Source organism: Streptomyces sp. NPDC045022 (assembly GCF_056432605.1).
On record NZ_JBWKIR010000003.1, the window covers coordinates 276,531 to 327,843 of the forward strand.

The window sequence follows — 51,313 nt, forward strand, 5'->3', positions numbered from 1 at the left end:
CCACCAGCAGGCCGCCGCTCGGTTCGCCGAGCTGGGTGACCATGACGGTGAGGGCCGGGCGCTGAACAATCTGGGTACGGCTTTGCAGCAGGTGCGGCGGTTCGATGAGGCGATCGACGCGCATCAGAAGGGCGCCGCTCGGTTCGCCGAGCTGGGTGACCATGACGGTGAGGGCCGGGCGCTGAACAATCTGGGTACGGCTTTGCAGCAGGTGCGGCGGTTCGACGAGGCGATCGACGCGCATCAGAAGGCCGCCGCCCGGTTCACGGAACTCGGCGACAGCGAGGGTGAGGGCCGGGCCCTGAACAATCTGGGCATGGCTTTGCAGCAGGTGCGGCGGTTCGACGAGGCCATCGACGCTCACCAGCAGGCCGCCGCCCGGTTCACCGAGCTGGGCGACAACGAGGGCCGGGTCCTGAACAACCTCGGCACCGCCCTGCAGTCCCGGGGGCTGTGGCGGGTGCGCAAGGGCAAGAGCCAGAGCGAGGCCAAGGGCCAGAGCGATGCCAGGAGCGACGCCAAGGTGCGCGGCGAGCGGCTGGTGCCGCTCGCCGTGGATGCGCCCTCGGCGTCCTCGGCCTCCGCGGCGTCCCCGGCCGTATCGGCCTCCTGGGCCACCGCTGCCTCCTCGTCCCCGGAGCTGGCCGCGCGGACGGAGGTCCTGGCGCTCACGCCGGCGGACGAGTCGTCGCCGGCGCAGGCCGACCTCCAGATGGAGAACAAGCGCTGGGGACGCCGCCGTAAGATCCTGGACCCCGTGCTCTCCGACGACCTGTAGGGAGGCGGGACGGCGCCGTCAGCAGCCCCGGACGCCGAAGCCGTACACCGTCTCCGAGCGGTACACCTCGCCCGGCCGCAGTTCCGTACCGGGGAACTGCGGCCGGTTGGGGGAGTCCGGGAAGTGCTGGGTCTCCAGGGCGATGCCGTCGCCGGGAGCGAACGGGTCCGAGAGGTGGTCGGCCGTGTAGAGCTGGAGGCCCGGCTCGGTCGTCGCCACGGTCAGGGTCCGCCCGGACGCCGGCTCGTGCAGCTCGGCCACCTCCTCGGGGGTCTCGGTCACCCCCTTGTCCAGGACGAAGTTGTGGTCGTAGCCCGAGCCGACCTTGCGGGCCTCCCGGAAGTCGAAGCGGGAGCCGGACACGTCCCGCAGCCCTCCGGTCGGGATCAGGTCCGCGTCGACCGGGGTGTACCGGGACGCGGCGAGCCGCAGTTCGTGCCCGCCGGCGGTGCCCGTGTCGGGGCCGGCCAGGTTGAAGTAGCTGTGGTTGGTGAGGTTGATCACCGTCGGCGCGTCCGTCACCGCCTCGTACGCGACCCGCAGCGCGCCGGAAGCGTCCAGCGTGTACGTCGCCGACACCTCCAGCCGGCCCGGGAAGCCCTCCTCGCCGTGCGCGCTCACCCGGCTCAGCCGCACCCCGTGCTCGACCGGTTCCGCGTCCCACACCCGCTTGTCGAAGCCGCGGTGGCCGCCGTGCAGCGAGTGGGGCCCGTTGTTCGGCTCCAGCGCGTACACCCGGTCGTCCAGGGGGAAGCGGGCGCCCGCGATCCGGTTGGCGTACCGGCCGACCAGGGCGCCGAAGTACGGCTCCGGGTGCGCGAGATAGCCGTCCAGCCCGGCGAATCCCAGCACCACGGGGGCCCTGTCCCCCTCCCGGTCCGGGACCTCCACCGACCGCACGATCCCGCCGTACGTCAGGACCTCCACCCGTGTCCCGGCACGCTCCAGCGTCCAGCGATGAACCTCGGTGCCGTCGGAAAGTGTGCCGAAAAGTTCGCTCATGTGGAAAACACTAGGCGGCCGGCGCCCTAGGGGACCGGATTCGGCGCGGTGATCGTCCGGTAGGCGATCGACGCGAGCCGTGCCTGGCCGTCCCGGCTCGGGTGGAACCAGTCCCAGTGGCTGAGCTGGTCGGTGCCGAAGTCGTAGTCGTAGACCGCGTTGCCGTCGAAGCGGCAGCGGCGGTCCTTGGCGCACACCTCCCGCAGCACCGTGTTGTACTCCACCACCCGCTGCTGCACCTGGTCCCGGCGCAGGGTGGCCGCGCTGGTCAGGTCGTCCGCGCCGGCCAGCATGGACGGGCAGATGCCCAGCTTCCACACCTGCTTGCCCAGCGCGTTGGTCCGGCCCTCGGACCACAGCCGCTTGAGGTTCGGCACGCTCGCCACGTACACCTGGGTCCTGGGCAGCGTCGAACGCAGCGTGCTCAGCGCCTCCTCGAAGTCCGCGCGGAAGTCGGCGACCGAGGTCATCGCCGACGCCGACGCACGGCAGGCGTCGTTCGCCCCGGCCATCACCGTCACCAACTCCGGTTCACGGGCGGCCGCCTGCGCCATCTGCTCCGGCAGGTCGGCCATCCGGGCGCCGGTCACCGCGTAGTTCCAGCTGTGCTCCGCCGCCCCGGTCACCCCGAGCAGCCGCACCGCCAAGCTGTCCACCTCGGCGTCGCTGCCCGTCGCCCACGACACCTCGGGGCAGTCCGCCAGCACCGTGCACGCGTCGAAACCGCGCGTGATCGAGTCGCCGACCGCCGCGATCGAGTCCGGGCTGCGGTTCCACACCGGGGCCGGCCGCGCGGCCCGCGCCTTGGTGGCCTCCGGCGCCGGCGAACCCCCGCCACCGGCGTCGCATCCGGCGAGCCCCAGCACGGCGGCCGCCACGACGGCAAGAGCCGCCCGTGTACGGCTGCTTCGCTTCCGCATCCCCTGGTGATCCCCTCGTCGTCGCTCCGGGCTTCCTCCATAACAACGTGCGAGGGTTCCCGGCCGGGCCCGCCGGAACGGCGCACCCCCGTACAAGCGTCCCCCTGGGTGAATGGCGGCGGTTTCCTGGCACCGGGACCGACGGTACGTCACACTCCTTGCGCCGCCGCAGGGTAGCCTCGCCATCAACGCGGCCGTCGTGCCACTGCCGCCCAGCCAGTCCGCAAGATGTCCCGCTCTGCCCGGAGGTTCCGGTGACGACACGTGGAGTTCTGTACGTGCACTCCGCGCCGCGCGCGCTGTGCCCGCACGTCGAGTGGGCCGTCGCCGGGGTGCTCGGCACGCGCGTCAGCCTCGACTGGATCCGGCAGCCCGCGGCCCCCGGTACCTGGCGCTCGGAGTGCTCCTGGCAGGCCGAGGCCGGCACGGCCTCCAAACTCGCCTCGGCGCTGCGCGGCTGGCACCTGCTGCGCTTCGAGGTCACCGCCGAGCCCTGCCCGACCGCCGAGGGCGAGCGCTACAGCTGCACCCCCGACCTCGGCATCTTCCACGCCGTCACCGGCATCCACGGCGACATCCTCATCCCCGAGGACCGCCTCCGTGCGGCCCTGCAGCGCAGCCAGCGGGGGGAGACCGACCTGGAGGCCGAACTCTCCAAGCTCCTCGGCAAGCCCTGGGACGACGAACTCGAGCCGTTCAGATATGCGGGAGAGGGCGCACCGGTGCGCTGGCTGCACCAGGTGGTCTGAGTATCCGGACACGAGGAAGGGCCCCCACCTGCCGGTGGAGGCCCTTCACTCACGTTCTCAGATCGTCCGGAACGCCAGGACCACGTTGTGCCCGCCGAAGCCGAACGAGTCGTTCAGCGCGGCGATGCGGCCCTCGGGCAGAGCCCGCGCCTCACCGGTCACCACATCCGCGTTGACCTCCGGGTCGAGGTTCTCCACGTTGATGGTCGGCGGAGCCGTACGGTTCACCAGCGCCAGGATCGACGCGACGGTCTCGATGCCACCGGCGCCGCCCAGCAGGTGACCGGTCATCGACTTCGTCGCGGAGATGGCCATGTGGTCGACGTCGTCGCCGAACACCTTCCGCAGCGCCTTGATCTCGGCGACGTCGCCCTGCGGCGTCGACGTGGCGTGCGCGTTCACGTGCACGATCTCGGCCGGCTTCAGATCCGTGTTGTCCAGCAGGTTCTGCAGCGCGTGCGCGATGCCGTTGCCGGACGGCTCCGGCTGCGTGATGTGGTGGCTGTCCGCGGAGATGCCCTGGCCGACCGCCTCGACGTAGATCCGCGCGCCGCGGGCCTTCGCGTGCTCCTCGGACTCCAGCACGATCACACCGGCGCCCTCACCGAGCACGAAGCCGTCGCGGCCGGCGTCGTAGGGACGCGAGGCGCCCTCGGGGTCGTCGTTGTTCTTGGACATCGCCATCATGTTGCCGAACGCTGCGATGGGCAGCGGGTGGATGGCGGCCTCGGTACCACCGGCCACGACGATGTCCGCACGCCCGGTGCGGATCATCTCGATCGCGTACCCGATGGCCTCCGCGCCCGAGGCGCAGGCCGAGACGGGGGTGTGCACACCGGCGCGGGCACCCAGCTCGATCCCGACGTTGGCCGCCGGGGAGTTGGGCATCAGCATCGGCACCGTGTGCGGGGAGACGCGGCGTACGCCCTTCTCCTTGAGCACGTCGTACTGGTCCAGGAGCGTCGTCACACCGCCGATGCCGGAGGCGATGACAGCACCGAGACGGTCGGGGTTCACGGACGCGTCCTCACCGGCCCTGACGGTGAAACCGGCGTCCTTCCAGGCCTCCTGAGCGGCGATCAGCGCGAACTGCGCGGACCGGTCCAGCTTGCGGGCCTGCGGCCGGGGGATGACCTCGCCCGGCTCGACGGCGATCTGCGCGGCGATGCGGACGGGCAGCTCGGCCGCCCACTCCTGCTGGAGGAGGCTGACGCCGGACTTGCCGGCGACCAGGCCCTCCCAGGTAGAAACTGCGTCGCCACCCAGCGGTGTGGTTGCGCCGATACCGGTGACGACCACGGTGCGATTGGTCGGGCTCACGGGAATTCTTTCTCCAACGGATGCGGGATTCATACGGCGCCACCGCCGGGTGGCGGGGCCTTGCAGCCTGCGGCCTAAGGGGTGGCTCAGGCCTGGTGCTTGAGGATGTAGTCGGTCGCGTCGCCGACGGTCTTCAGGTTCTTGACGTCCTCGTCCGGGATCTTCACGTCGAAGCGCTCCTCGGCGGCGACGACTACCTCGACCATGGACAGCGAGTCGACGTCCAGGTCGTCGGTGAAGGACTTGTCCAGCTGGACGTCCTCGGTGGGGATCCCGGCGATCTCGTTCACGATCTCGGCGAGACCGGCGACGATCTCTTCCTGAGTGGCGGCCATGTCAGGCGCTCCTTCTTCGATATTCCAGACGGTTTAACGGCGCCCGCCGCGCTAGCGGCAGACGGTGCTGCTCCCGCACCGGATCGCGTGATCCGACACGGAGTGCCTAGGGGAGGGTAACGACCGTGGCGGCGAAGACGAGACCCGCCCCGAACCCGATGACGAGCGCGGTGTCGCCACTCTTCGCCTCCCCGGTCGCCAGAAGCCGCTCCATCGCGAGCGGAATCGAGGCGGCCGAGGTGTTGCCGGTGGTGCGGATGTCACGGGCGACCGTGACATGCTCCGGCAGTTTCAGCGTCTTCACCATCGAGTCGATGATCCGCACGTTGGCCTGGTGCGGGATGAAGACGTCCAGGTCGTCCGCGGTGATCCCGGCCGCGTCCAGCGCCTGCTGGGCGACCTTCGCCATCTCGAACACGGCCCAGCGGAACACCGCCTGGCCCTCCTGCGTGATCGCAGGGAACTTGACGTTGCCCTCGCTGTCGAGGGGCAGTTCGGTGACGTCGCCGATGTGGAAGCGGTCCCAGGGAACGGTCTGCTTGATCGTCTCGGACTTGTCGCCCTCGGAGCCCCACACGGTCGGGCCGATGCCCGGCTCCTGGGCGGGGCCGACCACGACCGCGCCGGCGCCGTCGCCGAACAGGAAGGCCGTGGCCCGGTCCTCCAGGTCGGTCAGGTCGCTGAGCCGCTCCACGCCGATCACGAGCACGTACTCGGCGGAACCTTCCACCACCATGCCCTTGGCGAGCGTCAGGCCGTAACCGAAGCCCGCGCAGCCGGCCGAGATGTCGAACGCGGCGGCCTTGTTCGTGCCCAGCTTGTCCGCGATCTCGGTGGCGACGGCCGGGGTCTGGCTGAAGTGCGAGACGGTCGAGACGACCACCGCGCCGATCTGCTCGGCGTCGATGCCGGCGTCCGCGACCGCCTTGCCGGAGGCCTCGACGGCCATCGCGGCGACGGTCTCCTCGGGGCCCGCCCAGTGCCGGGTCTCGATGCCGGAGCGCGAGCGGATCCACTCGTCGGACGAGTCGATCTTCTCGAGGATCACCGCGTTGGGCACCACCCGGGTCGGCCGGTAGCCACCGACACCGAGGATGCGCGCGTACGGGGCGCCCTTGCTGGGCTTGATCTTCGCCATGTACGGCTCCTTAGGCACCTGCGTGCTCGGAGATGAGCGCGCGGGCCGCGTCGAGATCGTCGGGGGTCTTGAGGGCCAGCGTCCGCACGCCGGGCAGCGCCCGCTTGGCCAGGCCCGTCAGGGTGCCGCCCGGGCACACCTCGACGAGCGTGGTGATCCCCAGCTCCTTGAAGGTCTCCATGCACAGGTCCCAGCGCACGGGGTTGGCGACCTGACCGACCAGCCGCTCCAGCACCTCGGCCCCGGTGGCCACGGTCCGGCCGTCCCGGTTGGAGACGTAGGGCACCTTCGGGTCGGCGGGCGCCAGTTCCACGGCGGCCTTGGCCAGCGTCTCGACGGCGGGGGCCATGTGGCGGGTGTGGAAGGCGCCGGCCACCTTCAGCGGGACGACCTTGCGGACGCCCTCGGGCTTGTCCTCGTTCAGCGCGGCCAGCTGCTCCAGCGTGCCGGCGGCGACGATCTGGCCCGCGCCGTTGATGTTCGCCGGGGTCAGGCCCAGCTTCTCCAGGTGCGCGACCGACGTCTCGGGGTCACCGCCGAGCAGCGCCGACATGCCGGTCTCGGTGATCGCGGCGGCGTCGGCCATGGCCAGACCCCGCTTGCGGACCAGGCTCAGCGCGGCGGTGTCCTCCAGGACCCCGGCGAAGGCGGCGGCGGTGATCTCACCGACGCTGTGGCCGGCGACCGCGCCCGGCACGGTCACGGCGCCCGCCGCGTCAGCGGCGAACGCGTACGTACCGAGTGCCGCGGCGGACAGGAGGCCGGCGGCGACCAGCAGCGGCTGGGCCACCGCGGTGTCCCGGATGGCGTCGGCGTCGGCATGGGTGCCGTAGTGGACGAGGTCCAGTCCGATGGCGTCCGACCACGCGGCGACGCGGTCCGCGGCACCGGGCAGGTCGAGCCAGGGGGTCAGAAAGCCGGGCGTCTGGGCGCCCTGGCCGGGAGCGACGAGTACGAGCACTCTCACACTCTCTCTTGGGGACGGGCACGGCCGCCCGTGAGGACAGGGACGAAGAACACGAAGGGGTTTTGTGGACCCCCCACAAAACCTTATGCCTGGGGTTCACCATCGGCCAGACGCCCCAGGATGAGCGCGATCCGCAGTGTGAAGGCGGATCGTACATCGGAGGGTGACCACCCGGTGACATCAGTCACACGTCGGAGCCGGTAGCGCACGGTGTTCGGGTGAACGAAGAGCATCCGGGCCGCGCCTTCCAGGCTGCTCGCCTGCTCCAGGTAGACACTCAGTGTTTCCAGCAGCGCCGAGCCCGCTTCCTCCAGCGGTCTGTAGATCTCCTCCACCAACTGCTCCCGGGCGCCCGGATCGCCCGCGATCGCCCGCTCCGGCAGCAGATCGTCCGCCAGCGCCGGCCGCGGCGCGTCCTGCCAGGCGGAACACGCCTTCAGCCCCGCGGCGGCGGCCTGCGCGGACCGGGTGGCGGCCAGCAGATCGGGTACGACGGGCCCCGCGACGACCGGCCCGGCGGCGAACGGCCCGATCAGCGACTTGGCCACGGCGAGCGGATTGGCGCTGCCCCCGGCGATGACCACGAGCCGGGCCCCGAGGACCCCGGTGAGCACCTGCAGCTTGGCGTGCCGGGCGGCCCGCCGGATCGCCTCGACGGTCAGCTCGCTGTCCCCGTCGGGCGCGGTCCCGAGCACCACGCACACATGCTCCGGCGAGTTCCAGCCGAGCGCGGCGGCCCGGCTGACGGCCCCCTCGTCGGCCTCCCCGCTGAGCACCGCGTTCACCACCAGCGACTCCAGCCGCGCGTCCCAGGCACCCCGTGCCTCGGCGGCCTGGGCGTACACCTGGGCGGTGGCGAAGGCGATCTCGCGGGCGTACACGAGCAGCGCCTCGCGCAGCACGCGCTCGTCGCCGGGCGCGGCCACCTCGTCGATGGCGCTCTCCATGACCTCGATGGTGGTCCGCACCATCTCCACGGTCTGCCGCAGCGTGATGGCCCGGGTCAGCTCGCGCGGCGCGGTCCCGAAGACGTCGGTGGAGATCGCCTGCGGGGCGTCCGGGTGCCGGAACCACTCGGTGAAGGCCGCGATGCCCGCCTGGGCCACGAGCCCGATCCAGGAACGGTTCTCCGGGGGCATGGCCCGGTACCACGGCAGGGTCTCGTCCATGCGCGCGATGGCCTGCGCGGCGAGACTCCCGGAGGACTGCTCCAGTCGCTTCAGGGTCGCGGCGTGCGAGTGGACGTTGCGTGCTGCGGGATCGATGCGGTGGGATTCGGGTTCGGGCACGGGGACAAGACTGCCTTATCCGGACGGGACCATGCGCCGCCGGGGTCACAGGTGACGGGCCCCGGGGTCCCGGGCGGCCTGCGACCGTCTCCCGGCGCGGTCTACGGTGGTGCCCGTGATCGACGTACGGCGCGCCGACGAGCGCTACCGCGGAGGGGACCCGGAGAGCGGCATCGACTCCCGCCACGCCTTCTCCTTCGGCCCGCACTACGACCCGGACAATCTGCGCTTCGGCACGGTGATCGCCTGCAACGAGGAGCGGCTCGCGCCCGGAGCGGGCTTCGACGAACACGCGCACAGCCACACCGAGATCGTGACCTGGGTGGTCGAGGGGGAGCTGACCCACCGGGACTCCACCGGCCACGAGACGACGGTCCGCCGCGGAGACGTCCAGCACCTCAGCGCGGCGGCCGGCGTCCGGCACGTGGAACGCAACGACGGCGACGCCCCGCTGACCTTCGTGCAGACCTGGCTGGCCCCGCCGGTGCCGGGCGGCACCCCGTCCTACGAGCTGGTCCCCGGCATCGCCGACTCCACGCCGTACGCCGTCCCCGGGGCGGGCGCCCTGCTGCACGTGCGCCGCCTGGCGCCGGGGGAGCGGGCCGCCGTACCGGACGCCGCGTACGTGTACGCACACGTGGTGCGCGGTGACGTCCGGCTGGCCGGCGAGGAACTGCGCCCCGGTGACTCGGCGCGGATCACCGGGGAGACGGGCCTGGAGGTGGAGGGGGTCACGCCGGCCGAGCTGCTGCTGTGGGAGCTGCCCCGGTGAGCGGCGCCGAACCGCTCACTCCTGCCTGGCGGGCTCCTCGGCGTTCCGCCACACAGTGATGTCCACCGTCATGTAGTCGCCGAGGTCGGACTTGGGGGCGGTGCCCTGGAAGGTGACCAGGGCGATGTGGCCGGACGTCGTGTGCACGCACAGCTGGGAACCCGCCGACAGCTGGGAGAGCTTGGCCTCCTGCGCGTACCGGGTCTCGGTCCGGCAGGTGGCGAGCGAGCCCTGCTGCGCGTTGTTCAGCAGGACGATCTTCTGGCCGCTGCTGCCGAGGACCTTCTCGTCGCCGAAGCCGTTGGTCTCGTAGAAGAGGTCGGCGTCGTCGACGTACCGGGCACCGGTGTCGTCGTACAGGGGCTTGGGCGGCGAGTCCGCGAACCGCACGTAGTAGTTCATCGGGATGTCGATGCCCTTGAAGGAGATCGGCTTCGGGTCGGGCCGGGCCGACGGGCCGCCGGAGCCGGTGCCCGAGCCGGAGCCGGAGCCGGAGCCCGAGTCGGAGTGCGCGGCGGAACCCTTCGCGGAGTTGCCGGTGGCCTTGTCCTTCGTGTCGCCGCCCATCCTGCTCAGGTAGAAGGCGCCGCCCCCGCCGACCAGCACCGCCGCCACGACGACCGCGGCGATCACACCGATCCGGTTCCGGCGCCGCGGCCGCGGCCGCGGCTGGGGCTGGGGCTGGGGCTGGGTCCCGGGCCACGGAACGGCCGGCGCGGTGGCGGCCGGCGGGCCGTACGACTGCGGCGGCGCCGGCGTGTGCGGGGCGGCCGCCGTCGGTGCGGTGTGCGGGGCGGCCACCGTCGGCACGGCGTGCGGTGCCGGCCGGTCGACGTGGGTCACCGGAGCGGTCGGCGGCGGCGCCGGCACCGCCGCGGTGGGCCCGCCCGCGGGAGGGGTGGCCGGCGGCGCCGGTATGGCGGTGGCGGGCCGGGTCACGGGTGCGGTGGCCGGCGGCGACGGTACCACCCCGGTGGGGTGGGTCACGGGCGCGGTGGCCGGCGGCGCCTGGGTGGGCGCGGCGGGCTGGGCCGCCAGCGCGGCGGACGCCGAGACCCGCCGGGTGATCTGGGTGCCGATCGCCTCCGGCAGCCACTCGCCGGACTGGCGCAGCCCGCCCGGGGAGGCCTCCTGGCACAGCGCGATGACCTCCGCCGGGGACGGACGGTCCGCCGGGTTCTTCGCCAGACAGCGGGCCACGAACCCGAGGGTGTCGGGCAGGCCGGTCAGGTCGGGTTCCTCGTGGACGATCCGGTACAGCACGGCGTGCGAGGGCCCGTCGCCGTACGCGCCGGCGCCGCGGGCCGCGAACGCGGCGACCTGGCCGAGCGCGAACACGTCCGAGGCGGGCGTGATCTCCTTCCCGGCGGCCTGTTCCGGTGACATGAAGGCGGGGGTGCCGATGGAGACGCCGGTGCCGGTGAGGGCCGTGGCGTCGGTGGCCCGCGCGATGCCGAAGTCGATGACCCGGGGGCCGTCGCCGGCCAGCAGCACGTTGGACGGCTTCAGGTCGCGGTGCACGATGCCCGCGCCGTGGATGACCGACAGCGCCTCCGCCACACCCGCGACCAGCAGCAGGAGGGTGGGCACCGGAAGCCGGCCGTGCTCGGCGACGGCCGCCGCCAGCGAGGGCCCCGGCACGTACGCGGTGGCCAGCCAGGGCCGTTCGCCGTCGGTGTCGTAGTCGATGACCGGCGCGGTGTACAGGCCCTGCACGCGCTGCGCGGCCTGGACCTCCTGCCGGAACCTGCGGCGGAACTCGGGGTCTTCGCCCAGTTCCGGCCGGATGGTCTTGAGGGCGATCGGATGCCCGCCGGGGGTGTACGACAGGTACACCGTGCCCATGCCGCCCGAACCGAGGCGCGCCGCGAGCCGGTAGCCCGCCACCGCCTGCGGGTCGCCGCTCTCCAACGGCCGGAACTGGCCGTCTGCTTGAACCCCGCCCATCACTTTCCCCCGATGCCTGTGCCTGAGATCTCGTTGTGCACGGGGGAGGTTATCGGACGACGTTCAGTGCGCGCCGCCGGACTCCCGAAGCACCGCGTCCGTGAAGGCCGGCCACGCCTCGATCGCCCAGGGCCCGAACGCCCGGTCCGTCAGCGCGACCCCGGCCAGCCCGGCGTCGGGGTCGATCCACAGGAACGTACCGGACTGTCCGAAGTGGCCGAAGGTCCGCGGCGACGAGGAACCGCCGGTCCAGTGCGGCGACTTGGCGTCGCGGATCTCGAAACCGAGTCCCCAGTCGTTCGGGTTCTGGTGCCCGTACCCCGGCAGCACCCCCTTGGTGCCCGGGTACTGCACGGTCATCGCCGCCGCGACCGTGCGCGGGTCCAGCAGCCGCGGCGCCTGCACCTCGGCCGCGAACCGCAGCAGATCCTCCACCGTCGAGACGCCGTCCTTGGCCGGCGAACCGGCCAGCGACGTCGCGGTCATCCCCAGCGGCTCCAGCACGGCCTGGCGCAGATACTCGTTGAACGGGATGTCCGTCGCCTTGGCGATGTGGTCACCGAGCTGCTCGAACCCGGCGTTGGAGTACAGCCGCCGCTCCCCGGGCGGGGCCGTCACCCGGTGCTCGTCGAAGGCCAGCCCGGAGGTGTGCGCGAGCAGATGGCGCACCGTGGACCCGGGCGGACCGGCCGGCTCGTCCAGCTCGACGGCGCCCTCCTCGTACGCGACGAGCGCCGCGTAGGCCGCCAGCGGCTTGGTGACCGAGGCGAGCGGGAAGCGGTGCCCGACGGGGCCGTGCGTCCCGAGGACGGTCCCGTCGGCTCGTACGACGCCCGCCGCGGCGGTGGGGACGGGCCAGTTTCCGATCAGCGCCAGGCTCTGCAACGACATGGCAGCGAGCCTATGCGGCTCACAGCTCCAACCGCATCGAGGGGTCGGGCTTGCGCACGAATCCCAGCGAGGCGTACAGCGGCTCGGCCGCGGCGGACGCGTTGAGGTCGACCTGCCGGGCCCCGCGCCCGCGGAACCACCCCAACAGTTCCTCCATGCACGCGCGCGCGTAGCCGCGCCGCCGGGCGTCCGGGTCGGTCGCGACACTGAAGACGTGGCCGACGCGGCCGTGCGGGTTGCCGGTCCTGCCGATGCGGTACTCGAGTGTCCCGGCGGCCAGCGCCACCAGTGCCCCCGGCCGGCCCGGACGGTCGACGACGAAGGCCACGAAGTCCCCGTCCGGCCCGGCGAGCCGGTCCCGGAGCGTCGGCAGGGACTCGGTGTGCCAGTCGGTCGGGCCGCCCCCCGACTCGGACATCGAGTCGATCATGACCTGTCGCAGCCGCAGCACTTCGGGGGCGTCCTCGGGCCGGGCCCGGCGTACAAGACTCATGGGCCGCACGCTAGTCACCGGCCCTGGAGGGCGTCATGCCGATTTCCTGACCGGACCCGCTTGCTTGGAGTGCACTCGAAGGCCATAGCGTTGGGGGCATGACGGTGATGCAGACCACGCCAGCGGACACCGAGACCACCACCCCCGCCGACATCTGCTCCGCCCCGCCCCGGCGCCACCCACGACCCGACGGCCAGGACCGCTACACGATCAGCGAGGTCGTCGCGTTCACCGGCCTGACCGCGCACACCCTGCGCTGGTACGAGCGGATCGGCCTGATGCCGCACGTCGACCGCTCGCACACCGGCCAGCGCCGCTACAGCAACCGCGACCTGGACTGGCTGGACTTCGTGACCAAGCTGCGGCTGACCGGCATGCCGGTGGCGGACATGGTCCGGTACGCGGAGCTGGTGCGCGAGGGCGAGACCACATACGCGCAGCGGCGGGGGCTGCTGGAGTCGACCCGCAGGGATGTCCTGGCCAGGATCACGGAACTCCACGACACCCTCGCCGTCCTCGACCGGAAGATCAGCTTCTACGCGGCGGAGTCGGTGACGCCCCAGTAGCCGGGCGGCAGGCGTCAGAGCTGCGCGAGCAGCTCCGCCTTCTTGCAGGAGAACTCCTCGTCGGTGACCAGCCCGGCCTGGTGCAGCTCACCGAGGTGCCGGATCCGCTCGGCGATGTCGGCGGGGTCGCGCCGGGACGGGGCCGGTACCGCCGCCACGGGTCCCCGCGTCCGCACCGCCGCCAGGACGGCCGCCGCGAACGGCAGCGACTCGTGCACCGGCCCGTAGCCCAGCCCGAAGACCACCGATGCCGGGTCCTGGTCGGGCTGCGCCGGCCGGCCGGCGCCGGGCTCCCGCGGGAGCAGCCGCAGGTGCCCCTCGAAGACCTCCGGCGAGCGCCACTCCACACCGCTGAGGCCGGTGACGGGAAAGCTCTGGTCGCCGGCCTTCCACTTCGCGGAGGACGCCCCGGTCCAGGACCAGCGGAACTGGACGGACGTCCCGTCGAAGGACGCCTTCCCGTCGTACGCCTTGAACTGCAGGGGTGCCTCGGGCGCCGCGACCAGATGCCGTTCGCAGGGGCCGGACTCGGTCAGCAGTCCCCTCAGTTCGTCGGCGTAGTACTCGGCGAGGGTCCCGCGCTCGGCGGGCAGGACCAGCCGGTAGGGGTCGGAGCCCTCCTTGAGCTGACCGTCCGCCGCCTCCATCAGCGGGTCGGCACCGGCCCGCGGCACGAGGCGCAGGGCGACGGTGCCGCGCCTGCCCGGCGTGAGCGTCACGTCCTCGACCGCGGACAGCGGGACCCGCCGTTCCCCGAGCGCCTGGAACAGCTTCGGTGTTCGAATCCCCCGTTCGTAACGGATGAGCACGGAGTCGGACTCGAACCCCCAGACGGCATGAAAACCCGCCAGTACGTCACCCATGCGGCTCATCGTATGCGGCACGTGCTCCTCCGTCGCCACCCGCGCAGACCGCACTTCCTGCTCTTTCTACGCGCGTCCGGCCGTCAGGGTGCCGGGCAGACCGGCCCGGCACGCGTCGTTCTCCCGCGCGCACGTCACCGCGTCGTACGCGCCCACTCCGACCTCGGCGAGGTTGCGCAGGCTGTCCGTGCCCGGCTGGAAGTAGCCGGCGTGTCCTTGAGCGTCCCGCGCGGACAGCACCCGCGCGCCGAACGCCGAGGACACCGGGTCGGCACCGTGCCCGAGCCCGCCGAGTTCCAGGTACGGAACGTCCTGCACCCAGTCGGTGGCGTCCCGCATGGCCCACACCCGGGCCGTGGTGCCCAGGTGGGACGCCTCGGTGACCCGCATGCCGGGGCTCGCGGCCACCGCTATGTCGGTCACCCGGCGCGGCATGCCGTGCGCGGCGACCCCGCAGACCACCGAGCCGTAGCTGTGGCAGACCATCGCCACCCGGGCGCGGCCGGGCAGGGCGTGCAGCAGGCCGTTCAGCCGTACGGCGCCCTCCGCGGCGCGCAGCCCCGTGGCCGCGTCCACGCCGAGCCCGTCGGGGGTGGTGTAGTCGGCCCAGGCGATCACGGCCGTACGCGTCGTGGGGCTCGCCGTGCGCTCGGCCGCGTACAGCGCCTTCGCCATACCGACCGGGGCGCTGTACTGGCGATACGACCTCTGGAAGGTGAGCAGATCGGTGTCGACACCGGGGACGACCACCGAGACCCGCTGCGCCCGGTCGAGACTCCCGAACACCTCGGCGACCCGGCCCGAGCCCTGCGGGTCGAAGGCCAGGATGTGCCGGCCGGGCTCCAGCAGGGACTCGAACCGGCGCATACGGCGGCCCGCGTCCTGCTGTCCGGCCGCGCTCAGCCGACTGTCGTGCATGCGCTTCTTCTCGGCCTTGCGCGCCTGCGTCAGCGCGATGCGGTTGGCCCGGTAGCGCAGGGTCACGGGGGCGCCGTTCATATTGCCGACCGCGAGCGGGTAACGGTGGGCGAGACGGTCGCGGTCCTCGTGGGCGAGCGAGGCGAAGAAACGGGTCAGCAGCGCCGGGTCGGCCCCGGGGTCCGGCAGCGGGAGGCCGTGGATGCGGCCGTGCTCCCACTTGGTGAGCGAGGCCTGCAGAGCCGTCGACTCCCGGTGACTGCGCAGGGCGGTCCAGCCGGTGGTCGCGAGCATCACGAACACCACGGCCAGGGCCAGCAGCGCGCGCGAGACGTTGAGTTGCGGGGAGGTGTCGAAGGAAGTCACTGGGAGGACACACTAGGAGAACGAGAGGGTCTCGGGGTAACCGAGTGACAGGGATCACGTTTCGATGCGCGTCGAACGCTCCGCCGACGATCTGCCGGACACACGACCGACCGGTCTTCGGTACGCCCTGCCAACGATTTCAGGTGCTGCGCCAGTTCCCGGTCAGCGCGGACCCCACCTGATCGAGGTACGCCGCGGTGAGCGTGCGGATCGCCTCCGGGCTGAAGTCCCCGCCCGTGCTCCACTGCCGTTCGGTGACCCTTATCACCCCGCCGAACACGGCCACGGCCAGCCGCGGCCGCGGGTCGGTGTCCACGTCGACCCCCTCCCGCTCGGCCAGCAGGCGCGCGATCGTCTCCTCCGTGGCGGCCGAGCGGCGCAGATGGGCGGCGAGCAGCGCGGGCGTCGACTCGATGGTCCGGTACATGCGCAGGTACAGCTCGACCGGGACGGCCGCCTCGACGGTTTCGCGGATCGCGTCCCAGCCCTCCAGGACCGCCCGCCGCAGGGCCTCCATCGGCGCCTCGTGCGGCGGCCGTGCGCGCACGGCCGCCACGAAGTGCTCCTCCGTCATCGTCTGGACCGCGAAGGCGGCGTCCTCCTTGCCGGCGAAGTAGCGGAAGAAGGTGCGCTGCGAGACGTCGACGGCCTCGGCGATCTCGTCGACGGTCGTGCGCTCGTACCCCTGGGTGGTGAACAGTTCGAGAGCGGCCCGCAGCAGTGCTTCCCGGGTACGCCGCTTCTTGCGTTCGCGCAGCGTCTCCATGGCCTCTCTTCCGTGAACGTTCCGTCGGCTCAGCCTATGCGCTGGTGTCTTGTCAGTTACCGGCGTGTGAATTGGTTTGTCAATTGTCAGTGGCTGTCACTAGCCTCGAAGGTATGACTAGTCAGACCGCCATCGACGCCACGGGGCCGGGCGGCAAAACGCCGGGAGTCCCGACGGAGCCGACCCCGGCCGCGGGGCTGCGCGGCCATCCGTGGCTCACTCTCCTCACCGTCGCCGTAGGGGTCATGATGGTGGCCCTCGACGGCACCATCGTGGCGATCGCCAACCCGGCGATCGCGAAGGACCTGCACGCGAGCTTCTCGGACGTGCAGTGGATCACCAACGCCTACTTCCTCGCCCTCGCGGTCTGCCTGATCACTGCGGGCAAGCTCGGTGACCGCTTCGGCCACCGGCAGACCTTCCTCGTCGGTGTGACCGGCTTCGCCGCGGCCTCGGGCGCCATCGGCCTGTCGAACAGCATCGCCGCGGTCGTCACGTTCCGCGTGTTCCAGGGCCTGTTCGGCGCGCTGCTGATGCCGGCCGCGCTCGGCCTGCTGCGGGCCACCTTCCCGGCCGAGAAGCTGAACATGGCGATCGGCATCTGGGGCATGGTCATCGGCGCGTCCACCGCGGGCGGCCCGATCCTCGGCGGAGTCCTCGTCGAGCACGTCAACTGGCAGTCGGTGTTCTTCATCAACGTGCCGGTCGGCGCGCTCGCGCTCCTGCTGGGCGCGCTGATCCTGCTCGACCACCGCGCCGAGAACGCCCCGCGCTCCTTCGACGTGCCCGGCATCGCCCTGCTCTCGGGCGCGATGTTCTGCCTGGTGTGGGCGCTCATCAAGGCCCCGGCCTGGGGTTGGGGCGACAGCAGGACATGGATCTTCCTCGCCGTCTCGGTCGTGCTCTTCGGGCTCTTCGCCGTCTGGGAGACGAAGGTCGCGGAACCCCTGATCCCGCTGGGCCTGTTCCGCTCGGTCCCGCTGTCCGCGGGCGTCGTCCTGATGGTCCTGATGGCCATCGCCTTCATGGGCGGCCTGTTCTTCGTGACGTTCTACCTCCAGAACGTCCACGGCATGAGCCCCATCGACGCCGGTCTGCACCTGCTGCCGCTCACCGGCATGATGATCGTCGGCTCCCCGTTGGCGGGCGCCGCGATCACGAAGCTCGGCCCGCGCATCCCGCTGGCCGGCGGTATGGCCGCGACCGCGATCGCCATGTACGGCATGTCGACGCTCGAGGCCGGCACCGGCAGCGGCGTGATGTCCGTCTGGTTCGCCCTGCTCGGCCTCGGCCTCGCACCGGTGATGGTCGGCGCCACCGAGGTCATCGTCGGCAACGCCCCCATGGAGCTGTCCGGCGTGGCGGGCGGTCTCCAGCAGGCGGCCATGCAGATCGGCGGCAGCCTCGGTACGGCGGTGCTGGGTGCCGTGATGGCCTCCAAGGTCGACAGCGACCTGCCGGGCAACTGGGCCGACGCGGGACTGCCGAAGCTCGCCCCGGCACAGCTGGACCAGGCGTCCGAGGCGGTCCAGGTCGGCGTGGCCCCGGTGGCGAAGGGCACACCGGAGCCGATCGTCGCCAAGATCACCCAGGTCGCCCATGACACCTTCATCTCCGGAATGAGCCTCGCCTGCCTGGTGGCGGCCGGCGTGGCGGCGGTCGCCGTCCTCGTCGCGCTGCTCACCAAGCGGGGCGTGAACGCGGAGGCCGGCGCGGGCGTGGGTCACATCTGACCCGCGTGCTCCTGCCTCTTCCGGGCGGATTCGCCTATCAGGGTGACCCCGCTAAAGATCCCTCGCCCTCGGCGCGCGTCGCAGGTCACAGTGGGTCAAGTCCTCCGCAGGGCATGGGAGGACGGCCGGGCCGTGGCGCGCGCTGCCGGAGGGGGGCGGCGCGCGCAGGTCTGCCCCGGCGGAACCGGGGTACCCGCACCCCGAAGCCGAACTGTCCATGAGCCTCAGGGAGTTGATGATGGCTGGCTTCGGGCACGGAACGCGCGGGTACCCCCGGTCACGTGGCCGGATGTGGCAACGGACCGGGCCGGACCGTGCGACGCTCGGGATCATCGGAACCATCTGCGCGGTGGCCGGATTCTTCGCGCTGGGCATCATCCTCGGCCCGGTCGCGATGTTCTGCGGCTGGCAGTCCATGGGCCGCAAGTGGTCCAACGACCGCAACATCCCGGCCGTGGTGGCCCTGATCCTCGGTGCGATCGACACCCTGCTGGCCCTCATCGCCCTGGCAGGCGCGGCGACTTGGGGCCACGGACTTCTGTAACCGGCGGCGCTCCGGCGCTGCGCCGCCTTCGGGGTGGCGCGGCGCCGCCGTGCTGCTCCGGCCGGTGGCGCTTCGTCGTCGTGCCGGGGACCGTCGTGCGGCTGGGGCTGCGGCTGCGGGTGCGTGGGAGCTGTTCGCGCAGTTCCCCGCGCCCCTGGGCGCTGCGGTACCGCCCGCCGCCTCAGCACCGGGTGCCGAGATCAACGCCGTTGCTCCTGGCGCTCCGCCAGCCGAGTCACCTCCGCCCGCAGCAGGCGGACCTCCTCCACCAGGGAGGTGATCGCCTCGGTCTGCCGCCGCTCCTCCACGTCGTCCTTCTCGAACCGCGCGATGAACCACGCGGCGATGTTCGCGGTCACCACACCCAGCAGTGCGATCCCCGACAGCATCAGCCCCACCGCGATCACCCGCCCGAGCCCGGTCGTCGGCGCGTGATCCCCGTATCCCACGGTCGTCATCGTCGTGAACGACCACCACACCGCGTCACCCAGCGTCCGGATGTTCCCGTCCGGTGAGTCCCGTTCCACGGACAGCACCGCCAGCGACCCGAACATCAGCAGCCCGATCACGGAACCGACGACGTACGTGGTCAGCCGGATCTGCGGAGCCATCCGTGCCCGCCGCCCCACCAGCAGCAGCGTCGAGACCAACCGCAGCAGCCGCAGCGGCTGCAGCACCGGCAGCACCACGGCGCACAGGTCGGGCCAGTGCCGCCGCACGAACTCCCTGCGCCGGGGCGCGAGGGCCAGCCGTACCACGTAGTCCACCGCGAACGCCCCCCACACCGCCCACTCGACGGCGGTGCAGACGGCCGTCAGCGCATGCCCCGCGGAACCGTTCACGATCGGCACCGCGTACGCGAGGGCGAACGCCACCGCCAGCGCCAGCAGAGGCCGTTGGGTGCGCCGTTCCCAGGCCGCCTGCGCCGATTGTCGTTCCATGTCCGCATCGTAAAGAGAAGGTAAGGGCGGTGGAGAATCGAACTCCACCGCCCTTCAGCCGCTCACGGGCCGCTCGAGCCGCTGAGCGGGGTGTCAGGCGTCGCCGCCCGCGGCCCCCGGGTCGGCCGCCGAGACGTCCAGCAGCCGGTACCGGTCGATGGCCTGCTTCAGCACGGAGCGGTCGACCTTGCCCTCGCGCGCCAGCTCGGTCAGCACCGCCACCACGATCGACTCGGCGTCGATGTGGAAGAAGCGGCGCGCCGCGCCCCGGGTGTCCGCGAAGCCGAAGCCGTCCGCGCCCAGCGACTGGTACGTGCCCGGCACCCACCGCGCGATCTGGTCCGGCACCGATCGCATCCAGTCGGACACGGCCACGAACGGGCCCTCGGACCCGCTGAGCTTCCGCGTCACGAACGGCACCCGCTGCTCCTCCTCCGGATGCAGCAGGTTGTGCCGCTCGCACTCCACGGCCTCGCGGCGCAGCTCGTTCCAGGAGGTCGCGGACCACACGTCCGCCTTGACGTCCCACTCCTCGGCGAGGATCTTCTGCGCCTGAAGCGCCCACGGCACCGCGACACCGGACGCCATGATCTGCGCCGGGATCGAGCCGCCGGTGCCCTCACCGATCCTGTGGACGCCCTTGACGATGCCCTCGACGTCCACGTCCGCCGGCTCGGCCGGGTGCTGGATGGGCTCGTTGTAGACGGTCAGGTAGTAGAAGACGTCCTCGCCGTGCGGGTGCTCGGGCGAGCTGCCGTACATCCGGCGCAGGCCGTCCTGCACGATGTGCGCGATCTCGTACCCGTACGCCGGGTCGTAGGCCACGCACGCCGGGTTCGTCGAGGCGAGCAGCTGCGAATGGCCGTCCGCGTGCTGCAGACCCTCACCGGTCAGGGTCGTACGGCCGGCGGTCGCGCCCAGTACGAAACCGCGCGCCAGCTGGTCGGCCATCTGCCAGAACTGGTCACCGGTGCGCTGGAAACCGAACATCGAGTAGAAGACGTACACCGGGATCAGCGGCTCGCCGTGCGTGGCGTACGCCGAGCCGGCCGCGATCAGCGAGGCCGTGCAGCCCGCCTCGGAGATGCCGTCGTGCAGCATCTGGCCGGTCGGCGACTCCTTGTACGCGAGCAGCAGATCACGGTCGACCGCCTCGTACTGCTGGCCGAGCGGGTTGTAGATCTTCGCACTCGGGAAGAAGGAGTCCATGCCGAACGTGCGGTACTCGTCCGGCGCGATGAGCACGAACCGCTTGCCGATCTCCTTGTCCCGCATGAGGTCCTTCAAGAGCCGGACGAAGGCCATCGTCGTCGCGATGGACTGCTGACCCGAGCCCTTCTTCACGGTCGCGTACGTCTTGTCGTCCGGCAACGCGAGCGGCTCGGAGCGCACGACACGCGTCGGGACGTACCCGCCGAGCCCCTTGCGCCGGTCGTGCATGTACTGGATCTCCTCCGTGTCCCGGCCCGGGTGGTAGTACGGCGGCACGCCGGACTCCAGCTCCTTGTCGGAGATCGGCAGGTGCAGACGGTCCCGGAAGCGCTTGAGGTCGTCGACCGTCAGCTTCTTCATCTGGTGCGTGGCGTTGCGGCCCTCGAAGTTCGGGCCCAGCGTCCAGCCCTTGATCGTCTTGGCCAGGATGACCGTCGGCTGGCCCTTGTGCTCCTTGGCCGCCTTGAACGCCGCGTAGATCTTGCGGTGGTCGTGACCGCCGCGGCCCAGGTGCAGGATCTGGTCGTCGGTCATGTTCTCGACCATCGCGCGCAGCCGGTGGTCGTCACCGAAGAAGTGCTCGCGGATGTAGGCGCCGGACTCGGTGGCGTACGTCTGGAACTGACCGTCCGGAGTCGTGTTCATCTTGTTGACCAGCACGCCGTCGCGGTCCTGCGCGAGCAGCGGGTCCCAGGTGCGGTCCCAGACGAGCTTGATCACGTTCCAGCCGGCGCCCCGGAAGACCGACTCCAGCTCCTGGATGATCTTGCCGTTGCCGCGCACCGGGCCGTCGAGCCGCTGCAGGTTGCAGTTGACCACGAAGGTCAGGTTGTCGAGGCCCTCACGCGCGGCGATGGACAGCTGGCCGAGCGACTCCGGCTCGTCCATCTCACCGTCGCCGAGGAAGGCCCACACATGGGACCGGGAGGTGTCCGCGATGCCGCGCGCCTCCATGTAGCGGTTCATCCGCGCCTGGTAGATCGCGCCCAGCGGGCCGAGGCCCATGGAGACCGTCGGGAACTCCCAGAAGTCCGGCATCGAGCGCGGGTGCGGATAGCTGGACAGGCCCTCGGGATACTTCGACTTCTCCTGGCGGAAGCCGTCGAGCTGGTTCTCGGTGAGCCGGTCGAGCAGGTAGGCGCGCGCGTAGATGCCGGGGGAGGCGTGGCCCTGGAAGAAGACCTGGTCGCCGCCGTCGCCCTCGTCCTTGCCGCGGAAGAAGTGGTTGAAGCCGACGTCGTACAGCGAGGCGGAGGAGGCGAACGTGGCGATGTGGCCGCCGACGCCGATGCCGGGGCGCTGCGCGCGCGAGACCATCACGGCCGCGTTCCAGCGGGTCGCGTTCAGGATCCGGCGCTCGATCTCCTCGTTGCCCGGGAAGAACGGCTCGCTCTTGGTGGGGATCGTGTTGACGTAGTCCGTGCTGCGCATCTCGGGCACGGCCACGCGCTTCTCGCGGGCCCGCTCGATCAGGCGGAGCATGAGATAGCGGGCTCGTTCCCGGCCGCGCTCGTCGACGGCGGCGTCGAGGGAGTCGAGCCACTCCTGGGTCTCTTCGGGATCGAAGTCAGGAACCTGACTCGGAAGGCCGCCAATGATGATCGGGTTGCGATCGGATCCGGAAGCCACGCTGTTCCTTACCTGTCAGAGGGCCGCTTTTCATGGAGCTTCTTACTCGTGCCTGCACCGTTCCCCATCGTGTACCTCGGGAAGGCGTACGTCATCTCTACCGTGAGGTAACCGGTGCACAGGGCCGGTCAAAACGCAACGATACGCCCGGGGTGTGACGCGCATGGCAAAGTTGTTCGAGGTGCGCGACTACGGATGATTCCGAACCTCGCAAACCGGGCACATCGGTGTGATGTGGGTCGTGCGGAATCGGGATACGGTGCCAGGAGTTGCGGCGACACGGCCGGGATCGTCACCGTTTCGGCGGTCCCGACGGCCGGGTACTTGCGCGATCCGCCCCGCACGTGTGGACTACGGCCAATGCTTCGCGCACGCGCGTGGCTGAGATATTCATCAAGACATGATCAGGAGGCAACCCGTGAGCGCGACCGCGGACCACGCGGAGGAGCGGACGAACCCTGCCGCCAGGCTGGGGTTCCAGCCCGGGCAGGTGGTCCAGGAGATCGGCTACGACGACGACGTCGATCAGGAGCTCCGCGAGGCCATTGAGGAAGCCATCGAGGGCGACCTGATGGACGAGGAATATGACGACGTGGCCGACGCCGTTGTGCTTTGGTTCCGTGACGATGACGGTGACCTGACGGATTCGCTGGTGGATGCCACCACGTACATCGAAGAGGGCGGTGCGATCCTGCTCCTCACGCCGAAGACAGGCCGTTCGGGGTACGTGGAGCCGAGCGACATCCAGGACGCCGCCACGACGGCCGGACTGACGGCGGCGAAGAGCGTCAGCGTCGGCAAGGACTGGAGCGGTTCGCGTCTGGCGACGCCGAAGGCCGCGAGGTCCGGCAAGAGGTAAGCCGTCCCGTCCCCAGCACCGGACGGGCCGAGATCGCTCGGCCCGTCCGGCAGCCTGCGGTGATCGCTGCGTAGGGTGGTGCCGAGCGCTTTTGCTGTGCGCTCACCCCGACAGCCCACCGAAGGGATGCACGACGATGGCGATCCAGGTCGGCGACAAGGCGCCCGACTTCGAGCTCAAGGACAACCACGGCCGCACCGTGAAGCTCTCCGGCTTCCGCGGCGAGAAGAACGTGGTGCTCCTCTTCTACCCCTTCGCCTTCACCGGCGTGTGCACCGGCGAGCTGTGCGAGCTGCGCGACAACCTGCCGAAGTTCGCGGACCGCGACACCCAGCTGGTCGCCGTCTCCAACGACTCCATCCACACCCTGCGCGTCTTCGCCGAGCAGGAGGGCCTGGAGTACCCGCTGCTGAGCGACTTCTGGCCGCACGGCAACGTCTCGCGCGCCTACGGCGTCTTCGACGAGGACAAGGGCTGCGCCGTCCGCGGGACCTTCGTCATCGACAAGGAGGGCGTCGTGCGGTGGACCGTGGTGAACGGCCTTCCGGACGCCCGTGACCTGAACGACTATGTGAAGGCACTCGACACCCTGTAAGCCGACCGTGGTCGACACCCGTGATCTGCGGCCGCAGGGTCTGCGGGAGGCGGGAACCCGTCACTAGGATCGGCACGTTGATCCCATATCCGAAGCAGGACGGGGCTCCCCGCCCCTGGACACCACATGGAGGACCCGTGGGAGTCAGCCTCAGCAAGGGCGGCAACGTATCGCTGACGAAGGAGGCCCCGGGCCTGACCGCCGTCATCGTCGGTCTGGGCTGGGACGTGCGCACCACGACCGGCACGGACTTCGACCTCGACGCCAGCGCGCTGCTGCTGAACAACTCCGGCAAGGTCGCGAGCGACCAGCACTTCGTCTTCTTCAACAACCTCAAGAGTCCCGACGGCTCGGTCGAGCACACCGGTGACAACATCACCGGTGAGGGCGAGGGCGACGACGAGCAGATCAAGGTCGACCTGGCCGGTGTCCCGGCTGACGTCGACAAGATCGTCTTCCCGGTGTCGATCTACGACGCCGAGAACCGTCAGCAGTCCTTCGGTCAGGTCCGCAACGCGTTCATCCGCGTCGTCAACCAGGCGGGCGGGCAGGAGATCGCCCGCTATGACCTGAGCGAGGACGCCTCCACCGAGACCGCCATGGTCTTCGGCGAGCTGTACCGGAACGGGGCGGAGTGGAAGTTCCGCGCCATCGGTCAGGGCTACGCGTCCGGCCTGCGCGGCATCGCGCAGGACTTCGGCGTCAACGTCTGACGCCCGGCAACCCCGCACCAGTCCGGCGCCGCACCGTTTACGGGCGGCGCCGGACGCGCAGGACAACCAGGGAAGCACCACTAGGGGAGGACCAGCATCATGGGCGTCACGCTCGCCAAGGGAGGCAACGTCTCCCTCTCCAAAGCCGCACCGAACCTCACCAACGTCCTGATCGGGCTCGGCTGGGACGCCCGTTCCACCACCGGCGCCCCCTTCGACCTGGACGCCAGTGCGCTGCTGTGCGGCGGCGACAACCGGGTGCTGGGCGACGAGTACTTCGTGTTCTACAACCAGCTCAAGAGCCCCGAGGGCTCCGTGGAGCACACCGGCGACAATCTCACCGGTGAGGGCGAGGGCGACGACGAGTCGATCCTGGTCGACCTCGCCAAGGTGCCGGCGCGGTGCGAGAAGATCACCTTCCCGGTCTCGATCCATATGGCGGACGAGCGTGGCCAGACCTTCGGCCAGGTCTCCAACGCCTTCATCCGCGTGGTCAACCAGGCCGACGGCCAGGAACTGGCCCGCTACGACCTCAGTGAGGACGCCTCCACCGAGACCGCCATGATCTTCGGCGAGCTGTACCGCTACCAGGGCGAGTGGAAGTTCCGTGCCGTCGGACAGGGGTACGCGTCGGGGCTGCGGGGCATCGCCCTCGACTTCGGCGTGAACGTTTCGTAGGAGGGCACTCCGCAAGGGCCCGCGCTGTGGCTTTTCCGTGAGGGTTGCCCCGACCGGTACCGCCGGTAGGGTGCCCCTCTAGACTCGTGGTCAACATTTAGCAAAGCCGAGTACGGCGCGGGGGAAACCCTCCCCCAGACTCCGTCTGGGGGGTGCCCCCAACACACGATTGGGTAGCCAGTGCTTCTGAAAACGTTCGGCTGGTCGTTCGCGGTCACCGCGCTCGGTCTGGTCGCGGCGGCGTTCTACGGGGGGTGGACCGCCTTCGGCATCGTGGCGATCCTCGCCGTCCTCGAGATCTCGCTGTCGTTCGACAACGCGGTGGTCAACGCCGGAATCCTGAAGAAGATGAGTGCCTTCTGGCAGAAGATCTTCCTCACGGTCGGCGTCCTCATCGCGGTCTTCGGCATGCGGCTGGTGTTCCCCGTCGTCATCGTCGCGATCACCGCCAAGATGGGTCCCATCGAGGCCGTCGACCTCGCCCTGAACAACAAGGACCGCTACCAGCAGCTGGTCACGGACGCCCACCCGGCGATCGCCGCCTTCGGTGGCATGTTCCTGCTGATGATCTTCCTCGACTTCATCTTCGAGGACCGGGACATCCAGTGGCTGCGCTGGATCGAGCGGCCCCTGGCCAAGCTCGGCAAGGTCGACATGCTGTCGGTCTGCATCTCGCTGATCGTCCTGCTCATCACCTCCTTCACCTTCGCCACCCACGCCCACCAGCACGGCGGCGCCCACGCCGACAAGGCGCAGACGGTCCTGATCGCCGGCATCGCCGGCCTGATCACCTACATGGTCGTCGGCGGCCTGTCCGGTTACTTCGAGGACAAGCTGGAGGAAGAGGAGGAACGCGAACACGAGGAGGAGGAAGAGGCCGCCCGCAGCGGCAAACAGCGCTCCGCGGTCGTCCTGGCCGGCCAGGCCGCGTTCTTCATGTTCCTCTACCTGGAGGTCCTGGACGCGTCCTTCTCCTTCGACGGCGTCATCGGCGCCTTCGCCATCACCAACGACATCGTCCTGATGGCGCTGGGCCTCGGCATCGGCGCGATGTACGTCCGGTCGCTCACGGTCTACCTGGTCCGCCAGGGCACCCTGGACGACTACGTGTACCTGGAGCACGGCGCCCACTACGCCATCGGCGCCCTCGCCGTGATCCTCATGGTCACCATCCAGTACGAGATCCACGAGGTCATCACCGGTCTCGTCGGCGTCGTCCTGATCGCCTGGTCCTTCTGGTCCTCCGTTCGCCGCAACCGCGCCCTCGCGGCAGGCGGCGAGGGCGCCGACGACAAGGCCGAGGTCTCCTCGGGGGTGTGACCCGGATCCGTCCCGGGTCCCCTACGGGGCAGATCCGGGGTGTGGCGGGGTGTGACACCCCTGCGGGTGAGGAACGCTCTGTTCGGGGCGGCCGACGTGGTCGGCCGCCCCCGACGGCGTTGTGAGCGAGTACCTGGGGGCGGGAATGGGTTTCTTCGACGGACTGCTGGGCGGGCGCGCCGCCGACTTCGACTCGGGCAACGCATCGAGCAACGCCATCGAACTCACCAGGCGGCACCAGACGGTGTCCCTCACCAAACAGGACGCGGCCACCGGACATCTGCGCGTCAACCTCGCCTGGCGGATGCGGACCTCCGACTTCGACGGAACCCAGCGCACCAGCCTGCTGCGCCACCCGTTCAAGGCCCTGAGGCCGCCGGAGGTGCTCGGACACGGGCAGAGCATGGTCAACGTCGACCTCGACCTGGGCTGTCTGTACGAGTTGGCCGACGGTACGAAGGGCGTCGTCCAGCCGCTCGGCGGCTACCTCGGAGACGTCAACGCACCGCCGTACATCAAGCTCAGTGGCGACGACCGGTTCGGCTCCGGGTCCGGCGAGACCATGTACGTCAACCTCGACCACCGGGACGCCATCAAGCGGCTGCTGGTCTTCGTCTACATCTATGACCAGACGCCGGCCTTCGACCGCACCCACGCGATCGTCACGCTGTACCCGAGCAACGGACCGCGCATCGAGATAGGCCTCGACGAACGCCATCCCCAGGCCCGCTCCTGCGCGGTGGTCATGATCGAGAACATCAAGGGCGAACTGATGGTCCGCCGCGAGGTCAAGTTCGTCTACGGCTTCCAGGGCGAACTGGACCGGCTGTACGGGTGGGGCTTGCAGTGGGGCCGGGGCTACAAGAGCAAGGTGGACCGCTAGACGCCCCGGAGAGGACCCCGAAGGGGCGAGACCTACCGGCGGGTCCTACCGCCCGACAAACTGCGGCCCCTGCGGAGGCAGCCGGAAAGTCGGGTCGGGCGCCGCAGGCACCGGTACCGGCTGAGACTGCGGGTATCCGTACGCCGACTGCTCCGAGGCCGGCTGCGGATAGCCGTACGTCGGCTGCGGATACCCGTAGGCCGGCTGCTGCGGCACCGCGGACGCCGGCTGCTCCGGAGGCAGCGGCTGGGACGCCGTCTCCGGCAGGCGCCGCTCCTCCTCCGCCTCCGACTCGTCCACCGAGATGCCGAAGTCCGTGGCGAGGCCCTTCAGACCGTTCGAGTAGCCCTCGCCCAGCGCGCGGAACTTCCAGCCCTCCCCGCGCCGGTACAGCTCGCCGCAGATCAGCGCCGTCTCCGCGCCGGTTTCCGGCTTGATGTCGAACCGGGCCAGCGGCTCCCCGTCGGCCACCGCCGCGTCGTACAGCAGGATCCCCAGGGCCGGCACCCGGTCGAAGGAGACGCCGTCCGCCGAGGCGACCAGCACAATGCGGCCGACGCCGGGCTCGACACCGGCGAGGTCTGTCTGGATCGTGTCGGTCAGCCCCTCGGCGACGCGCTTCTTGCCGAGCCGCCACACCTTTCCGGAGGGGTGCCGGGGCTGGTTGTAGAAGACGAAGTCCTCGTCGGAGCGCACACGGCCGTCGGAGCCCAGCAGCAGCGCCGAGGCGTCCACGTCCGGAACCCCCTGCCCGGGCGTCCAGCGCAGTACGGCGCGTACCGTGGTGACTTCCAGCGGGACGTTCGACCCCTTCAGCATCGCGTGCGTCATGCGGTCATCCTGCCCTCTCGGTCCTGGCCACGACAATGCGGGGGGTACCGGGGCCGGCACGGGCGAGTTACCGGAAATTCATGCCCGCGGGGAACCCCCGACATGGATCCCTACGTACTATTACCGGCCACCCTTTACCGAATCCACAGGCTCGGCTCGCACCCTTGAGGGAGTCCTATGCGTCATTTCGGGCACATCGCCCCCGAGCTGCGGCAGCGCCTCTTCCACCAGGAACCGTGCGCGTTCACCGCCGACTCCCCGGCCCGGCTGCTGTCCGCGGCCCTGGGCGCCACGCTGTACAGCCCGGCCACCCGGCCCGCCCTCGCCGACGACATCGTCAAGCAGGCCGCACACGGCGTGGTGTCGATGGTGCTGTGCCTGGAGGACTCCATCAACGACGCGGACGTCCTGGCGGGCGAGGAGAACCTCGTCCGGCAGTTCGCCGACCTCGACTCCCGGCCCGATGTGGAGACGCCCCTGCTCTTCATCCGGGTCCGCACCCCCGAGCAGATCCCCGACCTCGTACGACGTCTCGGCCCGACCGTGCGGCTGCTGTCCGGGTTCGTGCTGCCGAAGTTCACCGAGGAAAGCGGCGTGCCCTTCCTGGAGGCCTTGGCCGCCGCCGGGACCGCGAGCGGCCGGCGGCTCTTCGCCATGCCGGTGCTCGAATCCCCGGAGCTGCTGTACCGCGAGTCCCGCGTGGACACCCTGGAGGGCATCTCCCGCGCGGTCGACAAGTACCGCGACCGGGTCCTCGCGCTCCGCCTCGGCGTCACCGACTTCTGCTCCTCCTACGGTCTGCGCCGCGCCCCCGACATGACCGCCTACGACGTCCAGATCGTCGCCTCCGTGATCGCCGACGTCGTGAACATGCTCGGCCGGGCCGACGGCACCGGGTTCACCGTCACCGGGCCCGTGTGGGAGTACTTCCGGGTCCCCGAGCGCATGTTCAAGCCGCAGCTGAGGCAGAGCCCCTTCCTGGAGGTGCAGGCCGTCGAGCTGCGCCAGAAGCTCATCGAACACGCCATGGACGGCTTGCTCCGGGAGATCTCCCTCGACCACGCCAACGGCCTGCTCGGCAAGACCTGCATCCACCCGTCCCACGTCCTGCCCGTGCACGCGCTGTCCGTGGTCAGCCACGAGGAGTTCAGCGACGCCCAGGACATCCTGCGGCCGGAACGCGGCGGTGGCGGTGTACTCCGGTCGGCTTACACGAACAAGATGAACGAGGTGAAACCGCACCGCGCCTGGGCCGAGCGGACCCTGCTGCGCGCCGAGGTCTTCGGCGTCGCCAACGAGGACGTCGGCTTCGTGGAGCTGCTCGCCGCCGGGATACCGGGCTGACGCCGCCGGAACATCCGGCCGACACCGGAAACATCCGGCTGACCTTCCGATAGTCAAGGAACGCATGAAGAACGCAGTGAACGACGGGGTCTGGTCCGGCAGCTGGGTCGCCGAGCGACTCGGCGTCGAACTCGTGGGCGACGACGGGCTGCCGGCCCTGCTCGGGCTCGCCCTGCGCCGCAACCCCAAGCGGGCCCACCTGCTGGTCTCCCACGTGCTCGGCAAGCACATCCCGCAGGCACCGTCCGTGGTCTACGGCCACGGCTTCCGCCTGGGCCGCCGCGTCCGCGAGCTGCTCGGCGGGACCGAGGCCGCCACCGCGGTCGTCCTCGGCTACGCGGAGACCGCCACCGGCCTCGGCCACGCGGTCGCCGACGGCCTGGGCCCCGCGCCGTACCTGCACTCCACGCGCCGCCCGGTCCCCGGCGTCGCCCCCGCGGGCGGCTTCGAGGAGTCCCACTCCCACGCCACCTCCCACCTGCTGCTCCCCGAGAACCCCGCCCTACTGGCCGGCGACGGCCCGCTCGTCCTGGTCGACGACGAGTTCTCCACCGGCAACACGGTCCTCAACACCATCCGCGACCTGCACGAACGCCATCCCCGCCGACGGTATGTGGTGGTGGCCCTGGTCGACATGCGCTCCGCCGAGGACACGGCCCGCCTGCGGCGGTTCGCGGCCGGTATCGGGGCCCGGGTGGATGTGATCGCCACCGCCTCCGGGACGGTACGGCTGCCGGAGGGGGTGCTGGAGAAGGGGCAGGAGCTGGTCGTCCGGTACGAGGCCGCCCAGGAGGCGGCCGCGCCGTCGTACGGCCGGATCGACCGCGTCGACCTGCGCTGGCCCCGCGGCCTGCCCGACGGCGGCCGGCACGGCTTCACGCCCGCCCACCGGGCCCGCCTGGAGGCCGCGCTGCCCGCCATGGCCGCCCGAGTGGCCGAGGCCCTGCCCGCCGGCACCGGCCGCGTCCTCGTCCTCGGCTTCGAGGAACTGATGTACGCCCCGCTGCGCCTCGCGGACGAGCTGGAGCGGGCCACGGACACCGAGGTGCGCTTCTCCACCACCACCCGCTCACCCGTCCTCGCCCTCGACGACCCCGGCTACGCGATACGCACCCGCCTGGTCTTCCCCGCCCACGACGACCCGGCCGACGGCCCCGGCGAGCGCTACGCCTACAACATCGCGGGCGCCGGTTTCGACACGGTGGTCGCCGTCGTCGACTCCGCCGCCGACACCCCCGCCCTGCACGCGCCCGGCGGCCTGCTGGCCCGACTCGCGGCCCATGCCCCGCACGTCCTGCTCGCGGTCGTCCCCACCTACGTCCCCGAGCCCGAGCACGTTCCCGAAAGGCCGGCCATGCTGCCCGAGCCCCTCCGCGGCCCCGCATTCTCCTCGTACGCGCCCGAGGAGGTCGGCTGGCTGCTGCAGGACCTCTCCGACGTCACTCTGGAGGCGCCGACCGAGGAGCGCGAGGAGGCCATCCAGAGCGGCGGCGCCCACTACGCCGAGTCACTGCCGGTGGAGTACCAGCCCAGCGAGCATTACCAGCAGCTGTTCCACACCGCCCTCGACGGCTCCGCCGCACGCCTCGCGCACGCGGTCGGCGTGGTCACCGAGACGGTGCTCACCGAGCGGTCGCCGCGCCCCGTGCTGGTCTCCCTGGCCCGCGCGGGCACCCCCGTCGGCATCCTCATGCGCCGCTGGGCCCAGTTCCGGCACGGCCTCGAAGTCCCGCACTACGCCGTCTCGATCGTCCGTGGCCGGGGCATCGACGCGAGCGCGCTGCGCTGGCTCGCCGCCCACCACGACCCCCGTGCCGTCGTCTTCGTCGACGGCTGGACCGGCAAGGGCGCCATCACCCGCGAACTCGCCCAGGCCATCGAGGAGTTCGAGGCGAAGGAGGGCGTCACCGGCTTCGACCCCGAGATCGCCGTCCTCGCCGACCCCGGCTCCTGCGTACGCACCTACGGCACCCGGGAGGACTTCCTCATCCCCTCCGCCTGCCTCAACTCGACGGTCTCCGGCCTGATATCCCGGACGGTCCTGCGCGCCGACCTGGTCGGCCCGGACGACTTCCACGGCGCCAAGTTCTACCGCGAACTCGCCGGCTCCGACGTCTCCGTGGCCTTCCTCGACGCCGTCTCCGCCCGCTTCCCGGAGGTCGCCGACACCGTCGGCTCGGCGGTCAAGGAACTGATGGCCGAGGACCGCACCCCCACCTGGGCGGGCTGGCGGGCCGTGGAGCGGATCAGCGAGGAGTACGGCATCCACGACGTGAATCTCGTCAAGCCCGGCGTCGGCGAGACCACCCGGGTACTGCTGCGCCGGGTGCCGTGGAAGATCCTCGCCCGCGAAGGGGCCGGCGCCGACCTGGACCACGTGCGGCTGCTCGCCGAGCAGCGCGGGGTGCCGGTGGAGGAGGCCGGCGACCTGCCGTACACCTGCGTCGGGCTGATCCACCCCAAGTACACGCGGGGCGCCACGGGCGCCGACGGCAAGGCGGTGAACGTCTGATGCCGGTGCTGGTGGCGAGCGACCTCGACCGTACGCTGATCTACTCCGCGGCGGCCCTCGCGCTGACCATGCCCGACCCGCGGGCACCCCGGCTGCTGTGCGTGGAGGTGCACGAGGCCAAGCCGCTCTCCTACATGACGGAGACCGCGGCCCAGCTGCTCACCGACCTCGGCGACGCGGCCGTGTTCGTGCCCACCACGACCCGGACGCGCAAGCAGTACCAGCGGATCAACCTGCCCGGGCCGCCACCGAAGTACGCGATCTGCGCCAACGGCGGCCACCTGCTGGTCGACGGGGTCACCGACGCCGGCTGGCACGCGGGCGTACAGGCGAGGCTCGCCGACGAGTGCGCGTCACTGGACGAGGTCCGCGAGCATCTGCTCCGCTGCGCCGACCCGGTCTGGGTACGCAAGCACCGGGTCGCCGAGGACCTCTTCGCCTACCTCGTCGTCGAACGCGAGCTGCTGCCCGAGGACTGGGTGAAGGAGCTGGCGGTGTGGGCGGAGAACCGCGGCTGGACGGTATCCCTGCAGGGCCGCAAGATCTACGCCGTCCCCAAGCCGCTCACCAAGAGCGCCGCCGTCCGGGAGGTCGCCCGCCGGACCGGCGCGGAGCTGACGCTGGCCGCGGGCGACTCCCTCCTGGACGCCGACCTGCTCCTCGCCGCGGACCGCGGCTGGCGCCCCGGCCACGGCGAACTGGCCGACACCGGCTGGACCGCCCCGGAGATCACCGCGCTGCCCGAGCGGGGGGTACTGGCCGGGGAGCGGATCGTCCGCGAGTTCCTGAGAGCGACGCGGGGAACGACGGCCGGGGGGCAGCGGGCGTAGCCGAAGGGCATGAGCCGACACGCGTCGGCCGTCGGGTGCGGGCCGGTGCGCGCCGGGTCAGCCGCAGCAGCCTCCGCCGCAGCAGCCGCCGCCTCCGCCCGACTGTGGGGCCGGGGCCGGGGCGGCGCTCGATGTGCCGCCCACGGCCACCGTCGACAGCAGCTTCACCGTGTCGTCGTGGCCCGCCGGGCAGTCGGCGGGGGCGGAGGACTCCGCCATGGGACGGCTGACTTCGAAGGTGTCGCCGCAGGTCCGGCAGCGGTACTCGTAACGAGGCATGGGCACAGGCTAACCGGCCCGCGGCCCTGAGCGCAGGGCTCGGGGCCGGTTGCGGGTCACTCCGTGTCCGGCCGGTCCAGGCCCTTCTTGCCGGGGTGCGGCACGGTCACCGGCGGTACGCCCGTCTCGTGTTCGTTCCCGGGGGGCTCGGTGGACCTGTCGGGGTGCCGGGCCCGCCAGTACGGATTGTCGTGCGGCAGGACCGAGCCGACCCGCCCGTACATCCCGAAGGTCATCAGCAGCAGGCCCACGATGAAGCTGAAGTACACATTCTGGATCTTGAACGCCAGGAAGTTGTTGGTGGTGTCCAGCAGGCCGAGGAACAGGAAGCCGTTCAGCAGGAACAGCACGCCGAGCACCATGTTCAGGGTCGAGGCGAAGTTCCCGCCGATCGCCATGCCGACCAGCAGCAGCAGGCCGATGCAGATCGACAGCACGCTGAGGGTGCCGTTGGTGTTCAGCCCGGTGACCGTGTTACCGCCGGTGTCGAAGAAGCCGATGTGATTGATCAGGCCGAGGACGCCGAAGACGACCAGGAACGCGCCGATCAGGCCCGCACTGATCCGGTAGACCCGGTTGAGCCGGTGGTCGACGGGCAGGTGCTCGTCGAACCGGATCTGCCGTCGCGGCCTCGTGTGCACTGGCTGTGTGGCCATGTCCGCCTCCTCGGGCGCTAGCGGAGGCCATCCGTCCATCCAATATCCGCTGCCCGGCACCACCCGGCAACACGCGGCTCCCCCCCCCGGCGACCGGCCCGCCGCACTCCCCGCTCAGTGCCCGCCGCCGCGCTCCTCGCGGATCTGCGTCACCACCCGCGCGACCGACTGCCGTACCGCGTCCGTCTCGGTCAGGAAGTGCCAGTAGTCGGGGTGCCGGCCCTCCAGCGTGCCGATCACCCGCTCCAGCCGGGCCACCGCGTCGTCCAGGGGACGGGCGTGCCGCGGATCCGGGGTCGCACGCCCCGTCATGGCCAGCCGCTGGGCGTCCCGGATCGCGAACCGGGTGCGCTCGATCTCGGCGTGCGGATCCTTCTGCACGGCGTTCAGCCGCCGCAGCCGCTCCCCGGCGGCCGAGACGGCCTCGTCGGTGCCGTTCAGCAGGGCCCGTGCGGTCGACAGCAGCGAGGTCGCGTCCGGCCAGCGCTGGGCGTCCCGCGCCGTCTGGGCCTCGCGCAGCTTCAGTTCCGCCTGCCGTACGTTCTCCGCGGCCTGGTCGGGCACATGCTGCAGGTCCTGCCAGCAGGCGGCCGCGAACCGGCGCCGCAGCTCGCTCAGCACCGGCTCCACCTGCCCGGCGCGGGTGGTCAGCGCCTGCGCCCTGGTCCGCAGGGACACCAGCCGGTGGTCGATCTCGGCCGCCTTCTCCGGCAGCCGCTCGGCCTCGGCCCGGATCGCCCCGGCCTCCCGCTGCACCCGCTCGGCCCGCTCCAGCGTCGCCGCGACCCCGTGCTGCCCGGCGCCCTGGTTCAGCTTGGTCAGTTCGGGGGAGAGGGCGGCCAGCCGCGCCGCGAGGTCGTCGGCCCTGAGGCCGTTGCCCCGCACGGCGTCCAGGGCGTTGCTCGCGGCCAGCAGCGACTGCCGGGCCCGCTCCACGGCGGGCGCCAGCCGGGCGAGCTGGGTCTCGGCCGTACCGAGCAGCGGCCCGAGCGAGCTGCCGAACCGGTCCAGCTCCTGCTTGACCCGTACCAGCTCGTCCTTGGCCGCGGTCAGCTCCGAACGTGCCCGGGTGGCCGCCGCGGCCTCCAGATCGTCCCGATCGAGATCATGGGCGTCGACGGCCTGGATGTACCGCTGACTGGCCTCGTCGATGCGGCGGCCGAGCGCCTCGAAGTCGGAGACGGCGCGCCGGGCGGCGGGGGAGTCGTCCACGGCCGTGATGGTCTCGATGGAGATCCGCAGATCCCGCTGGGCGGTGTCGAGTTCGTAGAACGCGGCCGCCGCGGCGTCCTTCGCGGTCTGCGCCTCCGCCCGCTGGCTCTCCGCCCGCCCCCCGAACCAGCGCCGGGTACCGCCACCGGCGAACGCGGCGGACAGTCCGAGCGCGGCCAGCACGGGCAGAGTCATCAGGGTGAGGGTGTCCGTGAGGGTGTCCCGCAGAGCCGTGGGCCCGGACCGGGTCCGTGCGGTGGACGGCGGCGGGTACGGCCGCGTCGATGGCGTGCCCGGTGTCCCCGTCACATCCCTCTCCCGTGCTGTGGTTCGCCTGGGTGGTGTCATTCTCCCACCCGTTGAAGACGAACACACGGGCCGGTCAGTTCGCGGTACGCGCCATGACTTCGCCGTCCGCGGACGGGCGGATCCCTGGTGCGCGCTCCGGTCGCCCTGCGGTACGGGGGGCCCGTGCGGGTGCGGGCCGGGGGTTTGCGGTGTACCGGCTCCGGCAAGGTAGTCTGTCCACTCGACCTGGGCGCGTGTCCGGGTGTTCAGGGTGCGTAGCTCAGGGGTAGAGCGCCTGCCTTACAAGCAGGATGTCGGCGGTTCGAAACCGTCCGCGCCCACCGGCCGGCCTCTCGGAGAAGTCTCCGGGGGGCCGTTCTCGTGCCGTGTTCCCTACTCCTTCGCCGGCTCCTCGTGGGCGTGCTTGAGCCGGGAGCGGGCCTCCATGCGGTCCGCCGCCGCGATCTCGGCCCAGAAACGGTGCGTGCTGACGAACACCGCGAGTTCGTGCTCACGGCGCCGCAGCTTCTCCACCTCGGCCTGCTCGTCCGCCGTCCAGCCCGGGGACGCGGGCCGCTCCCTCTTGCGCCAGCCGGTGTCGTCGCTGAAGCCGTCCATCGGCTCGACCGACCAGGGCAGCCGCTTGAGCAGGGCCGACAACTCGGCCCGGACCTGATGCAGCTCCTCCTGGCCGGCGAGGAGGTCACTGGGGAATTCATAGGTCGTAGCCACGCGGCAATGCTACGCCTGTTCGATTTTGAGTGGCGAGTTCGTTCGTGAGGTCCGGGTGAGGTTCATTCGAACGGGTGGCGGCCCGGGAAAGGCGCCAAGCGGCCGGGCCGGGGCCGGGCCGCGCGCCCCGGCCGCGTGGCGGACGACGGACGTCCGCACACGCGTGATCGTGGCGCACCGGGTCAGCGACCGGCGTCCCGCAACTCCCGTACGAGCCGGGCGGTCACCGGTACGGGTACGCCGTGCCGCTCGGCCGCGCGCAGCAACGCGCCGCCGATGGCGTCGAGTTCGAGCGGGCGGCCCGCCTCGGCGTCGCGCTGCATGGACGACTTGGCGCCGGGCGGGAAGGCGTCGTAGCGGGCCAGTGCCTGGGCGGGGTCGGCGGGGGCGCCGCAGGCGCGGCTGACGGCGGTGGTCTCGGCGACCAGCGTCCGCAGCTCGTCCCGGTGACGGGTGCGGGCCTCGCCGAGCGGCAGGCCGTACCGGGTGGTGAGCAGGGCGAACGGGGCGAGGAACGCCATCTTGGCCCACAGGGCCGCCGTCTCGTCTCCGACCACGCGGGCGGTCGTACCGGCGGCGGTGAGGACGGCGGCGAGCGTGTCGAGACGTGCGCGGGGGACGCCGTCCCCGGCGAGGTCGATCTCCGTGAACGGGCTGCCGTGTTCGATCACGCCCGGTGCGAGACGGGTGGACTCCACGCGGATCACGGCCGGGGCGACACGGTCGGGGCGATGGCGGGCGCGGAGGGCGGCGGGGTGCTCGACGCCGTTCAGGAGCGGTACGACGAGGGCGTCGCCCAGGGCGGCGGACGGGATCCGGTTGAGCGCGTCGTCGAGCGCGGTGTGCTTGACGGTGATCAGGCAGGCGTCCACCGGTTCCCGCAGCTCGGTGTCCGCCTCGACGGGGGCGGTGAACTCGCCGAACTGCGCACTGCGGACGGTGATCCCGGTACGGCGCAGGGTGTCGGCCGTGCCGGCCCGGGCCAGGCAGACGACGCGGTGGCCGGAGCGGGACAGGAGGGCGGCGAGGAGGCCGCCCGTGCCGCCGGGGCCGAGGACGGCCACGGTGTGCTGGGTCGCCATGAGGCTGTTCCTTTCGACGGTCGGCCCCGCAAGTCGGTGGCCGCCTTCGGCGCGATCATCGCAGGGCCGCGTGGACTGCGTGAGACTGGGGGCATGTGCCGGAGCATCAAGACATTGCGACCGCCCGCGCTGCCCGATGAGGCCACGGACGAGGACATCCACGCCGCCGCGCTGCAGTACGTGCGGAAGGTCTCGGGCTTCCGGGCCCCCGCCGCCCACAACCGCGAGGCCTTCGACCGCGCGGTGGACGCCGTGGCCCGGGCCACGGCGGAACTGCTCGGCGGACTGGAGGTGCGGGGCCAGGCCGCCCGGGGCGCCGGAAGCCCGAGCGGAACAGCGGCACCAAGAGATGTTGAAGTTGCAAGCATTGATTAGGTTCCCCTAACCTGGGCCCTCGTTCGGTACCGCCGCCCCCCACGGCCGGCCAGCCACGTCCCCGGCCGGTCCGACCGCCACCGAAGAGGAGAACCTCCCTCATGTCCGCACGCCTCAACACCGCTCAGCCCTACGCCATCGGGCTCTTCCGCATCGTCGTCGGCCTGCTCTTCGCCGTGCACGGCGCCGCCTCGCTCTTCGGCGTCCTCGGCGGCGCCGCGGGCACGCACGGCGGCACGCTCGAGGCCGGCACCTGGCCCGGCTGGTACGCGGCCGTGATCCAGTTCGCCGCCGGTGGCCTGGTGCTCCTCGGCCTCGGCACCCGCGGGGCCGCGCTGCTCGCCTCCGGCTCCATGGCGTACGCCTACTTCGACGTCCACCAGCAGGCCGCCCTGTGGCCCATCCAGAACGGCGGCGAGCTGCCCGCCCTGTTCTGCTGGGCGTTCTTCCTGCTGATCTTCACCGGTTCCGGCGCCTTCGGTCTCGACCGGCTCGTCGGCCGGCGCACGGCGGCGGACGGCGAGCCCGCCGCGGACCGGGCCCCGATAGCGGCCTGACCCGCACCGGAGCGCGAGCCCCGAAGATCCCTCTGTCACACCCCCGGCGTACGCTGTACGGCTGTCAACGGGGGAGCAGTGGGGAGTCGTCGTGTTCGAGAGTGTGGGGTCGCTTGCGGCCGGACCGTGGATCTATGCCGTGGTGGCCCTGTCCGTGCTCCTCGACGTGTTCGTGCCGGTGCTGCCGAGCGGCGTGCTCGTCATCACGGCCGGGACGGCCGCGGCCGCGGGTTCGGGCGCGGCGGCGGGCAGGGTGCCGCACGACGTGCCCGACATCCTGTCCCTGATCCTCTCCGCGGCGACCGCCTCGGTCCTCGGCGACCTGGTGGCCTACCGCCTGGCCTGGCGGGGCGGGGAGCGCCTGGACCGGGCGATAGCCCGCTCCCGGCGGCTGACCACCGCGCAGGAACGTCTCGGCGACGCGCTCGCCCGGGGCGGCGGCGCGCTGGTCGTCCTGGCCCGCTTCGCCCCGGCCGGCCGCTCGGTCGTCTCCTTCTGTGCGGGTGCCGCCCACCGCCGCGTCCGCGACTTCCTGCCCTGGTCCGCCCTGGCCGGGCTGTCCTGGGCCGCCTACAGCGTCGCCCTCGGCTACTACGGCGCCCAGTGGCTGGGCGCCACCTGGCTGGCCACGGGGGTCTCGGTGGCCGCGCTGTTCGCGGCGGGCGGGGCGGCCGGGTATCTGGTGCGCCGCCGCCCGGCCGGCTGACCCGGCGCCGGCCGGTCCACGGGCGCAGCGGGGGCCGGCCCGGTCCGGCCGGCCCCGCTCGCCCGGATTCCCGAGAGGTCAGCAGCTCGCCAGGTAGTTGGTCAGGGCGCTCTTCTCGGCGGAGTCGACCGAGAGGTCGTAGTAGTACTTCACCTGCACCCAGGCGCGGACGTAGGTGCACCGGTAGGCGGTGCGCGACGGCATCCAGGTGGCCGGGTCCTGGTCGCCCTTGGCCTGGTTGACGTTGTCGGTGACGGCGAGGAGCTGGGGCCGGGTGAGGTCGTTGGCGAAGGCCTGGCGCTGGGCGGTGGTCCACTTGCTCGCGCCGGAGTCCCAGGCCTCGGCCAGCGGGACGAGGTGGTCGATGTCGAGGTCGGAGGCCGCGGTCCAGGTGGCGCCGTCGTAGGGGGAGTACCAGCTGCCGCTGGTGGCCGCGCAGGAGGAGTCGGTGACGACGTTCGTGCCGTCCCGCTTCAGGACCGTCTCGCGGGTGTTGCAGGAGCCGCTGATCGTGATCCAGAGCGGGAACAGGTCGCGGCTGTATCCGGTGCGGTTCTCGGTGGCCACGGTGAGCTGGGAGAGGTAGCCGCGGGCGGTGGCGCCGCTGACCGGCGTGGGCAGGGCGGCGGAGGCGGTCGGGGAGTTGAACAGGGCGGCGGAGGCTATCAGGCCGGTGAGCGTCGCGAGTATGCTCAGCCGTCGACGCGCGTAGAGTCTCGGCATGGGAACTCCCTTGTGAGGTGGGGGTGTTGGGCGCGGGCGAAGGAATGCTCGCGGGTTCGTGTGGCCGACGGGTGAGCGCTCGGTAAGAAGCTAGTGACGCGTTCATGACACGACAAGGTTCACGGCGAAACTTTCACATCCCGTACGATGGGGGCGCAGAAGGGGAGTAGCTCTTCGCCGGACCGTCGACATACTGCTCAGCCAGCCTGAGCCGGCGCCCGGAGGCGGACCTCATCGAGGCCGCCAGCGAGACCTTCGGCAAGCAGTGCACGCCCGTGTCCCTGGCGCGGGCGCCGAGTGTGCTGCCGTGCCGAGGTGTCACGCGTGACGTACCGCACTCTCGGTGGGCAGCCCCGACCGATTGAGGAACCTTGATCAGCATTACCGTGACGGCGCTCGTCTTCGGCGTCATCTTCCTGGCCGAGCTGCCGGACAAGACCGCGCTCGCCGGCCTCGTCCTCGGCACCCGCTACCGCGCCGGTTACGTCTTCGCGGGAGTCGCCGCCGCCTTCCTGGTGCACGTCGTGCTCGCCGTCGCCGCGGGCAGCGTGCTGACCCTGCTGCCGCAGCAGATCGTGCACGCCCTCACCGGCGTCCTCTTCCTCGGCGGGGCCGCGATGCTGCTGCTGCAGAAGGGCGGGGACGAGGAGGAGATCAAGAAGCCCGCCGACCAGTCCTTCTGGAAGGTCGCGGGTACGGGATTCATGCTGATCCTGGTCGCCGAGTTCGGCGATCTCACCCAGATCATGACGGCCAATCTCGCCGCCCGTTACGACGACCCGATCTCCGTCGGCCTCGGCGCGGTGCTGGGGCTGTGGGCGGTCGCCGGACTCGGCATCGTGGGCGGGAAGGCCCTGATGAAGCGGGTGCCGCTGCGGCTGATCACGCAGATCGCGGCGCTGCTGATGCTGGGCCTCGGTGTGTGGAGCCTGTACGAGGCCGTGACGGGCTGAGCCCGGTCGCGCCGAACGGACGGTGAAACCTCGGTGGAGGCGCTGGCGCAATCCGCTCCGGGTTTTGTACCGTGGAGGAACAAAGTGGCTCCCGCTCGTTTTCCCTGACCGGCGGGCGGGGCCGCCTTGTCCCGTTCTTCCCCTTTGGAGCTGCCATGCCGGCCACCGTCCTGACCGCCCGCGCCCTCCTGCTCGACATGGACGGCACCCTCGTCAACTCGGACGCCGTGGTCGAGCGCGTCTGGCGGAGCTGGGCCCAGCGGCACGAGCTGGACGGCGACGAGGTGTTGAAGGTCGTGCACGGCCGGCAGGGGCATGCCTCGATGGCCGTCCTGCTGCCCGACCGGCCCATGGAGCAGAACCTCGCCGACAACGCCCGCCTGCTCGCCGAGGAGACCGCCGACACCGACGGCGTGGTCGAGATCTCCGGCGCCGGCGCCTTCCTCGCCTCCCTGTGCGGTCTCCCGCACGCCCTGGTGACCTCCGCCGACGTCGCCCTGTCCACCGCCCGCATGAACGCCGCCGGGCTGCCCGTGCCCGAGATCCGGGTCACCGCCGAGTCGGTGGGCGCGAGCAAGCCCGACCCCGAGGGCTTCCTCAAGGGCGCCGCCGAGCTGGGCGTCGCCCCGGCCGACTGCGTCGTCTTCGAGGACTCCGGCGCGGGCATCGCGGCGGGGCGCGCAGCGGGGATGCGGGTCGTGGGTGTCGGTCCGCGGGCCGACACCCACGGACCCGACGCCGCAGTACGGGACCTCACGCAGGTGACCGTCGACACCCTGCCCGACGGCACGATCCGGCTGCACATCGGCTGACGGGGTGACTTGGCTGCGCCCCGGCTGAGGGGGCGGGCCGGTTGCCCGTCGGCTGGCGGGGTGATTCGACCGCCCGCCGGTTGGCCGGATGCCGGGTGCGGCTTGCGGGGTCTGCGGCTGCGGCGTGCGGTGCGTCGGTCGCCCGGATGGTTCCCTGTGCCCTCAAGGCTGGTCCGGTGTGCCCACCTCAGGGGCGCGGGGACCTGCGCGACCAGTCAGGACCGACCCGCACCCGTACACGCACCGCACCCACACCGCGCCCACACCCGCACCGCGCCCACACCCGCACCGCATCCACACCCGCACCGCGCCCACACCCGCACCGCGCCCACACCCGCACCGCGCCCACACCCGCACCGCGCCCACACCCGCACCGCATCCGCACCCGCACCGCGCCCACACCCGCACCGCGCCCACACCCGCACCGCGCCCACACCCGCACCGCATCCACTGTTCCTACGGAGAGCCGGCGGATGCCCTACGGCTTCGATGTCTCCGCCTCCAGGCTCCTGCGCGTCGCCGGTCCGTACACCCCCAGTTCGTCGCCCAGGACGCCCCGGGCCAGCTGGTAGTTGCGTACCGCGTCCTCGACCGGGCGCGTGAACATGCCGTCGATCTGGTCGCCGTAGAGGTTCAACTGCCTGAGCCGTTGCTGGAGTTCGCTGACCTCCGGGCCGGAGTCACCGCGCCGCAGCACCGGTGCGACGGCCGGAGTGGCCCGCGGGGTCGCCGAGACCGTCACGGGCGACGGGGTGGCGGACGGGGAACCGGACGGGCCGCGGGGCGCCGACGGACTCGGCGACGACGACGGTGAGGGCGACGGGCTCGTGGCGGCCGACGTCGAGGGGGACCGCGCGGGCGACCGGGGCGCGCTCGGTGTGCCCGGCGCCGTCGGCGACGCGGGGCCCGGTGTGGTCACGTCCGGAACGCTCTCCCTGACCTCCTGGGCCGCCCGGTCCCGGGACGGCGTGTGGTACGAGAACAGCCCGTCCGCGAAACCGGCCGCCGCCACGACCGCCACGCCCGCTCCCGCGACGGCCAGCAGGACCCTGCGCCGGGACCGGCGGCGGGGCCGCTCGGCCGCGAACTCCGCCGTGCCGGGCTCGTCCGCCCCGTCGGCGCCGGGCATCCGCGGGTCGGCCGTGCTCGAACCGGGCGCGGCGCGCAGCGGCAGCGTGGCCTCCACGGCCGGCACCGGCCGGGTCTCCGCGTCGGACGGCACGTCGGCCGCGGGTGGGGCCGGCCGGGCCTCCGCCACCTCCACGTACGGCCGTATCCGCAGTGGATCGAAGTCCTCCGCCGCTGCCGCCTCGGCCGTACGCGCCTCTCGCAGGGCCTCCGACGCCCGTTCGGTGCAGTCGCACGACGGGGTGTGGTCCGGTCCCCTCGGCGCCCCGCACTCCGGGCAGGTACGGCCCTCGGATTCACTCACGTGTTCGTCCCCTCCCCTCGGGAACTTCAGAGACTATGTGGATTTCCTCCACATCCGCAGGACTCAAGAGGCCATAAACGGTGACACCGATCACGATGGAAGAGGTGTACCCGAGCCCCGGGAGGTCTTCATGGCCCTGGACACGCACGGCACGGCGAAGGACGTGAGCGGCAGCGAACACGTCCCGGGCAACGTGTTCGTCCCGATCGGCGCCCTGCTGCTCGGGCTGCTGCTCGCCGCGCTCGACCAGACCATCGTGTCGACCGCGTTGCCCACCATCGTCAGCGAGCTCGGCGGCCTGGAGCACCTGTCCTGGGTGGTCACCGCCTATCTGCTGGCCTCGACCGCCGCGACCCCGCTGTGGGGCAAGCTCGGCGACCAGTACGGCCGCAAACGCCTCTTCCAGACGGCCATCGTGATCTTCCTGATCGGCTCGGCGCTGTGCGGCATGGCGCAGAACATGCCCCAGCTCATCGCCTTCCGGGCGCTGCAGGGCCTGGGCGGCGGCGGGCTGATGGTGCTGTCCATGGCGATCGTCGGGGACATCGTGCCGCCCCGCGAGCGTGGCCGCTACCAGGGCCTGTTCGGTGCCGTCTTCGGCGCGACCAGCGTGCTCGGGCCACTGCTCGGCGGGCTGTTCACCGAGCACCTGAGCTGGCGCTGGGTGTTCTACATCAACCTGCCGGTAGGTGTCGTGGCCCTCGCCGTGATCGCCGCCGCCCTGCACATCCCGCGCCGCACCTCCCGCCACGTCATCGACTACCTCGGTACCTTTCTGATCGCCGCGGTCGCCACCTGCCTGGTCCTCGTCGCCTCCCTCGGCGGCACCACATGGCCCTGGGTCTCGGCGCAGATCATCGGTCTCGCCGTGCTCGGCGTCCTGCTCGCCGTGGCGTTCGTCGCCGTGGAGCGCCGGGCCGCCGAACCGGTCCTGCCGCTCAAGCTGTTCGGCATCCGCACCTTCACCCTCGCCGCCGTCATCAGTTTCATCGTCGGCTTCGCCATGTTCGGCGCGATGACCTACCTGCCGACCTTCCTCCAGGTCGTGCACGGTGTCTCCCCGACCCTGTCGGGCGTGCACTTGCTGCCGATGGTGTTCGGACTGCTGCTGTCGTCCACGGTGTCCGGGCAGATCGTCAGCCGCACCGGCCGCTGGAAGGTCTTCCCCGTGACCGGAACCGCGGTCACCGCCATCGGCCTGCTCCTGCTGCACCGGCTCGACGAGCACAGCTCCACCGTCGAGATGAGCGTCTACTTCCTCGTCTTCGGCCTCGGACTCGGCCTGGTGATGCAGGTCCTGGTGCTCATCGTGCAGAACGCGGTCTCCTACGAGGATCTGGGCGTCGCCACCTCCGGCGCGACCTTCTTCCGTTCCATCGGCGCCTCCTTCGGTGTCGCCATCTTCGGTACGGTCTTCGCGAGCCGCCTCGGTGACAAGCTCGCCGCCGCCTTCCGCGGGGTGAGCCTGCCGCCCGGCACCGGCGCCGACGCGCTCAAGTCCGACCCGCGGGGCATCGCCGCGCTGCCGCCCGCACTGCGCCCGGCCGCCCTGCACGCCTACGCGTCCGCCATCACCGACGTCTTCCTGTACGCCGCCCCGGTCGCCCTGCTCGGCTTCCTGCTGGCCTGGTTCCTGAAGGAGGACCGGCTGCGCGGCTCGGTCACCGCGCCCGACGTCTCCGAGACCCTCCCGCCCAACCCGGTGGAACGCTCCTCCTACGACGAGGTGTGCCGCGCCCTGTCCGTGCTCGGCACCCGGGAGGGCCGCCGCGAGATCTACCGGGAGATCACCGAACGCGCCGGCTACGACCTGCTGCCCTCCGCCAGCTGGGTGCTGCTGCGCATCCGCAGGTACGGCTCCGTCGAGCCGGCCGTACTCGCCGAGCGCACCGCCGTCCCGCTCCAGGCGGTCATGGCCGCCGCGCGCCAGGTCGAGGAACGGCGCCTCGCCCAACGCGAAGGCCTGGACCTGGTGCTGACGGACTCCGGCCGCGAGGTCGCCGAACGGCTCGCCAAGGCCCGTGAGGAGTCCCTGGCCGAGTTGCTCGGTGACTGGTGGCAGCCGGGCCGCTCGACCGACCTGACGCAGCTGGTCAGGGACCTCACCGGCGAACTGTGCGGCGCCGAGCGCGAACGGCCGCACAACGGCTCGGCCGCTAAGGCCGGTTGACGGTCCCGCTCGCCACCAGCTCCTTGCGGAACCAGTGTTCGGCGTAGCTGTCGTCGTTGTGCGGACCCGTCTCGGTGTAGCCGAGGCGGGCGTACAGGGCGCGGGCCTCGACCAGGTCGGAGCGGGTGTCCAGGACGATCCGCCGGGCGCCGAGGGCGCGGGCGGCCTCCTCGGCGGCGGCCACGAGGAGCGCTGCCCCGCCCCTGCCGCGCATCCCTTCCACCACGAAGACCCGGGTCAGTTCGGCCGTGTCCGGCTCCAGCAGCCGTACGCCCGCCGAACCGGCCGGCTCCCCGCCGTACCGGCCGATGAGCAACTGCCCGCCGGGCGGGGTGAGTTCCGACCCCGGCTGGGCCGCGATCTCCCGCTCCAGCTCGTCGGGGCGGGTGCGGTGCCCCTCGTGCAGCAGGTACCAGCGGTCGCTGACCTCCGTGTAGTACGCCCGCCACAGCGCGGCGGCGGCCGGGGAGTCGTACGGTTCCGGGGCGATCCTCCACGTCATGCCGGCCATTGTCGGGCGCCGGCGCGTACCCTCCGCAACCGGATATGCGTGACCTCCGTGGAGTCCGCCACCCGCGTCGTGTGCCACGCGGGGAGAACGGTGCGGACACTGGGTGCCGTGAACCGAACCGACCGCCTCTACGCCCTCGTCGAGGAACTGCGCGCCGCCGCGCCCCGTCCCCGCAGCGCCCGTGCGCTCGCCCGGCGCTTCGAGGTCAGCCCGCGCACGATCGAACGCGACCTGGCCGCGTTGCAGCAGTCCGGCCTGCCGATCCACGCCGAACCCGGCCGCACCGGCGGGTACGTCCTCGACAAGGAGCGCACGCTGCCACCGCTCACCGTCACCCCGGCCGAGGCGACCGCCCTGGCGGTGGCACTGCACGCCCTCGACGGGACGCCGTTCGCCACGGACGCGCGCAGCGCACTGCACAAGGTGCTGGCCGTCATGCCGGAACGGGAGCGACGGGCGGCGGACGAACTGTCCGAGCGGGTACGGCTGCTCGTTCCGCCCGCCCGCCCGGCACGGCCTGCCCGGCCGACGGTGCCCGCCGCCCTGCGAGAGGCGCTGACGGCGGGGCGGGTACTGCGTCTGGAGTACGCCGACGCGGCCGGCCGGGTCACCGCGCGGGACGTCGAACCGCTCGGCTTCCTCGGCGGCACCGAGTACTGGTACCTGGCCGCCTGGTGCCGGCTGCGGAACGCACCCCGCGGCTTCCGGCTCGACCGCGTCCGCTCCGTCACGGCCCTGGAGGAGCGGGCCCCGCACCGCGCCGTGGACCTCGCCGCCCTCGACACGCTCGGCTCCGACGTCGTGCCCCTCGACGTGGCGGCGCTGATGTGACGGCAATCACCGACAGGGGGGTGTCGCGTGCGGGGCGGAGGCTGAGCCCGTAAGCCGTTGGACCACCTTGTACCGGAAGGGCATCAGCCATGACCTCCCCGAAGACCCTCACCCTCACCTCCGAGACCGGCATCGCCCTCTTCGAGCGCTGGACCGCCCTGTGGAACGGTGACTTCACCGACCCGGAGGACTTCCTCGCACCGGACTTCCGCATCCGCTTCGGCAACGCCCCCGAGAACGCGGCCACCGACGCGGTACGCGGACCGGCCGGGATCCTCGGCCTGGTCTCCGCCTTCCGCACGGAGAAGCCCGGACTGCGGTACGCCGTCGAGGGGACCCCGCTGGTGGACAGCGTTCTCGGGCGCGTCGCCTCCAGTTGGTACGTGACCCGGCCGGGCGGGGCGCAGCAGAGCGGCATCGACCTGTTCGAGGTGGCGCGGGGGCGTATCGCCACCGTGTGGTCGGTGACCGGACTGCGCCGCTTCGCGGACTGACCGCGGGCCTTCGCGGACCGGCCGCCGTTTGTCGCCTGTGTTCCGGGTCACCCGCAGGGAGAACCGGCCAGCGGGGCCGGTCCGAATCGGAAGGCAACCATGTCCAAAGGCCTGATCATTCTGTTGATCGTGATCGCGGCGGTCGTGGTCGTCGGCGCCGCCGCTCTCGCCCTCGGCCGCGCGCGGCGCGGCGGGCCCAGCCTCAAGCGACGCTTCGGACCCGAGTACGAGCGCACCGTCGCTCTGCACGACGGGGACACCAAGGCCGCCGAACGGGAGCTGGCCCAGCGCGTCGAGCACCATGGTGACCTGCGGGAACGGCCGCTGGACCGCGATGAGCGGGAGCGGTACTCGGCGCGCTGGACGGCTGTCCAGGAACGCTTCGTCGACTCGCCCCGGGAGGCGGTGGCCGAGGCCGACCGGCTGCTCGCGGAACTGGCCGCCGTCCGCGGCTACCCCGACGGCGGGCGCTACGAGGAGCAGCTCGCCGCGCTGTCCGTCCACCACGCCGACCACGTCGACGGCTACCGGCAGGTGCACCGGGCGGCCCGGACCGGGGCGAGCGGTGGCGTGAGCGAGAGCGGCGCCGGAACCGAGGAGTTGCGGACCGCCCTGGTCGGGGCCCGCGCCCTCTTCGACGACCTGACCAGCCCCGACACGGACAACGGCCGGCACCGCGCGTCCTCCGCCACGGCCGGGCCCACGACCGCCTCCGGTACCCGCTCCCACGCCCGCTCCCATGCGCCGTGGGCCCTCAACAGGAGCCGACCGAAGGAGAGCTGAGCCTCATGACGGATCAGACGACCGCCTCCGGCGGTGAGCGGTACCCCGGCGGGCGCCTCCCGCGGACGCCGGACGACGAGTGGGCACCGGGGGACGCGGCACCGGGCCGCCGGATGCCGAGGGAGACCCGGCCGGAGGAGGGGCTGCCCGGGGAAACGGTGCCGGGCGAGGACGCGGGCGGCCGGCTTCCGGGGTCGGCCGGGCCCGGCCGCGAAGGCCTGACGGCCGACGACCGCACCCCGGGGGACACGGCACAGCCTCCGCCGGGCGCGGCGCGGACCCCCACCTCCGGGGACGCCGCGGGACCGGGTTCCGGAGCGCACACCCTGCCGCACGGCTCCGAGGGCCCGCGACCCGGTACGGAGGACCCGGGACCGCAGACGCCCGCCGCGTCCGGCCGGGACGACGAGGCGCCGGTGTCCGGCCGGCGCCGGACGACCGACGACGGACCCGGCACTCGGTCGACCGGCGGCACAGCCGACGGCGGCACGTCCGGCACCGTGGGCGAGACCGCCGCCGCGTCCTCCGGTACCGGCGCCCCGCTGCTGCCGCACGATGAGACGGACCGTTGGGAGCAGCGGATACGGCAGGTGCTCGCCGGGTTCGTGGACGAACCCCGCGGCGCGGTCGAGGAGGCCGACCGGGCACTGGAGGAGATCGCCGCGCGGTTCAGCGAGGCGGTGGCCCGGCGGCGCCGCACCCTGCGCATGTCGTGGGAGGGCGCCGAGCAAGGCGGGCCCCGCTCCGAGACCGACACCGAGCAACTGCGGCTGGCCCTGCGCGACTACCGGGAACTGGCCGGCCGACTGCTACACAGCTGACCCCGGCCCATCCCCCGTGGCGGCAGCCCTGCGCTGCCGCCACTCGCGTACGACCTCCTCGACGTCGTACGGCTTCTTCCCCAGCGGTGGGCCGGGCGGCGGCTTGAACATCATGTCGCGGATCTTGACGTTGACGTCCTCGATGATCCTCCGGGCCACCCGCTCCGAGGGCGCCGCGTACGCCGCCTCGAGCGCGTCCTCGGCCTCCTTGCGCAGGGCGAGCGCGGGCGGCAGTACGCCGAGCCCTTCGCGGGCCATCTTCCGCTTGAGCCACCACAGTTCGTCGTAACCGGAGTCCAGATCGGCGGGAAGCGGCTCGCCCACCCCCGGCAGCTGCTCGAAGTCGCCGCGCGCCTGCGCGTCACGAATCTGCTTGTCTATCCAGGAATCGAACGGAACACCCGGTGGCTTTCGCTCGGTCATGAGCCCATTGTGCCGGACGCGACCCGGCCGGGCGTTTTATCATGCGGCGACGGTACGGCGATCCGGCCACCGCACAGAACTTTCGGACGCTGCAGCCGCTTCGCTGCCTCAGGGGGAACACGCGTGCTCGAACTCACCATGGCCACCGTCTCGGAGGCCGACGCGGGCGCCACGGCCGGCATGACGATGGCCGAGGCACCCAGCGAGCCCGGCGCGGTGCTGCGGCTCGGCCGCGATGCCTCCCTGTGCCGGCTGGTCACCCCCGAGGACTGGCTCTTCGTCTCCCGCGTGCACCTGGAACTCCTGTGCGGCCCCGACGGCGGCTGGCAACTGACCTGGCTGCGCGGTTCCCAGGCCGACCCGGCGTCCGAAGTGCGGCTCATCGTGGGGCAGTACGCGCAGCCCGTCGCCTACGGCGCGACCGTGCCGCTGCCGCGCGGCGGGTCGGGCGAGATCATCGTCCGGGACCGCACGGCTGCGCGCAGCGTCAACGTGGGCTTCTACCACGAGGTGTGAGCCCACGACGTGCGGGCCGGGCCGGGGACGGGCTCAGCCCAGCACGCGGGCCAGTGCGAAGCCGTCGTAGCCCTTGCGGCCGACCGTCTGGATCGCCGTACCGCTCAACCTGGGGTGTGCGGCGATCAGTTCGATCGCGGTACGGGTGCCGACCACGTCCGGCTCGGCGCTGCCCGCGTCGGCGATCCGGCCGTCGCGCACCACGTTGTCCACGACGATCAGGCTGCCCGCGCGGGTGAGCCGCAGCGCCCACTCCACGTAATGCCCGTTGTTGGCCTTGTCGGCGTCGATGAACACCAGGTCGAAGGGGGCCGGGTTCTCGTCGGCGAGCTTGGGCAGCGACTCCAGGGCCGGGCCCACCCGCACCTCCGCGATCCGCTCCAGGCCCGCCCGGGCGATGTTCCGGGTGGCCACCTCGGCGTGCCTGGCGCTGTACTCCAGCGAGATCAGCCTGCCGTCCTCGGGCAGCGCACGGGCCAGCCAGATCGTGCTGTATCCGGCGAGTGTGCCGATCTCCAGGATGGCGCGCGCGCCCTGCACCTGGGCGAGCAACTGCAGGAACTTGCCCTGCGCGGCCGTGACGCCGATGGGCGGCAGCCCGGCGGCCTCACTTTCCCGCAGAGCCGCTCGGAGCACCTCGTCGTCCGGGGAGAGGTGGCTGATGAAGTAGTCGTCGACGTCGTCCCAGAGCTGCGACCCGCTCATGCGTCTGCTGCCTTTCCCGAGTGTCGTCCCGAGGCTTCTCGGCCCTGCCCACGCCGATCATCTCAGCCGAGCGGCGCGGACGGGGAGAACGGCGGCGGGGGGACCACCGGCGGCGGGGGGACCACCGGCCGCCGCGAGCGGCGTACGACGATCACGGCGACGGCCGCCACGACCAGGAGCAGCCCGCCCCCGACCGTCAGCAGCCAGGCCGGGATCCCGGCGACCTCGCGCAGTTCGTCGTCGTAGATCACCTGCTGGACCGGGGTGTCGGCGGCGGCCCGGCGCAGCTCGTGGTCGCCGGAGATACGGGCGGGGTCGGGGAACGCCTGGGTGAGCGCCGTCAGATACGGGGTCCCGTCGGCCAGCTCGCCCAGGGCGCCGTCGTGCGCTGCGAGACGGCCCGCGAAGACCACCCGGGGCTGTGTGCCGCCGATCGCCGTGCGCGTCTCCATGCGGTGCGCGGCGAGCACGTACAGGCCGAGTGACTGAGGGGTGCCGGCCAGGCGGGACAGCCGCATCGGGTAGACCGGCCGGTCGGCGGCGAAGGTGAGGTGGAGCGGGTCCAGGGCGCCGCGCAGCGGGGTGCCGCCCGTGCGCGGGGCGAGACGCACGGCCACGTACTCCCAGTGCCGGTCGACGTACGGCTGAAGGGCGGTCCGCAGCCGGGCCGGAAGGGAGAAGCCGTGGGTGTGCAGCCAGTCGCCGAGGGCGGCCGGGTCGGTGGCGGTCAGCCGGGCCACGTCGAACGGGCCGAGCCGCTGCCGGTCGACCACGACGACCCCGCCCGCCGCGGGGGGAGCGGCGTCGCCGACCTGGTCGTGGCTGTCGAAGGGCCAGTCGCCGTGGTGCGGCCAGAAGTGGTACCGGGTGCGGTGCACCGGGGCGATGGCCTCGGCCAGCTGGCCGAAGACGGCCGGGTCACCGAGGCGAACGGTCGCCCGGTGCGGGACCGGCATGATCCAGGCGGCGTGTTCGGCGTCGCCGCCGACGGTCAGCCGCATGACGATCTGTTCCTGCCGGCCGTCCCAGCGGAGCACCGACTGCTCGTCGGAGACCGCGATCCGCGTCGCCGGGTCCGGGACCATCGCACCGCAGCCGCAGGCGTACGCGGGGGCGATGAACCAGGTCAGCTGAATGCCGAGCAGGGCCAGAACGGCGGTGAGTATCCGGGCGCGCATCACAGGGCTACAGACGGCACCCCCGTGAAAACGGTTCCCCTGGGGGGGGGGGTTAGGAACTGCCTGCCCGCAGCGACGGTGACTTCACGGCGCGTCGACGGCGACCTCCTGGGGGCGCGGGGAACTGCGCGAGCGGCCACGACGCGGCCGCACCCGTCAGACGGCCGGAGCCCCGGGGCTGCCTGCGGCGACGGTGACTTCACGGCGCGTCGACGGCGACCTCCTGGGGGCGCGGGGAACTGCGCGAGCGGCCACGACGCGGCGGCACCCGTCGGACGGCCGGAGCCCCGGGGCTGCCTGCGGCGACGGTGACTTCACGGCGCGTCGACGGCGACCTCCTGGGGGCGCGGGGAACTGCGCGAGCGGCCAC

Annotated in this window: 53 protein-coding genes and 1 tRNA gene; 27 read left to right on the forward strand and 27 right to left on the reverse strand. The window is 71.9% G+C overall.

Translation table 11 applies throughout. The features are described from left to right. A partial coding sequence (locus AC07C1_RS07385; RefSeq protein WP_478937525.1) for a tetratricopeptide repeat protein occupies positions 1 to 778 on the forward strand: 778 nt, incomplete at its 5' end. An 18-nt stretch (positions 779 to 796) separates the two neighbouring features. On the opposite strand, the gene AC07C1_RS07390 is transcribed toward AC07C1_RS07385, so the two are convergent. Both AC07C1_RS07390 and AC07C1_RS07395 read right to left on the reverse strand, forming a co-directional pair. After that, positions 797 to 1,780, reverse strand: coding sequence for an aldose epimerase family protein (locus AC07C1_RS07390; protein WP_478937526.1), 984 nt, complete (start codon positions 1,778 to 1,780; stop codon positions 797 to 799). A gap of 26 nt (positions 1,781 to 1,806) precedes the next feature. Beyond that, a complete protein-coding gene (locus AC07C1_RS07395; RefSeq protein WP_478937527.1) occupies positions 1,807 to 2,700 on the reverse strand; it encodes an SGNH/GDSL hydrolase family protein in 894 nt (297 codons plus the stop codon). Positions 2,701 to 2,954: 254 nt separating this feature from the next. On the opposite strand from AC07C1_RS07395, the gene AC07C1_RS07400 reads away from it, so the two are divergent. Then, a complete protein-coding gene (locus tag AC07C1_RS07400; RefSeq protein ID WP_478937529.1) occupies positions 2,955 to 3,449 on the forward strand; it encodes a DUF3145 domain-containing protein in 495 nt (164 codons plus the stop codon). 57 nt (positions 3,450 to 3,506) lie between these two features. Here AC07C1_RS07400 and fabF read toward each other — a convergent pair whose 3' ends face one another. From fabF to fasR, 5 genes are all read right to left on the reverse strand, one after another. Then, positions 3,507 to 4,769: a beta-ketoacyl-ACP synthase II gene (gene fabF, locus AC07C1_RS07405; protein WP_478937531.1), complete on the reverse strand. Its 1,263-nt coding sequence runs from the start codon at positions 4,767 to 4,769 to the stop codon at positions 3,507 to 3,509. A gap of 86 nt (positions 4,770 to 4,855) precedes the next feature. Then, positions 4,856 to 5,104, reverse strand: coding sequence for an acyl carrier protein (locus tag AC07C1_RS07410; RefSeq protein ID WP_018545314.1), 249 nt, complete (start codon positions 5,102 to 5,104; stop codon positions 4,856 to 4,858). A 106-nt stretch (positions 5,105 to 5,210) separates the two neighbouring features. Further along, a complete protein-coding gene (locus AC07C1_RS07415) occupies positions 5,211 to 6,242 on the reverse strand; it encodes a beta-ketoacyl-ACP synthase 3 (RefSeq protein ID WP_478937532.1) in 1,032 nt (343 codons plus the stop codon). A 10-nt stretch (positions 6,243 to 6,252) separates the two neighbouring features. Next, on the reverse strand, positions 6,253 to 7,203 hold the full coding sequence (locus tag AC07C1_RS07420; protein ID WP_478937534.1) for an ACP S-malonyltransferase: 951 nt from the start codon (positions 7,201 to 7,203) through the stop codon (positions 6,253 to 6,255). Between the two features lie 89 nt (positions 7,204 to 7,292). Further along, positions 7,293 to 8,498: a fatty acid biosynthesis transcriptional regulator FasR gene (gene fasR, locus AC07C1_RS07425; RefSeq protein ID WP_478937535.1), complete on the reverse strand. Its 1,206-nt coding sequence runs from the start codon at positions 8,496 to 8,498 to the stop codon at positions 7,293 to 7,295. 115 nt (positions 8,499 to 8,613) lie between these two features. On the opposite strand from fasR, the gene AC07C1_RS07430 reads away from it, so the two are divergent. Further along, complete coding sequence (locus AC07C1_RS07430) at positions 8,614 to 9,270, forward strand: pirin family protein (protein WP_478937536.1); 657 nt, start codon at positions 8,614 to 8,616, stop codon at positions 9,268 to 9,270. Positions 9,271 to 9,285: 15 nt separating this feature from the next. Here AC07C1_RS07430 and AC07C1_RS07435 read toward each other — a convergent pair whose 3' ends face one another. From AC07C1_RS07435 to AC07C1_RS07445, 3 genes are all read right to left on the reverse strand, one after another. Continuing rightward, positions 9,286 to 11,217, reverse strand: coding sequence for a serine/threonine-protein kinase (locus tag AC07C1_RS07435; protein ID WP_478937537.1), 1,932 nt, complete (start codon positions 11,215 to 11,217; stop codon positions 9,286 to 9,288). A gap of 63 nt (positions 11,218 to 11,280) precedes the next feature. Beyond that, positions 11,281 to 12,108 carry a serine hydrolase domain-containing protein gene (locus AC07C1_RS07440; RefSeq protein ID WP_478937538.1) on the reverse strand — a complete coding sequence of 276 codons (828 nt, stop codon included), beginning with the start codon at positions 12,106 to 12,108 and terminating at the stop codon, positions 11,281 to 11,283. A 19-nt stretch (positions 12,109 to 12,127) separates the two neighbouring features. Then, positions 12,128 to 12,601, reverse strand: coding sequence for an N-acetyltransferase family protein (locus tag AC07C1_RS07445; RefSeq protein ID WP_478937539.1), 474 nt, complete (start codon positions 12,599 to 12,601; stop codon positions 12,128 to 12,130). Between the two features lie 98 nt (positions 12,602 to 12,699). On the opposite strand from AC07C1_RS07445, the gene AC07C1_RS07450 reads away from it, so the two are divergent. After that, positions 12,700 to 13,167, forward strand: coding sequence for a MerR family transcriptional regulator (locus tag AC07C1_RS07450; protein ID WP_478937540.1), 468 nt, complete (start codon positions 12,700 to 12,702; stop codon positions 13,165 to 13,167). Positions 13,168 to 13,181: 14 nt separating this feature from the next. Here the strand turns inward: AC07C1_RS07450 and AC07C1_RS07455 are convergent, their stop codons facing one another. From AC07C1_RS07455 to AC07C1_RS07465, 3 genes are all read right to left on the reverse strand, one after another. Continuing rightward, the gene (locus AC07C1_RS07455) at positions 13,182 to 14,030 is read right to left on the reverse strand and encodes a DUF4429 domain-containing protein (RefSeq protein ID WP_478937542.1); all 849 of its coding nucleotides are present in this window, start codon (positions 14,028 to 14,030) and stop codon (positions 13,182 to 13,184) included. A gap of 66 nt (positions 14,031 to 14,096) precedes the next feature. Then, positions 14,097 to 15,314: an alpha/beta hydrolase gene (locus AC07C1_RS07460; RefSeq protein ID WP_478937543.1), complete on the reverse strand. Its 1,218-nt coding sequence runs from the start codon at positions 15,312 to 15,314 to the stop codon at positions 14,097 to 14,099. 139 nt (positions 15,315 to 15,453) lie between these two features. Further along, positions 15,454 to 16,080 carry a TetR family transcriptional regulator gene (locus AC07C1_RS07465; RefSeq protein ID WP_478937545.1) on the reverse strand — a complete coding sequence of 209 codons (627 nt, stop codon included), beginning with the start codon at positions 16,078 to 16,080 and terminating at the stop codon, positions 15,454 to 15,456. A gap of 113 nt (positions 16,081 to 16,193) precedes the next feature. Between AC07C1_RS07465 and AC07C1_RS07470 the strand changes: the two genes are divergently transcribed. Further along, complete coding sequence (locus AC07C1_RS07470) at positions 16,194 to 17,813, forward strand: MFS transporter (RefSeq protein ID WP_478937546.1); 1,620 nt, start codon at positions 16,194 to 16,196, stop codon at positions 17,811 to 17,813. Between the two features lie 235 nt (positions 17,814 to 18,048). Next, positions 18,049 to 18,357, forward strand: coding sequence for a small hydrophobic protein (locus AC07C1_RS07475; protein ID WP_478937547.1), 309 nt, complete (start codon positions 18,049 to 18,051; stop codon positions 18,355 to 18,357). Positions 18,358 to 18,557: 200 nt separating this feature from the next. On the opposite strand, the gene AC07C1_RS07480 is transcribed toward AC07C1_RS07475, so the two are convergent. Both AC07C1_RS07480 and aceE read right to left on the reverse strand, forming a co-directional pair. Beyond that, complete coding sequence (locus AC07C1_RS07480) at positions 18,558 to 19,298, reverse strand: potassium channel family protein (RefSeq protein ID WP_478937549.1); 741 nt, start codon at positions 19,296 to 19,298, stop codon at positions 18,558 to 18,560. A 93-nt stretch (positions 19,299 to 19,391) separates the two neighbouring features. Beyond that, entirely contained in the window at positions 19,392 to 22,139 is a 2,748-nt protein-coding gene (gene aceE / locus AC07C1_RS07485) for a pyruvate dehydrogenase (acetyl-transferring), homodimeric type (RefSeq protein ID WP_478937550.1), read from the reverse strand. A gap of 418 nt (positions 22,140 to 22,557) precedes the next feature. Between aceE and AC07C1_RS07490 the strand changes: the two genes are divergently transcribed. The 6 genes from AC07C1_RS07490 to AC07C1_RS07515 all read left to right on the forward strand — a co-directional run bounded on the left by AC07C1_RS07490 (position 22,558) and on the right by AC07C1_RS07515 (position 27,187). After that, entirely contained in the window at positions 22,558 to 22,998 is a 441-nt protein-coding gene (locus tag AC07C1_RS07490; RefSeq protein ID WP_478937551.1) for a DUF3052 domain-containing protein, read from the forward strand. Positions 22,999 to 23,134: 136 nt separating this feature from the next. After that, complete coding sequence (locus tag AC07C1_RS07495; protein WP_478937553.1) at positions 23,135 to 23,593, forward strand: peroxiredoxin; 459 nt, start codon at positions 23,135 to 23,137, stop codon at positions 23,591 to 23,593. A 137-nt stretch (positions 23,594 to 23,730) separates the two neighbouring features. Further along, positions 23,731 to 24,306, forward strand: coding sequence for a TerD family protein (locus AC07C1_RS07500; protein ID WP_478937554.1), 576 nt, complete (start codon positions 23,731 to 23,733; stop codon positions 24,304 to 24,306). 99 nt (positions 24,307 to 24,405) lie between these two features. Beyond that, complete coding sequence (locus AC07C1_RS07505; protein ID WP_478937555.1) at positions 24,406 to 24,984, forward strand: TerD family protein; 579 nt, start codon at positions 24,406 to 24,408, stop codon at positions 24,982 to 24,984. Between the two features lie 180 nt (positions 24,985 to 25,164). Next, positions 25,165 to 26,304, forward strand: a complete 1,140-nt coding sequence (locus tag AC07C1_RS07510; RefSeq protein ID WP_478937556.1) for a DUF475 domain-containing protein — start codon at positions 25,165 to 25,167, stop codon at positions 26,302 to 26,304. 145 nt (positions 26,305 to 26,449) lie between these two features. Then, positions 26,450 to 27,187 carry a TerD family protein gene (locus tag AC07C1_RS07515; protein ID WP_478937824.1) on the forward strand — a complete coding sequence of 246 codons (738 nt, stop codon included), beginning with the start codon at positions 26,450 to 26,452 and terminating at the stop codon, positions 27,185 to 27,187. Positions 27,188 to 27,232: 45 nt separating this feature from the next. Here the strand turns inward: AC07C1_RS07515 and AC07C1_RS07520 are convergent, their stop codons facing one another. Continuing rightward, complete coding sequence (locus AC07C1_RS07520) at positions 27,233 to 28,018, reverse strand: TerD family protein (protein WP_478937557.1); 786 nt, start codon at positions 28,016 to 28,018, stop codon at positions 27,233 to 27,235. 177 nt (positions 28,019 to 28,195) lie between these two features. Between AC07C1_RS07520 and AC07C1_RS07525 the strand changes: the two genes are divergently transcribed. From AC07C1_RS07525 to AC07C1_RS07535, 3 genes are all read left to right on the forward strand, one after another. After that, positions 28,196 to 29,362, forward strand: a complete 1,167-nt coding sequence (locus AC07C1_RS07525) for an HpcH/HpaI aldolase/citrate lyase family protein (protein WP_478937558.1) — start codon at positions 28,196 to 28,198, stop codon at positions 29,360 to 29,362. A 64-nt stretch (positions 29,363 to 29,426) separates the two neighbouring features. After that, a complete protein-coding gene (locus AC07C1_RS07530) occupies positions 29,427 to 31,874 on the forward strand; it encodes a phosphoribosyltransferase (RefSeq protein ID WP_478937559.1) in 2,448 nt (815 codons plus the stop codon). Continuing rightward, a complete protein-coding gene (locus tag AC07C1_RS07535; protein ID WP_478937561.1) occupies positions 31,874 to 32,704 on the forward strand; it encodes an HAD family hydrolase in 831 nt (276 codons plus the stop codon). The genes AC07C1_RS07530 and AC07C1_RS07535 overlap by 1 nt, the downstream gene beginning before the upstream one ends. A 57-nt stretch (positions 32,705 to 32,761) precedes the next feature. Here AC07C1_RS07535 and AC07C1_RS07540 read toward each other — a convergent pair whose 3' ends face one another. From AC07C1_RS07540 to AC07C1_RS07550, 3 genes are all read right to left on the reverse strand, one after another. Continuing rightward, positions 32,762 to 32,983: an FmdB family zinc ribbon protein gene (locus AC07C1_RS07540; RefSeq protein WP_478937562.1), complete on the reverse strand. Its 222-nt coding sequence runs from the start codon at positions 32,981 to 32,983 to the stop codon at positions 32,762 to 32,764. 56 nt (positions 32,984 to 33,039) lie between these two features. Then, positions 33,040 to 33,639 (reverse strand): DUF4383 domain-containing protein, encoded by a 600-nt coding sequence (locus tag AC07C1_RS07545; RefSeq protein ID WP_478937563.1) that lies wholly within the window; start codon positions 33,637 to 33,639, stop codon positions 33,040 to 33,042. Between the two features lie 114 nt (positions 33,640 to 33,753). Continuing rightward, a complete protein-coding gene (locus tag AC07C1_RS07550) occupies positions 33,754 to 35,160 on the reverse strand; it encodes a hypothetical protein (protein ID WP_478937564.1) in 1,407 nt (468 codons plus the stop codon). A 248-nt stretch (positions 35,161 to 35,408) separates the two neighbouring features. On the opposite strand from AC07C1_RS07550, the gene AC07C1_RS07555 reads away from it, so the two are divergent. Beyond that, positions 35,409 to 35,480 (forward strand) — tRNA-Val (locus tag AC07C1_RS07555). Between the two features lie 52 nt (positions 35,481 to 35,532). On the opposite strand, the gene AC07C1_RS07560 is transcribed toward AC07C1_RS07555, so the two are convergent. Then, on the reverse strand, positions 35,533 to 35,871 hold the full coding sequence (locus tag AC07C1_RS07560; RefSeq protein WP_478937565.1) for a hypothetical protein: 339 nt from the start codon (positions 35,869 to 35,871) through the stop codon (positions 35,533 to 35,535). 182 nt (positions 35,872 to 36,053) lie between these two features. Beyond that, on the reverse strand, positions 36,054 to 36,953 hold the full coding sequence (locus tag AC07C1_RS07565) for a ketopantoate reductase family protein (RefSeq protein ID WP_478937566.1): 900 nt from the start codon (positions 36,951 to 36,953) through the stop codon (positions 36,054 to 36,056). Positions 36,954 to 37,046: 93 nt separating this feature from the next. Here AC07C1_RS07565 and AC07C1_RS07570 point away from each other — a divergent pair, with 93 nt between their 5' ends. From AC07C1_RS07570 to AC07C1_RS07580, 3 genes are all read left to right on the forward strand, one after another. After that, positions 37,047 to 37,328 (forward strand): DUF2277 domain-containing protein, encoded by a 282-nt coding sequence (locus AC07C1_RS07570; RefSeq protein WP_478937568.1) that lies wholly within the window; start codon positions 37,047 to 37,049, stop codon positions 37,326 to 37,328. 101 nt (positions 37,329 to 37,429) lie between these two features. Beyond that, complete coding sequence (locus AC07C1_RS07575) at positions 37,430 to 37,885, forward strand: DoxX family protein (protein ID WP_478937569.1); 456 nt, start codon at positions 37,430 to 37,432, stop codon at positions 37,883 to 37,885. A 91-nt stretch (positions 37,886 to 37,976) separates the two neighbouring features. Continuing rightward, positions 37,977 to 38,591: a DedA family protein gene (locus tag AC07C1_RS07580; RefSeq protein ID WP_478937571.1), complete on the forward strand. Its 615-nt coding sequence runs from the start codon at positions 37,977 to 37,979 to the stop codon at positions 38,589 to 38,591. Positions 38,592 to 38,669: 78 nt separating this feature from the next. Here the strand turns inward: AC07C1_RS07580 and AC07C1_RS07585 are convergent, their stop codons facing one another. Beyond that, positions 38,670 to 39,314 carry an HNH endonuclease family protein gene (locus AC07C1_RS07585; RefSeq protein WP_478937572.1) on the reverse strand — a complete coding sequence of 215 codons (645 nt, stop codon included), beginning with the start codon at positions 39,312 to 39,314 and terminating at the stop codon, positions 38,670 to 38,672. 371 nt (positions 39,315 to 39,685) lie between these two features. Here AC07C1_RS07585 and AC07C1_RS07590 point away from each other — a divergent pair, with 371 nt between their 5' ends. Both AC07C1_RS07590 and AC07C1_RS07595 read left to right on the forward strand, forming a co-directional pair. Then, positions 39,686 to 40,267 (forward strand): TMEM165/GDT1 family protein, encoded by a 582-nt coding sequence (locus AC07C1_RS07590; protein ID WP_478937573.1) that lies wholly within the window; start codon positions 39,686 to 39,688, stop codon positions 40,265 to 40,267. 155 nt (positions 40,268 to 40,422) lie between these two features. Beyond that, entirely contained in the window at positions 40,423 to 41,079 is a 657-nt protein-coding gene (locus AC07C1_RS07595; protein WP_478937575.1) for an HAD-IA family hydrolase, read from the forward strand. Positions 41,080 to 41,557: 478 nt separating this feature from the next. Here the strand turns inward: AC07C1_RS07595 and AC07C1_RS07600 are convergent, their stop codons facing one another. Next, positions 41,558 to 42,511: a peptidoglycan-binding domain-containing protein gene (locus AC07C1_RS07600; protein ID WP_478937576.1), complete on the reverse strand. Its 954-nt coding sequence runs from the start codon at positions 42,509 to 42,511 to the stop codon at positions 41,558 to 41,560. A 130-nt stretch (positions 42,512 to 42,641) separates the two neighbouring features. Here AC07C1_RS07600 and AC07C1_RS07605 point away from each other — a divergent pair, with 130 nt between their 5' ends. Further along, positions 42,642 to 44,681 (forward strand): MFS transporter, encoded by a 2,040-nt coding sequence (locus AC07C1_RS07605; protein WP_478937578.1) that lies wholly within the window; start codon positions 42,642 to 42,644, stop codon positions 44,679 to 44,681. On the opposite strand, the gene AC07C1_RS07610 is transcribed toward AC07C1_RS07605, so the two are convergent. After that, positions 44,668 to 45,183, reverse strand: coding sequence for a GNAT family N-acetyltransferase (locus tag AC07C1_RS07610; RefSeq protein WP_478937579.1), 516 nt, complete (start codon positions 45,181 to 45,183; stop codon positions 44,668 to 44,670). The genes AC07C1_RS07605 and AC07C1_RS07610 overlap by 14 nt on opposite strands. A gap of 117 nt (positions 45,184 to 45,300) precedes the next feature. On the opposite strand from AC07C1_RS07610, the gene AC07C1_RS07615 reads away from it, so the two are divergent. From AC07C1_RS07615 to AC07C1_RS07630, 4 genes are all read left to right on the forward strand, one after another. After that, positions 45,301 to 46,023: a helix-turn-helix transcriptional regulator gene (locus AC07C1_RS07615; RefSeq protein ID WP_478937581.1), complete on the forward strand. Its 723-nt coding sequence runs from the start codon at positions 45,301 to 45,303 to the stop codon at positions 46,021 to 46,023. A gap of 89 nt (positions 46,024 to 46,112) precedes the next feature. Continuing rightward, positions 46,113 to 46,517, forward strand: coding sequence for a nuclear transport factor 2 family protein (locus tag AC07C1_RS07620; RefSeq protein ID WP_478937583.1), 405 nt, complete (start codon positions 46,113 to 46,115; stop codon positions 46,515 to 46,517). A 99-nt stretch (positions 46,518 to 46,616) separates the two neighbouring features. After that, a complete protein-coding gene (locus AC07C1_RS07625) occupies positions 46,617 to 47,300 on the forward strand; it encodes a hypothetical protein (protein WP_478937584.1) in 684 nt (227 codons plus the stop codon). Between the two features lie 5 nt (positions 47,301 to 47,305). Further along, a complete protein-coding gene (locus AC07C1_RS07630; RefSeq protein ID WP_478937585.1) occupies positions 47,306 to 48,121 on the forward strand; it encodes a hypothetical protein in 816 nt (271 codons plus the stop codon). Here AC07C1_RS07630 and AC07C1_RS07635 read toward each other — a convergent pair. After that, a complete protein-coding gene (locus tag AC07C1_RS07635) occupies positions 48,110 to 48,544 on the reverse strand; it encodes a DnaJ family domain-containing protein (RefSeq protein WP_478937587.1) in 435 nt (144 codons plus the stop codon). The genes AC07C1_RS07630 and AC07C1_RS07635 overlap by 12 nt on opposite strands. A gap of 123 nt (positions 48,545 to 48,667) precedes the next feature. Here AC07C1_RS07635 and AC07C1_RS07640 point away from each other — a divergent pair, with 123 nt between their 5' ends. Next, a complete protein-coding gene (locus tag AC07C1_RS07640; RefSeq protein ID WP_478937589.1) occupies positions 48,668 to 49,060 on the forward strand; it encodes a hypothetical protein in 393 nt (130 codons plus the stop codon). Between the two features lie 33 nt (positions 49,061 to 49,093). On the opposite strand, the gene AC07C1_RS07645 is transcribed toward AC07C1_RS07640, so the two are convergent. Both AC07C1_RS07645 and AC07C1_RS07650 read right to left on the reverse strand, forming a co-directional pair. Further along, positions 49,094 to 49,765, reverse strand: coding sequence for an O-methyltransferase (locus AC07C1_RS07645; protein ID WP_478937591.1), 672 nt, complete (start codon positions 49,763 to 49,765; stop codon positions 49,094 to 49,096). Positions 49,766 to 49,827: 62 nt separating this feature from the next. Then, a complete protein-coding gene (locus AC07C1_RS07650; protein ID WP_478937592.1) occupies positions 49,828 to 50,943 on the reverse strand; it encodes a DUF2330 domain-containing protein in 1,116 nt (371 codons plus the stop codon). Positions 50,944 to 51,313 lie beyond the last annotated feature (370 nt).

Coding starts and splice junctions, on each gene's coding strand:
- AC07C1_RS07610 (WP_478937579.1), bottom strand. CDS start 45,183: ATGACGTGGAGGATCGCCCCGGAACCGTACGACTCCCCGGCCGCCGCC.
- AC07C1_RS07395 (WP_478937527.1), bottom strand. CDS start 2,700: ATGCGGAAGCGAAGCAGCCGTACACGGGCGGCTCTTGCCGTCGTGGCG.
- AC07C1_RS07445 (WP_478937539.1), bottom strand. CDS start 12,601: ATGAGTCTTGTACGCCGGGCCCGGCCCGAGGACGCCCCCGAAGTGCTG.
- AC07C1_RS07455 (WP_478937542.1), bottom strand. CDS start 14,030: ATGGGTGACGTACTGGCGGGTTTTCATGCCGTCTGGGGGTTCGAGTCC.
- AC07C1_RS07505 (WP_478937555.1), top strand. CDS start 24,406: ATGGGCGTCACGCTCGCCAAGGGAGGCAACGTCTCCCTCTCCAAAGCC.
- AC07C1_RS07635 (WP_478937587.1), bottom strand. CDS start 48,544: ATGACCGAGCGAAAGCCACCGGGTGTTCCGTTCGATTCCTGGATAGAC.
- AC07C1_RS07475 (WP_478937547.1), top strand. CDS start 18,049: ATGATGGCTGGCTTCGGGCACGGAACGCGCGGGTACCCCCGGTCACGT.
- AC07C1_RS07595 (WP_478937575.1), top strand. CDS start 40,423: ATGCCGGCCACCGTCCTGACCGCCCGCGCCCTCCTGCTCGACATGGAC.
- AC07C1_RS07390 (WP_478937526.1), bottom strand. CDS start 1,780: ATGAGCGAACTTTTCGGCACACTTTCCGACGGCACCGAGGTTCATCGC.
- AC07C1_RS07585 (WP_478937572.1), bottom strand. CDS start 39,314: ATGCCGAGACTCTACGCGCGTCGACGGCTGAGCATACTCGCGACGCTC.
- AC07C1_RS07605 (WP_478937578.1), top strand. CDS start 42,642: ATGGCCCTGGACACGCACGGCACGGCGAAGGACGTGAGCGGCAGCGAA.
- AC07C1_RS07465 (WP_478937545.1), bottom strand. CDS start 16,080: ATGGAGACGCTGCGCGAACGCAAGAAGCGGCGTACCCGGGAAGCACTG.
- AC07C1_RS07645 (WP_478937591.1), bottom strand. CDS start 49,765: ATGAGCGGGTCGCAGCTCTGGGACGACGTCGACGACTACTTCATCAGC.
- AC07C1_RS07620 (WP_478937583.1), top strand. CDS start 46,113: ATGACCTCCCCGAAGACCCTCACCCTCACCTCCGAGACCGGCATCGCC.
- AC07C1_RS07545 (WP_478937563.1), bottom strand. CDS start 33,639: ATGGCCACACAGCCAGTGCACACGAGGCCGCGACGGCAGATCCGGTTC.
- AC07C1_RS07410 (WP_018545314.1), bottom strand. CDS start 5,104: ATGGCCGCCACTCAGGAAGAGATCGTCGCCGGTCTCGCCGAGATCGTG.
- AC07C1_RS07570 (WP_478937568.1), top strand. CDS start 37,047: ATGTGCCGGAGCATCAAGACATTGCGACCGCCCGCGCTGCCCGATGAG.
- AC07C1_RS07435 (WP_478937537.1), bottom strand. CDS start 11,217: ATGGGCGGGGTTCAAGCAGACGGCCAGTTCCGGCCGTTGGAGAGCGGC.
- AC07C1_RS07480 (WP_478937549.1), bottom strand. CDS start 19,298: ATGGAACGACAATCGGCGCAGGCGGCCTGGGAACGGCGCACCCAACGG.
- AC07C1_RS07470 (WP_478937546.1), top strand. CDS start 16,194: ATGACTAGTCAGACCGCCATCGACGCCACGGGGCCGGGCGGCAAAACG.
- AC07C1_RS07540 (WP_478937562.1), bottom strand. CDS start 32,983: ATGCCTCGTTACGAGTACCGCTGCCGGACCTGCGGCGACACCTTCGAA.
- AC07C1_RS07450 (WP_478937540.1), top strand. CDS start 12,700: ATGACGGTGATGCAGACCACGCCAGCGGACACCGAGACCACCACCCCC.
- AC07C1_RS07520 (WP_478937557.1), bottom strand. CDS start 28,018: ATGACGCACGCGATGCTGAAGGGGTCGAACGTCCCGCTGGAAGTCACC.
- AC07C1_RS07565 (WP_478937566.1), bottom strand. CDS start 36,953: ATGGCGACCCAGCACACCGTGGCCGTCCTCGGCCCCGGCGGCACGGGC.
- AC07C1_RS07535 (WP_478937561.1), top strand. CDS start 31,874: ATGCCGGTGCTGGTGGCGAGCGACCTCGACCGTACGCTGATCTACTCC.
- AC07C1_RS07630 (WP_478937585.1), top strand. CDS start 47,306: ATGACGGATCAGACGACCGCCTCCGGCGGTGAGCGGTACCCCGGCGGG.
- AC07C1_RS07495 (WP_478937553.1), top strand. CDS start 23,135: ATGGCGATCCAGGTCGGCGACAAGGCGCCCGACTTCGAGCTCAAGGAC.
- AC07C1_RS07525 (WP_478937558.1), top strand. CDS start 28,196: ATGCGTCATTTCGGGCACATCGCCCCCGAGCTGCGGCAGCGCCTCTTC.
- AC07C1_RS07575 (WP_478937569.1), top strand. CDS start 37,430: ATGTCCGCACGCCTCAACACCGCTCAGCCCTACGCCATCGGGCTCTTC.
- AC07C1_RS07530 (WP_478937559.1), top strand. CDS start 29,427: ATGAAGAACGCAGTGAACGACGGGGTCTGGTCCGGCAGCTGGGTCGCC.
- AC07C1_RS07625 (WP_478937584.1), top strand. CDS start 46,617: ATGTCCAAAGGCCTGATCATTCTGTTGATCGTGATCGCGGCGGTCGTG.
- AC07C1_RS07440 (WP_478937538.1), bottom strand. CDS start 12,108: ATGTCGTTGCAGAGCCTGGCGCTGATCGGAAACTGGCCCGTCCCCACC.
- AC07C1_RS07650 (WP_478937592.1), bottom strand. CDS start 50,943: ATGCGCGCCCGGATACTCACCGCCGTTCTGGCCCTGCTCGGCATTCAG.
- AC07C1_RS07515 (WP_478937824.1), top strand. CDS start 26,450: ATGGGTTTCTTCGACGGACTGCTGGGCGGGCGCGCCGCCGACTTCGAC.
- AC07C1_RS07415 (WP_478937532.1), bottom strand. CDS start 6,242: ATGGCGAAGATCAAGCCCAGCAAGGGCGCCCCGTACGCGCGCATCCTC.